Origin of the sequence: Aeromonas sp. NJAU223 (assembly GCF_051125555.1) — a bacterium.
Taxonomy (GTDB): domain Bacteria; phylum Pseudomonadota; class Gammaproteobacteria; order Enterobacterales; family Aeromonadaceae; genus Aeromonas; species Aeromonas veronii_G.
In genome coordinates, this window is the sequence record NZ_CP144204.1 from 1,468,184 (window position 1) to 1,522,733 (window position 54,550).

Consider the following 54,550-nt stretch of genomic DNA (forward strand, 5'->3'; position numbering starts at 1 on the left):
CAAGGGGGCCTGCTCAGTGGGCCTGCTTGGGGCCGGGCTTGGCACGGTTGCACGCCAGCAGGCGCAAGCCGTGCCGGCCCAGGCGCTGCGCCCCCCGGCGGCGCTGGCCGAGGAGGACTTCCTCGGTGCCTGCGTGCGCTGCGGGCTCTGCGTCGAGGCTTGTCCCTATGACACCTTGAAGCTCGCCAGACTGCTGACCCCGGTGACCACGGGCACTCCCTACTTCGAGGCCCGCAGCGTTCCCTGCGAGATGTGTGAAGACATCCCCTGTGTGGTGGCTTGCCCGAGCGGGGCACTGGATCAGGGGATGACCAGCATCGATCAGGCGCGGATGGGGGTGGCGGTGCTCATCGATCACGAGACCTGCCTCAACTTCCTGGGGCTGCGCTGCGACGTCTGCTACCGGGTCTGTCCCCTGATTGACGAGGCCATCACCCTCGAGCTGCAACGCAACCCCCGTACCGGCAAGCACGCCATGTTCCTGCCGACCGTGCACAGCGATCTGTGTACCGGCTGTGGCAAGTGCGAGCATGCCTGCGTGCTGGAGGAGGCGGCCATCAAGGTGGTGCCTCGCGGTCTTGCCAAGGGGGAGCTGGGTCATCACTACCGGCTCGGCTGGGAAGAGAAGCAAAAGGCCGGCAAGTCCCTCATCGGTGAGCGACTCACCCTGCCGACCCGCAAACCGGAGGGGCTATGAGTCGTTATCCGGGAGCCGAGGCCAGGGCGAAGCTGGGCTGGTGGCGGTCGCACCGCTTCCTGCTGCTGCGCAGGGTGAGCCAGCTCAGCGTGCTCGGTCTGTTCCTGCTGGGTCCGCTGGCGGGTGTCTGGATCCTCAAGGGGAACCTCTCCAGCTCATTGTTGCTGGAGACGGTGCCGCTCACGGATCCTCTCACCTTGCTGCAAACGGTCGCTGCGGGCCACTGGCCCATGGCAACCCTGTGGCTCGGGGCCGCCCTGGTGCTGGTGGCTTACTGGCTGGTCGGAGGGCGGGTCTTCTGCTCCTGGGTCTGTCCGGTGAACCTCATCACGGATGCGGCCGCCTGGGTTCGGGCCCGGCTCGGCCTCAAGGGCAACGGCCAGTTCAACCGCAACACCCGCTACTGGCTGCTGGCCATGGTGCTGGTGGTGCCCGCCATCGCAGGCGTGCTGGTGTGGGAGCTGGTCAACCCGGTGTCGCTGGCTCTGCGCGGTCTGCTGTTTGGCATGGGGGCGGGTTGGGGGCTGCTGCTGGCGCTCTTTCTGTTCGATCTGTTCGTGGTGGAGCGGGGCTGGTGTGGTCATCTCTGCCCGGTGGGGGCCTTCTACGCCCTGGTGAACCGGGTCGGGTTTATCAAGATTTCAGCCAAAGGGCGTGAGCGTTGCAGCAACTGCATGGATTGTTATGCGGTCTGCCCGGAACGCCCCATACTGCGCGGTCCGGTTCACGGCGCCAGACGCGGTCATGGGCCCTTGATTGTGGCTCAGGAGTGTACAAATTGTGGCCGTTGCATCGATGTCTGCGCGGAACAAGTTTTTGAAATCACTGTAGGTTTTGCCGTCAAGGCAGAGACAATGTCGGAGAACACATAATGAAAAAGCTGATTGGAGCAATGCTGGCCTGCCTGATGGCGGGTTCCTTGATGGCGGCCGTGCCTGAGATCACCAACAGCACGGGGGGGATCAAATCGGAACGGGGCAGTACGGATCTGGCGTCAGAGGCCGAAGCCGCCCCCCTCAAGAACTTCCGCAAGGATGGGGATACCTATGATCGCCAGTATATGCATCAACCGCCGTTGATCCCCCACGATATCCGCAACTATGAAGTGGACAACAAGGTCAACAAGTGCCTGGCCTGCCACAGCTTCAAGAATGCCAGCGCCATGAAGGCCCCCAAGATCAGCCCCACGCACTTCGAGACTCGCGATGGCCTGACCCTGGGTGAAGTCTCCCCCCGTCGTTACTTCTGCCTGCAGTGCCACGTGCCGCAAGCGGATACCAAGCCGCTGGTGGGGAATACCTTCAAGCCGGTCGAAGCCCTGAACTGAGGAGTTCATCGATGAAATTACCTGGTTTTGTGCAGCGACTGTGGGTCACCTTCAAATCTCCCTCCAAGGCGGCCCTCTGGGTGCTGCTGCTGATGGGATTCTTCGGGGGCGTCATCTTCTGGGGTGGTTTCAACACCGCCATGGAAGCGTCCAACACCGAGAAGTTCTGTACCGGCTGTCACGAGATGAAAGACAACGTCTTCATGGAGTACCGTGACACCATCCACTATGCAAACCGCTCAGGGGTGCGCGCGAGCTGCCCGGATTGCCACGTACCCCACGAATGGACCTACAAGATCATTCGCAAGGTGCAGGCCTCCAAGGAGCTGTGGGGCATGCTGACCGGCAAGGTGGATACTCGCGAGAAGTTCGAGGCCCATCGCCGCGAGATGGCGGAGCGGGAGTGGCAACGGATGAAGGACACGGATTCGCGGGAGTGCCGCAACTGCCACAACTTCGAGTACATGGACTTCTCCTTGCAGGGGCGTCGTGCCGCCCAGATGCACTCCACCAACCTGGCGAGCGGGGCCAACACCTGCGTCGACTGTCACAAGGGGATTGCTCACCAGCTGCCTGACATGAAGGGCGTGCCTGGATTCTAAGCCCGTGACCATGGGGCCGGACCCGGCCCCATGGTCTTTGCGTGATCTAATTCATCCCCGTCAACCCGACTTCTTTGTTAGAATCCGCCCTCGGTAACGCTGCCAGCCCGCCTGTGGCCGGTTTTGCCCGCCGGGTGGTGGCCGATTTTCTCTTCTCCCGTGTTACAGGACTCGCTCCATGGCACCTAAAAGCAACGAATTCATTCCCCTCAAGATCGCCGTCCTGACGGTCTCCGACAGCCGCAGTGCCGCCGACGACAGCTCCGGCGACTACCTGGTCTCGGCCCTGACCGAGGCGGGCCACCAACTGGCCGACAGAGCCCTGTGCGCCGACAATCTGTTTCGCATTCGCGCCCAGGTCAGCGACTGGATCGCCGACGAAGGGGTGCAGGTGGTCCTGGTCAACGGCGGCACCGGCTTCAACGAGCAGAACCGGGTACCCGAGGCGGTAGGGGTGTTGTTCGAGCGCAAGGTACAGGGCTTTGGCGAACTGTTCCGCCAGCTCTCCTTTGCCGAGATCAAAGGTTCAGCCATGCAGAGCCGGGCTCTGGCCGGGCTCGCCAATCGCACCCTGATCTGCTGCTTGCCGGGCTCCACCGGCGCCTGCCGACTCGGCTGGGAGCAGCTCATCCGGGATCAGCTCGATGCCCGTACCCGACCGTGCAACTTCGTGACCCATCTGTGATCCCGAGAGTTGCCCCGGATCATCCATCTTATTTCTTGATAGGGGGCTAGATGAACCTGACCCATCTCAACCAGAGCGGTGAGGCCCACATGGTGGACGTCACCGACAAACAGGTGACCGAGCGGGAAGCCCGCGCCGAGGCGTATGTCGCCATGGCTCCCGCGACCCTGGCCTTGATCCTCGGTGGTCAGCACCACAAGGGCGACGTGTTCGCCACCGCCCGCATCGCCGGCATCATGGCGGCCAAGAAGACCGCCGATCTCATCCCCCTCTGCCATCCTCTGGCCCTCACCAAGGTGGAGGTAGAGATAGAACCCCAGCCCGCGCACAATAGGGTGCATATTCGCACCCTCTGCAAGCTCTCCGGCAAGACCGGGGTGGAGATGGAAGCCCTGACCGCCGCCTCGGTCGCGGCGCTGACCATCTACGACATGTGCAAGGCGGTGCAAAAGGACATGGTGATCGAGCAGCTCAGACTGGTGGAGAAACGCGGCGGCAAGTCCGGCCACTTCCAGGCCCCGGTCGTGGGCGGTGAACACGCGCAAGGGGAGCAGGCATGATCAAGGTACTGTTTTTTGCCCAGGTGCGGGAGCTGGTGAGTTGTGACGAACTGAGCCTGTCCCCTGACTACGACACCGCCGAGGCGCTGCGTGCCGCCCTGTGTGAGCGGGGGGACAAGTGGGCCCTGGCGCTGGAGGCGGGCAAGCTGCTGGTGGCGGTAAACCAGACCCTGGTGCCGCTGGGGACGCCCCTGACCGACGGGGATGAGGTGGCCTTCTTCCCGCCGGTGACCGGAGGCTGATCATGAGCGAGGCAACCACAGTGGATCGCATTCTGGTGCAGCGGGCCGATTTTTCCCTGGCCGAGGAGTACGAGCGACTCGCCACCCGCCACGATACCGGCGCCATCGTCACCTTTGTGGGCAAGGTGCGGGACTTCAATCAGGGGGAGGAGGTGAAAGGGCTGGCCCTCGAGCACTATCCCGGCATGACGGAGAAGGCGCTGGCGGGGATCGTTGCACAGGCGCGCGCCCGCTGGCCGCTGCAGGAGTGCACCCTGATCCATCGCATCGGCGAGCTGCTGCTCGGCGATCAAATCGTGCTGATGGCGGTGAGCAGTGCCCACCGCGAGGCGGCCTTCGAGGCCTGCCATTTCATCATGGACTTTCTGAAAACCCGGGCGCCGTTCTGGAAAAAAGAGCTGACGGCGGCAGGGCAACAACGCTGGGTGGAAGCCAAGGAGAGCGATGACGCTGCCGCGGCCCGCTGGCAACAAGGGGAATGAGTCCATCAGGGCTTCCCATGACAGAGCCGCCAACAGGCTCAGGCTTAGACAGGAGTAAGGGAATGAAAAAGCTGTTATCCGTGGTGTTGCTGAGTGCTTGCGCCAGCGCCGTGCAGGCCGACGAGGTCAAGGTGGCCGTGGCGGCCAACTTCAAGGGCACCATAGAGCGCATTGGCAAGGATTTCACCGCCAAGACCGGCCATACCGTCACCATCAGCTCGGCGGCCACGGGCGTGCTCTACACCCAGATCACCCACGGCGCCCCCTTCGATCTCTTCCTCTCCGCCGATGTGAAGACCCCTGAGAAGCTGGAACAAGAGGGCAAGGGCAGCGAGCGTTTCACCTACGCCATCGGCCAGCTGGGTCTGTGGAAGAAGGGCGGCCCGGCACCTGACGAGGCCACCCTGCGCAACTGGAAGGGCAACCTCGCCATCGCCAACCCGAAAACCGCCCCTTATGGCACCGCCGCCATGGCGACCCTTGAGCACCTCAAGATCGATCCCAAGCAGTATCGGGTGCTGACCGGCAACAACATCAGCCAGACCTGGCAGTTCGTGGATACCGGCAACGCCGAGATGGGCTTCGTGGCCTGGGCCAACCTGGTGGAAGCGGGCAAGACCGGTGAAGCCTGGGCCGTGCCGGGGGCCTATTACCCCGCCATCGAGCAGCAAGCACTGGTACTGAAAAAGGGTGAGGCCGTGGATGCCCTGGTTGCCTGGCTCAAGGGCCCGGGCCAGACGCAGATCAAGGCCGCGGGCTATGCCCTGCCGCAATGACGGCAAGGCACTGACCCCCTGATGACTGGCCGGCCCTGCGCCGGCCAGTTTGTTGAATCAAGGAGGAGAATCATGAAAATGCGCATCCCGAGCGGGAGGTGGCGATGAGTGAAGGTGATCTGCTGGCGGTCTGGCTCACCCTGAAGCTGGCGGCCAGTACCACGGGCATACTCTTGCTGCTGTCGCCGCCGCTGGCCTGGTGGCTGTCTCGCAGTCAACACAGACTCCGGCCCGTGGTGGAGGCCCTGGTGGCGCTGCCTCTGGTGCTGCCACCCACCGTGCTCGGTTTCTACCTGCTGCTCGCCTTCTCCCCCGAATACGGCATCGGCAGCTGGTGGCGAGAGACCTTCGGCACCCCCCTCGCGTTCAGTTTCCTCGGCCTGCTGCTGGCCTCCATCATCTACTCGCTGCCTTTCGTGGTCCAACCCCTCACCTCCGCCTTCGTCAACATGGGCAACAAGGAGCTGGAGGCGGCGGCCACTCTGGGGCTCGGGCCCGTCGAGCGCTTCTTTCAGATCATCTTGCCGATGACGCTGCCAAGCTTCGTGATGGCGGCGGCGCTCGGCTTTGCCCACACCCTGGGGGAGTTCGGGGTGGTGCTGATGATAGGGGGCAACATTCCCGGGGAGACCCAGGTGCTCTCCATCGCCCTGTTCGATCACGTGGAGACCATGGATTACCAGCATGCCCACATCCTGGCCGGCGGCCTGATGGGCTTCTCTCTCGTCATGCTGGTACTGGTCTATGGCGTGCTGCAACACCGGCAACGGAGGCTGTTCGGATGACGCTGGATATCAGGGCAAGACGCCACTTCGGTGGATTCACACTCGATTGCGATCTCAAACTCCCGCTGGGGGGCATACTCGGCCTCTTTGGCCCCTCCGGCTGTGGCAAGAGCACCCTGTTGCGGGTGCTGGCGGGCCTTGACCGAGAGGCCGGTGACCGCCTCTGCTGGCAGGGAAGGGAGCTGGCGGAGACGCTGCCCGAGGCGCGCCGCATCGGCCTGGTGTTTCAGGATTCACGCCTGTTCCCGCACATGACGGTGCTGGCCAATCTGCAACTGGCCGCCAAGAAGGGCAAGGGACGCTGGCATCCGGCCCCCTTGGCGACGCGACTCGGCTTTGCCGAGCTGCTGGACCAACCCGCCCACGGCCTCTCCGGCGGTCAGCGCCAGCGGGTGGCCCTCGGCCGGGCCCTGCTGGCGGAGCCGGACTTGCTGCTGCTCGATGAACCCTTCTCGGCATTGGACAGGCGCAGCCGCATCCATCAGGCCCACGTGCTCAAGGAGTTGCAGCGGGAGAGCGGCATCCCGATGATCTTCGTCAGCCACGCCATGGAGGAGGTCAGCCTGCTCTGCGACCAGCTGGTGTTGCTGGCCGACGGCAAGGTAGAGGCCCAGGGACGGCCGAGCGATATCTTCGCCCGTACCGATCTCTCGCTCGCCAGCCGGGACGACGCCGGTGTCATGCTGGCGGCGACCCTGGACAGCTACGATCAGCGGGAGCAGATGGCGAGCCTGCGCCTCGGTGAGCAGTTGCTGATGGTCACCATGGAGCATGCCCCCGACGAGCCCGGCCCCTTGCAGATCAAGGTGGCGGGGCGGGATGTGGTGATTGCCACCGCTCCCATCACCGACTCCAGCCTCTCCAACTGCCTGGAGACCCGGCTGCTCAACGCCCACGAGGTACGGCCGGGGCAAACCCTGTTGCAGTTGGCGCTGGGGCAGCAGATACTGCTGGCCCGGATCACCAGCCGCTCCGCCAAGCGGCTCACCCTCGCGCCGGATCAGCGCCTCTATGCCTACATCAAGGCGGTGAGTCTGGTGGGGGAAGGCTGAGAAGCTATGCTCAGCCATCGTGAGTGAGCGGGGGAGCCGATGGGATCGAGAGCCGGCATGGGCCGGGAGGGAGAGGCGAAGTGCGTCGTAATCAGGTAATGAAATCCCACGGGCTGGCCCTGCGCAGTGCGGGGGAGGGCCCCTTGCTGGTGCTGCTGCACGGGCTCGGCTCCTCCAGCCTCGATTGGCAGGCCCAGCTTGAGCACTTCGCTGATCACTACCGGGTGGTGGCGCTCGACCTGCGCGGTCACGGCCAGAGCCTGCAGGAGGGGCCCTTCGACGTGCTGACCCTGACCCGGGATGTGGCGCGCTGGCTCGATGAGCAGCCAGAGCCCGCCTGGGTGGTGGGCTTGTCGCTCGGAGCCATGGTGGCGCTGGAACTGGCCCTGCAATTGCCGGACAAGGTGCATGGTCTGGTGCTGGTCAACGGCTTCAGCGAATTCTTGCTGGAGACCCCGCAGGAGCAGGCGCGCTTTGCCCAGCGCCTGAAATGGCTGCGCTGGTTTGGCCTGCGCCCGCTCGCCTGGTGGCTCGGGCGCGAGCTCTTCCCGGGCCCCGAGCTCGCCCAGGTACGCCACGCCTTCCGGCAGCGTTTCGTGCGCAGCAACAAGAAAAAGACCTATCGGGCGCTGCTGGGGGACTTGCCCGGCTGGTCGGCCCGCTCCCGTCTTGGCCGGATAGAACAGCCGGTGGCCATCATCTCCACCACCCAGGATTATCTGCCGCTCGCCAAACGGGTGGAACAATTCGCTGCCCTGCCCAACGCCAGCATCCATACCCCGCCGGGCCATCACGCCTGGCCAGCGGAAGATCCCGCCGGATTCAATCATTTGCTGACGCGGATCCTGGCGATGCACTGATATTGGCGACGTCCGAGGATGCCTCCGGATGGCGACTCGAACCGACAAATCTCATGCAAATAAAAAGCCGAACCCGGGGGTTCGGCTTTTTTGTGACAACGGCTCAGACTTGGTGCTTGCCTCAAGCCATCAGGGCTGGCCACAGACCGGGCAGTCGGGGCGCTTGGGCAGTTTCAGCTCCCGAAAACCCCCGCCGAGGCCGTCGATCATCAGTAACCGGCCGCTGTAGGTTTTGCCCATGCCAGCCAGCAGCTTGATGGCTTCGAGCGCCTGCAGGCTGCCGACGACTCCCACCATGGGGGCCAGCACGCCGGCCTCGACGCAGGTCAGTGACTGCTCGCCGAACAGGGAGCTCAGGCAGGCGTAGCAGGGTTCATCCTCCTGCCAGGTGAAGCTGCACAGCTGCCCCTCCAGCCGGATGGCGGCGCCGGAGACCAGCGGCACACCATGTTGTCTCGCTTTCTGGTTGAGCAGATTGCGAATGGCCACGTTGTCGGTGCAATCGAGCACCAGTTGATGACTCGGCAACAGGCTGTCGAGCAGTGCCTCGTCCGCGAGGGCGGCGTGTGTTTCGACGGTGAGCCAGGGGTTGAGGCCGCGCAGCGTCTCGGCCGCGGAGTCCACCTTGTACTGGCCGATGCGCGCGTCGCAGTGCAACACCTGGCGCTGCAGGTTGGAAAGCTCCACCTTGTCGAAATCCACCAGGGTCAGCTGGCCGACCCCGGCCACCGCCAGATACTGGGCGGCGGCGCAACCAAGGCCCCCGGCCCCTATCACCAGCACCCTGGCCTGCTTGAGCGCCTCCTGCCCCTCGAAGTCGAAGGATTTGAGGATGATCTGGCGGTTGTAGCGCAGAAGCTCCGCGTCCGAGAGGATCTCGCTCACAGCAGCAACCCTGCGAAAGGTTCGACGGTGACCGTCTCTCCTGCCGCTACCTTGCCCCGCTCCTGCTCGAGGACGATGTAGCAGTTCGCCTTGGAGAGGGAGCTGAACACCCCCGAATCCTGGGAGCCGGTGCTGCGAACCTCGAGGCCGTTCGGGCCCGCGTTCAATATGCCGCGCTGGAAGTCCATCCGCCCCGGCGCCTTCTTGAGTGGTTCGCTCGCGATGGCACTGAGACGCAGCGCAGGGGCGAGCGTCTGGCCGGCGAGCCTGGCGAGCGCCGGGCGCACCAGCTGATCGAAGGTGACCATGGCGGAGACCGGGTTGCCCGGCAGGCCGAAGAACCAGGCCTGGGGCAGCTTGCCGAAGGCGAACGGCTTGCCCGGCTTGATGGCGAGCTTCCAGAAGCCTATCTCGCCTAGCTCTTCGAGCAGCTGCTTGGTGAAGTCCGCCTCACCGACCGAGACGCCACCGGTGGTGATGAGGGCATCGGCTTCCCGATCGGCCTGGAGGAAGGCGGCCCGCAGGGCGGCGGGATCGTCCGGGATGATGCCAAGATCCAGGCACTCACAACCCAGGCGCGCCAGCATGGCCTTGACCCCGTAGCGATTGGAGTCGTAGATGTCGCCATGCTCAAGGGGAGTACCCACCGGTTTGAGCTCATCCCCGGTGCTGAAGATGGCGACCCTGAGGGGACGATGGACCGTCACGGTCGCGATGCCAAGCGATGCCAGAAGCGGCAGCTCGCGGGGGCTCAGGCGCAGGCCCTTCGCCAGCACTTGCGAACCTTCGGCCATGTCCTCGCCCCGGCGACGAATGTTCTGGCCGAGCCTGGGCTGGCTGACAAAGCGCACCAGCTCGCCCAGGGCCTCGGTCTCCTCCTGCATGACGACCGCCTCGGTACCGGCGGGGACGGGGGCACCGGTCATGATGCGAACGCAGTGGCCGGCGGGCCACTCTCCCTCATAGGGCTGGCCGGCGAAGGCCTTGCCTGCCACCTTGAGCGGGGTGCCTGCGGCGAGATCGGCCAGGCGCACGGCATAGCCGTCCATGGCGGAGTTGTCGAAAGGAGGCACCGAGAGGGGGGAGGCGATATCCTCGGCCAGGATCCGGTCCAGCGCCTGAGGCAGCGGCAATTGCTCGGTGTCGCAGCAGCAGGCCAGTTGGTCCAGCATCCCTTGCAGGGCGTCGCTTAGGGGGAGGAGTGTGCCGGTATCGAATCCCATCATCATGACCTCTTTATTGTGGTGAGGGCGGATTATCCCAAAAAAGTGACCGCTTGGGCAGGCTGGTGTGGGTAGGTGGCGATATTGATGGCCGGACACCCCATACGGGCGGGTGGCACGGGAGTAAAACACGACGGATTGACATAAAGTCAGGTACCGGGCTTGAGTTAGTTCGAATTATGACAATAATCGCCCTGTAAGATTGCGCCACAGTAGAATGCCGCCGCAACAGATGGCGACCATCACAGTCCCTGAGCGTGGGAGAGTACGAGAATGACGAATATGAGTCAGGAAGCCCTGTTGGTCAGGGCAGCGCTCGAGGCCGAAGGTCTCGAGACACCACTAGTGGCCAATGCACTGGACAACCAGCAGAAGCGAGAGAAGATCGAAGGCCACATGCGCGCCATCATGGAGACGCTGGGGCTGGATCTGGCGGATGACAGCCTGGCGGAGACGCCGCACCGCATCGCCAAGATGTACGTGAACGAGATCTTCTCCGGCCTCGATTACGCCACCTTCCCCAAGGTGACGGTGATCGAGAACAAGATGAAGGTGGACGAGATGATCATGGTGCGGGACATCAGTCTCACCAGCACCTGCGAGCATCACTTCGTCACCATCGACGGGCTGGCCCACGTGGCCTATATCCCCCGTGGCAAGGTGATCGGGCTGTCGAAGATCAACCGCATCGTCCAGTTCTTCGCCCGCCGTCCCCAGGTGCAGGAGCGTCTCACCCAGCAGATCCTGCTGGCGCTGCAGACCCTGCTCGGTACCAGCGACGTGGCCATCAGCATCCGGGCGACCCACTACTGCGTGAAGGCGCGCGGCGTGATGGACTCCACCTCCTATACCACCACCACCTCCCTCGGTGGGGTGTTCAAGACCCAGCCGGACACCCGTGCCGAGTTTCTGGGCGGGCTGAAAGGCTGAGTGGCCAACGGCATGCCCCCGGGCATGCCTCTTCTTTGCTCCTCTTCGCTATTTTCTGCTGATTTTTAACCAAAAAACACCTAAAGCCATGACCCTGTCGGGTCGATATAGCTCTTCATACCGATGGATGGTCGGTGCGGCGCAGACGATGCTCTTGCGATGATCACCCGTATCGACCGGGATCTGCACGTTCGGACCCCTTGGCGCCGCCTCCCTCGAGGCGGCGCACTTGCATGACTGCAATGGATGGCAGCTATCGTGTTTCGTGCCAGGAGGGCACAACTCAGGCGGATGCCAGTAATTCACCCATTGCAGGACAAACCATGAATCCCAGTACCATGACGATCGGCAAGAAACTCACCGCAGGTTTTGCGGTGCTCGGCCTGATGATGGCCTTTATCGGCGGCTTTTCGCTGCTGCAGTTTGGCAACATGAACCGGGCCGCCACCGGTTTCACCGACAGCATTCTGCCTGCCGTGGTGCGTACCAGCGCCCTGGGGGAGACCATCAATGATCTGCGCCGTTATGAACTGGATGTCTTCCTGGTGGCGGATGACCCCCAGCAGAAGGCCCATTACCGCGATGCCAGCGAGCAGAGTCTGCGGGACGTGGAGCGGCAGGTGGCTGCCCATGATGTGACCATCTGGGCGGAGGACGTGGAAGAGCGTCGCACCTTCGACATCGTCAAGGCGGACTGGAGCAAGTACGTGGCGATGCATCAGCGCCTCAAGCAGATGCAGGACAACGGCCAGATGGCGGAGGCCCAGCGCATCTTCATGAGCGAGGGGATCGCCCTCTACAACAGCCTGGCCAAGTCGGTGTCCACACTCATTCAGATCAACCATGGCTACTCCGTCAACTCCCGCGCCGAGGTGGTCGGGGCCTTCGACAGCGCCAGGTTCAGCATCATCATCGCCCTGGTACTGGGCCTTGGCCTGGTCACCGTGCTCTCCGTGGTACTGACTCGCCAGATCCGGGATCCCCTGGTAATGCTGGCCCGCCAGGCCCAGCGCATCGCCAGCGGCGATCTCGGCAAGGGTGAGCTGCAGGAGTGGATCCGCGGCAATCGCTTCAAGCGCGACGAGCTGGGTCAGCTCGGCGGCGCCATCGATCGCATGCAGGGCGCCCTGGCTGACCTGGTGAGCGAGATAGCGGGCTCGGTGAGCCAGCTCAGCAGCGCGGTGGAGGAGGTGAGCGCCATCTCCGAGCAGTCTGCCAAGGGCATGGCCAGCCAGCAGAATGAAGTCTCCCAGGTGGCGACCGCCATGAACGAGATGCAGTCCACCGTGCACGAGGTGGCTCGCAACACCACGGACGCCATGAGCGCCGCCAAGGCCGCCTCCCACACCTCGAGTGAGGGGCATCAGGTGGTGGGTCGCGCCATCGGCAGCATAGAGCAGGTTTCCTTGCAGATTGAGCAGGCCGGGAGCGTGGTGCAGCAGCTGGAGCAGGACAGCACCAACATCAGCATGGTGCTGGATGTCATTCGCGGCATCGCCGAGCAGACCAACCTGCTGGCGCTCAATGCCGCCATCGAAGCGGCTCGCGCCGGTGAGCAGGGCCGCGGTTTCGCGGTCGTCGCCGACGAGGTGCGCTCCCTGGCCCAGCGTACCCAGAACTCCACCGCCGAGATCAGCAAGATGATCGAGGTGTTGCAGGAGCGCACCGCCGAGGCGGGCAACGCCATGCAGCTGAGCCGTCAGCAGATGCAAAACAGCGTCGGGCTGGCGCGGGAAGCGGGCAACAGCATCGACAGCATCAATGGCGCCGTCACCCAGATCACCGACATGAATACTCTGATCGCCACCGCGACCGAGGAACAGAATGCGGTGACCGAGGAGCTCAACCGCAGCATAGTGAACATTCACAGCGCCGCAGACGAGAACGCCCTGGGGGCCCAGCAGACCGCCCAGGCCTGCATCGAGCTGAGCAAGCTAGCCAATACGCTGCACCATATGACCCAGCGCTTCACGCTCTAGGCCCTTCAGGGTTATGCCGGATAGCAAGAGGCCCCGCCGGTTGGCGGGGCCTCTTGTTATCCGGTGTTAGGCAGTGTTGTTTCAACCCAACAATGTCAGCCCTCTCTAGGCATCCTAGCCGGTTGGGTAGGTCGTTCGACTTAGCTCAGCCCGATGATTTCACCGTCGTCATCGATATCGATATGCCGGTAGGCAGGCAGGCTGCCAAGCCCCGGCATGGTCATGATGGGACCCGCGAGGGCGTAGACAAAACCGGCCCCTGCGCACAGGCGCACCTCCTCGATGGGCACCTCGAAATCCGTGGGCACGCCTTTGAGGGCGGGGTCGTGGCTGAGCGACAGCGGCGTCTTGGCCATGCAGACCGGCAGATGATCCCAGCCTGCCTTGGAGAGGGCCGCGAGCTGACTCTTGGCCTTGTCAGAAAGGATGACGCCACGGCCGCCATAGCCGCACTCCACCAGGGTGGCGAGCTTGGCCTCCAGGCTCATGGCATCGGGGTAGAGCAGTTGCACCTCGCTCGGCTGTGCGCTGGCGGCCATCACGGCCCTGGCGAGATCTGCCGCGCCTGCGCCGCCCCGGGTAAAGGCTTCCGACAGGGCCACGCCGCAGGCGCCCGCCCGGCGCGCCTCCTCTTCCAGCAGGGCCAGCTCGGCCGGGCTGTCACTTGGGAAGCGGTTGATGGCGACCACCACGGGCACCCCGTAGCGGCGGGCGTTTTGGATATGCCAGGCGAGGTTGGCACAGCCCTGGCGCAGGGTCGGCAGATCTTCATCCTGCAGGCTGGCCGGCAGAGGCTGGCCCGGGCGGATGTCGAGCAGGCCGCTGTTGGCTTTGAGGCTGCGCACCGTGGCGACCAGCACCACGCAGGAGGGGGTGATGCCGGACTGGCGATGCTTGATGTTGAAGAACTTCTCCAGCCCCATGTCGGAACCAAAACCCGCCTCCGTCACCACGTAGTCGGTGAGCGCCAGTGCCATGCGATCGGCGATGACCGAGGAGTTGCCGTGGGCAATGTTGGCGAAGGGGCCGGCGTGCACCAGCACCGGGGTCTGCTCCGTGGTCTGCATCAGGGTGGGTTGCAGGGCCTCCTTGAGCAGCACCGTCATGGCCCCTGCCACTTCCAGTTGTTCGGCGGTGATGGGCTGGCCGCGCAGATCCAGGGCGAGCTGGATGCGGCCGATGCGCGCACGCAGATCCTTGAGATCGCTGGCGAGCGCCAATATGGCCATCAGTTCGGAGGCGGCGGTGATGACGAAGCGATCCTGGCGCTCCACCCCATCGGCCGGACCACCCTGGCCTATGGTCAGGTGGCGAAGGGCCCGATCGTTCATGTCCAGGGTGCGGGGCCAGAGGATGTTGGCAGGGTCGATATCGAGGCGAGCCAGTCCGGTTCTGGGGGTGAACGCATCCCCCAGTGTCTGCTCGTGGAACAGGCGGGCATCCAGGGCGGCAGCAGCCAGGTTATGGGCGGCGGCGAGGGCGTGGAAGTCCCCGGTCAGGTGCAGGTTCATCTCCTCCATGGGCACCACCTGGGCATGACCGCCACCGGCGGCCCCTCCCTTGACGCCAAACACGGGCCCGAGGCTCGGCTGGCGTATGGTGGCCACGCTGGACTGGCCGATGTGGTTGAGGCCCATGGAGAGACCGAGGGTGGTCACCGTCTTGCCCTCCCCGAGGGGGGTGGGGGTGATGGCGCTCACCAGCACCAGCTTGCCTTGCCGTTTGGGGGGCTCTTTGAGCAGGGCCAGGCTGAGTTTGGCCTTGTGGTGGCCCTGGGGGTTGGCCAGATGTGGCGGGATGGCGAGACGCCGGGTCAGTTCGTCGATGTGCAGGCGGGGGGACTGGCGGGAGATCTCGATATCGCTTAGCATCAGCACCTCGTTGGCATGTCGGGTCAAAGATGCGGCGAAGTCTAGAGGAATCAACAAGGTTATCCAATGAGTAATAACATTTTATCCGGTAGTCGTGAGCGACATCTAACCCCCATACTGCTGGATCTCAACGCCCTCTATCATCCCCCCAAGCAGCCGCTCACCGCCCTTGGCATCGTCAGCGCCTTCATCCCGTTGTTCGGCTACGGCTGGCAGGCGATGACCCAGGATCCCGAGACGCACTTTCGCCACGAGCTCGGCAAGCGCATCAACAAGCACAAGACCGATGAGGCCAATCTCACCCTGACGCTGCAATTGGCGGGCATGCTGGACTGCCACTGCCTGCATATCAGCCTGCCTTATGTCCTGGGTGACGATCAGTTTGCCGCCTTGCAGCGCCGTCTGCCGCGCTGGCAGCTTCGTCTGAACGAGCAACTGCTGGTGGCCGAGCTGCCCCTGCCCGCGGACGAACAACCGACAACGCCGGCCTGATCCCTGCCTACTCCACTCTGTCCCAGTAGTGGGGGGCGAGGTAGCGTTCCTGCACGAACTCGATGAAGCAGCGCACCTTGGCGGAGACGAAGCGGCGGTGAGGGTAGAGGGCATAGAGGCCTATCTGCCCCTTGTCCCACTCGGGCAGGAGTGACACCAGCTCCCCCGAGCGCAGCGCGTCCCCGACGATGAAGGTGGGCTGCCAGATGATCCCCATGTGATTGCAGGCGGCCCGGGTCAACACCACCCCGTTGTTGGCGCGAAGGGGCCCTTGCGGGCGCACGCTGGTCTGTAGCCCATCCCGTTTGAACACCCAGTCCGGCTGGGTCAGGGTGTAGATGAGGCAGTCGTGCTGCTTGAGATCCTCGGGGGTCTTGGGGGTGCCGTGCTTGGCCAGATAGGCCGGGCTGGCACACACCTCCAGCTTCATCATGGCGAGCGGCTTGGCCACCAAGGAGGAGTCCGGCAAGTTGCCGATGCGCAGCGCCAGATCGAACCCTTCTTCTACCAGAGCCACCCGCCGATCGCTGTACTCAATTTCCAGCTTCAGCTCGGGGAAACGCTCATAGAAGAGCGGCAGGGTGGGGGAGAGGTGCAGGTAGCCAAAGTCCATGGGCACCGACAGCTTGAGGGTGCCCTGGGGCTGCTGGTTGTTGTGGGTGAGCTGGCTGTGGGTCTCTTCCAGCTCAGCCAGCAGGGCCAGTGAGCGCTGGTAGTAGAACTGGCCCGCCTCGGTGGGGTTGACCTGGCGGGTGGTGCGGGACAGCAGCCGGGTGGAGAGTGATTCCTCGAGCTGCTGCATCAGTTTGGAGGTCATGGCCACCGAGATGCCGAGCTGGTGGGCGGCCTTGGTAAAACTCTGACACTCCACCACCTTGATGAAGGTGCGCATGGCGGCTATCTGATCCATATTCCACTCTCGGTTGATAATTATTTTAATAAATCGGTGATTATCCATTCCTGTTCGGAGGTTAGCATGTCGGGTATCAATGTGAACCCCTAATTGAAGGAACGACTGGAATGAAAATGACCAAGGCCCTGCTGGCTTCCTGCCTGTTTATGACGGCGCCCCTGATGGCGGCCGATTACGATGTGGACGCGGCGCACACCACTGTCCAGTTCAAGGTGGGCCATCTGGGCTTCTCCGATCTGGTTGGCCGTTTCAACACCTTCAGCGGCACCTTCAGCATGGACGAGGCCAATCCGGCTGCGGCCAAGGCGAGCTTCGAGATCGATGCCGCCAGCGTGGACTCCAACCATGAAGCCCGTGACAAGCACCTGCGCAGCCCGGACTTCCTGGACGTGAAGCAGTACCCCAAGATGACCTTCGTCAGCTCCGGCTATGAAGGCACCAAGGACAAGGGCGTGCTCAAGGGCACCCTGACCCTGCACGGGGTCAGCAAAGAGGTGGCCTTCGATCTGGTCCATGTCGGTGAAGGCAAAGACCCTTGGGGCGGCTACCGCAGCGGCTTCAACGCCACCACCACCATCAAGCGCAGCGACTTTGGCGTGAACTACATGCTGCCCGGCATTCCTGACGAGATGGGCATCAACCTGTTCGTCGAAGGCGTGCGCAAGTAATGGGCGCAGCACTCCTGTTGCAAACCCTGGCGGCTCCCTTGGGGGCCGCTTTGCTATCCTGGCGCTGGCCACGGCTCGGCTACCTCTGGGGTGCCCTGGCCATCTGGCTGGTGGGTTGTCTGCTGGGTGGCGCCTACGGCTTGCCGGTCAAGGCGTGGCAATGGCTGCCCCTGACCCTGCTGGTGCCCGCCATCGCGGCTGAGGTTGCGGACAAGCGGGTCGCCCTGCTGCTGTTTGCGGCCCTGGGAGCCCTGGTGTGGTGGCAAGGGCTGGCGATGGTGATCGCCAGCGAGCCGCGCATCTGGCTGGCGCTGTTGCCTGCCATCGCCTGGTTTGGCTGGACGCAGCTGCGTGCCGACAGCCAGGAGGGGCTCGGCTTTGCCCTGGGCTTCGTCTGGCTGGCGCTGGTCATCGGTATCGATGGCAGCCTGCTTATCGCCCAGCTTGCGGGAGCCCTGGCGGCCTTCGCCGGTTTTCGTGCCCTGCTTGGGGTCTTCGCCGGCCTGAACAACGCCCCGGCGGCGCTGGCTCTGGCGCTTGCCTTCGTGCAGATGCTGGCCTGGCAATACGTGGAAGTGCCGCTGGTGGCTCTGTTGCCGGTCTGGTTGCTGCCGCTGCTGGAGTGGGCCCTGCGCGGCAAGCCCTGGCCAGTCCGTTGGGGTCTGCTGATCCTGGTGGCGGGAGTTGGCGCTGGGTTGAGTCTGTGGTGGGTCTGGCCCGAGGCATCACTTTATTGATTTTCGCATGAAAAACAGGCTATTACCCCTTAATTTGCATGAGAGCTCATAGTCTGCATAGATAATGATTGAGCCCCATAGTGGTTTCGGATAAAAAGGATTTTCAATTATCTGGACACACACAGAACCCGGCCTGGCCGGGTTCTGTTTGCCTGCATGCTTGCGGCACACTAAGGAGGCCACAGTTGCGCAGTCAAGGATCTGAGCATCTGTTTTTTCGCCATTTCATCGAGCAGCCGCGCCTCGAGGATCTCTGTATCCTGCTGGTGACGCACCTCTTGCCCGATCGCCCCCATTTCATTCAGGTGCTGGACCGGGTCGGGCGGGTCGGTGCCATCTTGCCCAAACCCAAGTCAGTGCATGGAGCAACCCTGAACTGGGCCCAGCAACACTACCCCGTCTTGCCCCTCAATCGCCACTGGACCTCGGATCCTGGCGAGGTGATCACCCAGATAGCCCCCCTGGTGCAACCCCATGAGCGGCTCGTCATCCTGGATATCGGTGGCTACTTCGCCAGAACCCAGCCCAGCCTGGCCGAGCACTTCGGCGATCGTTTCATCGGGGTGGTGGAGATGACCGAAAACGGCCATCAGCGCTACGAGCAGGAGCTCCTGGCCGTCCCCGTGGTGTCGGTGGCCCGCAGTCCCTTGAAGCAGGCGGAGGATATCCAGATCGGCCTGAGCGTGGTCTATTCCGCCGAATCCCTGGCCCGTACCTTGAGACGCACCTTCAACGTCTGCCAGGCCGCGTTGTTTGGTTATGGCAAGGTGGGGCGCAGCATCGCCCGCGAGTTGCGTTGCCGCAACCTGCACCTGGAGCTGGTGGAGACCGATGCCCTGCGCCAGGTGGAGGCGCTCTCCCACGGCTTCAAGCTGGTGAACAAGGCCGAGGCCCTCAGCCGGGCCGAGCTGGTGATCTGTTCCACCGGCAATGGCTCGCTGGACATCGAGGATCTGCTGGCCCTGCGCCCCGGCTCCATGCTGGCCTCGGTCACCTCGGCGGACGACGAATTTGCCTTCTGCCTCTCCCGGCTCTCCTGGCCGAGTGCCGAGGTGTGCCCTCATGTGCTGGCCCTGACCCGTCCGGATGGCAGCACCATCTTCCTGCTCAACCGGGGGGAGGCGGTCAACTTTGTCCATGGCGCCGTGATCGGCGAATATGTCTATCTGGTGTTGGCGGAGATCATCGAAGGGGTGCATCAGCTGGCGCGCCAGATGCCGCCGCCCGGGCTGTTCGAGCTGCCCCAGAGCACCATGAACACCATCGCCTGCCACTGGTTGGCAGATTTTCACGGAGTGACCCAATGACAGAACCCTCAAGCCCCCTCCTCAAGCCCCGCATCGAGATCCGCTACTGCACCCTCTGCCGCTGGATGCTGCGGGCCGCCTGGTTGGCCCAGGAGCTGCTCTCCACCTTCGACAGCGACCTCGGCGAGGTGGCACTGGTGCCGGCCAGCAAGGGGGAGTTCAAGATCCTGGTCAATGGCGTGCAGGTGTGGGACAGGGTGGTGGACGAGGGCTTCCCCGAGGCCAAGGAGATCAAGCAGCGGGTGCGGGACATCATCGCCCCCGAACGCGACCTCGGCCATGCGGATCGCAAACCGGCTACCGAGTGAACGGCGGTAAAAGGGTAAACAAAAGGGAGGCCATGCCTCCCTTTTGTATGTTTGTGGTCACTTCGGCTGTGGGGTTTATGATTTGCAGTGTTCTCAACTGCTGCCCGACGCTTGCTCGATATAGCGTGCCCGCTTGTGGGCTTTGATGCGGCTCACATCCACCCACACCAGGCCGTCGATGCAGTGGTTGAAGGCCGGGTCGGTGCCAAAATCCATGAACTGGACGCCTCCCGGCTCGCACAGCTCCGAGTACTGCTTGTAGAGGGTGGGGATGGCGCAGCCCAGGTTGTCGAGGCTGGCCTTGAGCACCTTGAGATCGGCGCCGTAATCTTGTCCCTCGAACAGGGGCGGGGTGGCTGGGTAGGGGCGCCTTGAGGGGGCAAGGGCTCCATCGGGGGCGAAGTGCTGGCGGTAGAAGCTCACCAGCAGATCCTTGGCCTGGGGCGGCAGGCTGCCGGAGAGTGACACGGGCCCGAACAGGTAACGGTAATGGGGATAGCGCGCCAGATAGGCGCCGATGCCGAACCAGAGGTAATCGAGCCCCCGTTTGCCCCAGTACGCAGGCTGGATGAAACTGCGACCGAGCTCGATGGCCTGCTCCAGCCGGGGCAGCAGCCTATCCTCGAAACCGAACAGGCTGTGGCTGTAGAGGCCGTGGAGGCCCTTGCGCGCCAGCTGCTCGGCCACCGGAATGAAACGGTAGGCACCGATTATCTCGAGGCGGGCCGGATCCCAGAGGATGAGGTGGTAGTAGTCATCGTCGAAGGCGTCGAGATCGCGCCGCCGCCCCGAGCCTTCCCCCACCGCCCGAAAGGCGATCTCCCGCAGCCGCCCGAGCTCGCGCAGGATCACCGAGTGGCTCAGTTCATGACGCCGATAGAGCCGGATCTGCTGGCCATCCGGGGTCTGCCCCAACGCCTCGCACCCGTCGATGGCCGCTTTCAGCAGGCGCCGCTCCTCCGGCAAGGCAATGGGGGCCTCGGTCAGCAGGCGGCCGGACTTGCCGCTGCCGATGCGGTAGAGGTGGCTGCGCACCAGGCGTGCCGCCGTCTTGGCGGGCAACTCGCCTAGGCTGCTGGGGGGGATCCGCTCTCCGATGGTGAGGGGGATGCGTTGCCCTTGCTGGCGAAACAGCTGCTTGACCAGCAAGAGCCCCGCCAGGTTCTTGTTGAGCCAGGAGGTGAGATAAAAGCCCGCGCCGTTGCGTCCGCCGAGGTGGATGGGCACCAGGGGGGTCAGGGTTCGTCTGGCGAGCTTGATGAAGCCCCCCTGCCAGGGGCCGTCTTTCACCCCCCTTGGACCGAGGCGGGAGACCTCCCCGGCGGGGAAGATGATGAGGGCGCCCTCACGGGCCAGGTGCTCCCCCATGGCCAGGATGGCCTGCCGGTCGGTCTTGCCGCCGAGGTTGTCCACCGGCAGCAGCAGGGGGCGCAGGGGAGGCAGCTCGGCCAGCAGCCGGTTGGCCACTATCTTCACGTCCGGCCGAACTCGGCCAATGAGTCGCAGCAGGGCCAGCCCGTCCAGGGAACCGATGGGGTGGTTTGCCACCAGGATGACCCGGCCGCTGGCGGGGATGTTCTCGAGCTCCGCCTCGCTCACCCGGTAGTCAAAATCGAGCTGCGCCAGGGCCTGCTCGATGAAGTCGAGCCCGCGCAGGTGGGGATAGTGCTCGGCAAAGCGCTGGAAGGCCTGCTCGTGCAGCAACCAGCCGAGTCCTCGCCTCAGCAAGGGGCGAAAAAGAGGCTGGCTGGTGAGTTGGGGCAGGTGCTGTTGCAGCAGGGTATCGACGTTGAACATGGGGTGGCTCCGCTGATCCTTTGCCCCAGCGTGCGCCCCTTCTGTGCCTGCCTCGTGGCAGTGAGATGACAGTTTGATGGCAGGGCGACGGGTTCGCCCTGCACGTCAGGCTGGCAGGATCAACCGCGCCAGGCGGCGGTGAGGCGGACCAGTTCCACCAGGGTGGTGACCGCTTTTTCCATGGATTGCAGCGGGATGAACTCGTGCTTGCCGTGGAAGTTGTGACCCCCCGTGAAAATATTCGGACAAGGCAGACCCATGAAGGAAAGGCGGGCACCGTCGGTGCCGCCGCGAATGGGCTTGATCTTGGGCGCCACGTCGGCGGCCTCCATGGCGGCCTTGGCGAGCGCCACTATGTGCATGTGCGGCTCAATCTGGCTACGCATGTTGCGATAGCTGTCGGTGATGGTGAGCTCGATGCGCGCCTTGGGGTTGTCCAGTTGCAAGGAGGCGACCCGCTCCTTGAGCTGTGCCTTGCGGGCGGCGAAGCTGTCGTCGTCAAAATCGCGAATGATGTAGTGCAGGCGGCTCTCTTCCACGGTGCCGCTCATCTGGGCCAGGTGGAAGAAACCCTCGTAGCCTTCCGTGCACTCCGGGGTCTGGGCGGCGGGCATGTCGGCGTGGAAACGGGCGGCCAGGGTCTGGCTGTTGATCATGCCCCCCTTGGCGGTGCCCGGGTGCACGTTGTTGCCGACAAAGCGCACCGTGGCGCTGGCGGCGTTGAAGTTCTCGTACTCCAGCTCCCCGAGTTCCCCGCCATCGACCGTATAGGCCCACTTGGCGGGGAAGCGATCCAGCGGGAACAAGTCGGCCCCCCGGCCTATCTCCTCGTCCGGGGTGAAACCGAGCCAGAGATCGCCGCGGGGGATCTCGGGGTGATTTTGCAGGTGTTCGACGGCGGTGAGGATCTCGGCGATCCCCGCCTTGTCGTCGGCGCCGAGCAGGGTCGTGCCGTCTGTGGTGATGAGATCCTGGCCGAGGTAGTTCTTCAGGAAGCGGTATTGGCGGATGGCCAGCACCTCGTCCCCCTTGCCGAGGCAGATATCCCCCCCCTGATAGTTCTCGACGATCTGGGGCACCACGAACTCGGCCTCGTAGTCGGCGGTGTCCATGTGGGCAATCAGTCCGATCGCCGGTGCCGCTGGCTGGTTGCCCGGCAGGCAGGCGGTGAGGTAGCCGTTGTCATCCAGGATCACCTGACTCAAGCCGAGCTGCTGCAGCTCTTCTTGCAGGGCGCGGGCGAAGATACGCTGCCCCTCGCTGCTTGGGCAGACGGGATTGGTCGCATCGGAGCGGGTATGGAAGGTCAGATAGCGGAGAAAACGCTCAAGCAGGGTATCCATTGGCAGGCCTCAGACTGATGATGAGGGGACATTGTGGCCAAAGCTGCCCCGCCACTTTTTGCGTCAGCGCAGTTTTTGGCGCATTTGTCGAACGGGATACGGAAATCTCCCCATAGAGGGTAGAGCGCGGGCAAACACTCAGGTTTGCATAAAAATTCCGATTTAAAAACTGAATAAGCAGCCTCGGTGTGGCCGGATATGACCGCATCCCAGCACTGGCAAGGCATCGGGAAAAACGGGCAAATCACAGGTTATTTTCAGGGCCGACGGGGAAGGGGGTCATGATGCGCTATCCCAGAGCCCGCTTGGCTGACAGCGAGATCAGGCGATGCGGATCAAACGGATTTTTTTACGCGATTTTTTATTGTCACCGGTCGCGGTAAATGTGTACACTCCGCGCCGATCCGAGGGTAACCCTGCGCAGGCGTGGCCGCCAGCACCCGGAGGATCACGCGCCTATAGGGCGAGGCACGCAGAAACGACTGACACTGCTAGGGCATGGTTTCTTTAATACCGGTTAGGCTCCGGTATCAGGGAGAACAACGGACTCTCATCATTTCGCCGACCGAGTGGGCCACTGGCTCATCATCTTCCCTTGTCATGGGCGGTCGTCGGTGTTGAGCTGGCTGTGGTGGTTGTCGTCTAACAACACGGTTGCGTGCAGATGCCTTCCCTCTCTTCCTGGACACCTCCCTCGTCGTCGTGACGGCTGCCGAATGATGAACAAGCGGCGTGGCTGATGCCCCTTGTCATCAAAGTACCGCGGTATCGCGCTAGCGTGACACCGTATACCGTTGAGCTTGATGTAAAGCCACCAGCCCCACATCAAGACTCGTTACTTCCCCAAGATCCACCAGGCAGCCCTGGCTTGCCGCGATGTGCAGATGGTCTGGATGTGATGGCAGGACCCCTTTGGTCGAGATGGCGAAGATCGCCATTGACCGCAGGCCCCTGACCGGTTCCAGCAGGCAGCTTAGGTTTGCCGCGATTTGCAATAGATGGTCTGGATGTGATTGAGGGTAACGAAGGCGGCCACCGGCCGCTCATTTGCGAGGCATAGCCCATGACTAACTGGTCCAGCAAGGACTCCTTGAAGGTCTACAACGTTCCCTACTGGGGAGCGGGTTTTTTCAATATCAATGACGCGGGTCATGTGACCGTCTCCCCCGACAAGTCTCGTCCCGAGGCGCAGATCGTGCTGTCCGATGCCATCGAACAGCTGCGCCAGTCCGGGCTGACCACCCCGGTATTGCTGCGCTTCCCCGACATCCTCAAGAGCCGGGTCGATGCGCTGTTCAACGCCTTCGGTCAGGCCATCGAGAAGTCCGCCTATGAAGGGGACTACCTGTGCGTTTACCCCATCAAGGTGAACCAGCAGCGCCGCGTCATCGAGACCATCAGTCAGTCCTACAGCGACAAGCCGAGGCTTGGGCTGGAAGCGGGCTCCAAGCCGGAGCTGTTGGCCGTGCTGTCCCATCACCATGAGCAAGGCTCGGTGATCGTCTGCAACGGCTACAAGGACCGTGAATACATCCGCCACGCCCTTCTGGGCAACCTGATGGGCCACAAGGTCTACATCGTGGTGGAAAAACCCTCCGAGCTGGAAATGGTGCTGGACGAGTCAGCTCGTCTCAACATCAAGCCCAACATCGGGGTGCGCGCCAAGCTGGCTTCCACCGGCTCCGGCATGTGGGAATCGAGCGGCGGCTCCATGTCCAAGTTCGGTCTCTCCGCCTCCCAGATCCTGGCGCTGGTTGAGCGTCTGCGCGGCCTTGGCAAGCTGGACTGCCTGCAACTGCTGCATTTCCATCTGGGTTCCCAGATAGCCAACATCCGCGACATTCAGGGCGGTATCCGCGAGTGTGGCCGTTTCTACGCCGAGCTGCGTCGCCTGGGCGTGCCCATCGACGTGGTCGATGTGGGCGGTGGCCTGGGGGTGGACTACGAGGGCACTCGCTCCCAGAGTCACTGCTCCGCGAACTACAGCCTGTCCGAGTACGCCAACAACGTGGTCTGGGGCATCGGCGATGTGTGTCGTGAGTTCGACCTGCCGCACCCGACCATCATCAGCGAGTCCGGCCGTGCCCTGACCGCTCACCACGCCGTGCTGGTCACCGATATCATCGGGGCCGAAGGGGTGGAGGTGAACGACATCAGCGAACCGGGCGACGACGCCCCCACCATCTTGCAGAACATGTGGAAGGGATGGCTGGATCTGCGCACCGAGGATCCCTCCCTGCTCGAGATCTACCACGACTCCGTGGCTGACCTTGGGGACGTGAACGCCCAGTACACCATGGGTCTTCTGAACCTCGAACAGCGTGCCTGGGCCGAGATGCTGCACCAGAACACCTGTCTGGCGCTCAAAGAGCTGCTCAACCCGGTCAACCGTAACCACCGTGCCCTGGCGGACGAGTTGAACGAGAAGCTGGCGGACAAGTGCTTCGCGAACTTCTCCCTGTTCCAGTCCCTGCCCGATGCCTGGGGCATTGGCCAGGTGTTCCCGGTGATGCCCCTTGCCGGCCTCGAGCGTCCGCTCAGCCGTCGCGGCATCCTGATGGACATCACCTGTGACTCCGACGGTCAGGTGGAGCACTACGTCGATGGCCTCGGTGTCGAAAAGACGCTGCCGATGCCGGAGTACGGCGCCAACGAAGTGTGCCACGTCGGCTTCTTCCTGGTGGGGGCCTATCAGGAGATCCTCGGCGATCTGCACAACCTGTTCGGCGATACCCACTGCGCGGAAGTGTGGCTGGACGAAGAGGGCAAGATGGACATCCGCAACGTGGTGCGCGGCGACACCGTCGACCAGCTGCTGCGTTACGTCAACATCGACCCCTCCGTCATCCGCGAGAACTACCAGCGGATCGCCTCCCACCCGGCGCTGGACGATGCGACCCGCAAGGCCCTGCTCGACGAGCTGGAGCTGGGTCTGCAAGGCTACGCCTATCTGGAAGAGGAATAAGCATCGCGCTTGTTCACCCGGGCAGTACGAGACGGGAATAAAAAACGGCGCCTTCGGGCGCCGTTTTTGTATTGGTCCGATACCTGAAATTCCGTGCCTCAGCGGGGCTGCTTGCGCCCGAAGAGGGATTTGGCCAGCACCAGCAGGAGATGGAAAAAGGCATAGATACCGTTGGCGTGGGCGTACTCCTGTGCCACATAAGTGAAGCCGGATCGGTACTTCTCGATGGCCTCGGCCGGGGTATTGGCGTAGATGAAGTCATCCTCCACCTCGAATCCCTGGGCCAGCAGGGCATGCTTTTCCTGGATGAAGGTGGGGGAGTCCGCGTCCAGATAGGTGTAGGTCTGCCGTTGGGATGCCGGCAGAGTCAGGAACTGATACTTGGCCATGTTGCCTCGCCTGAGATTGAGACGTAGAAGAGTGATGCAGGTTGGACCTGGTGCCGTGAGCCGTCTGTAGCAACACTGCGTGGGACTCACTGCGAGGAGTCTATCCCGTCAAAGAGTTGCTCTCATCTCCCCATATGAGTGGCCACGCGCCGCGCTCCTGCCACGGCTTTTCGTAACATCGTCCTCCCGGGCTGATATCTGGTATCCTGCCTTCTTTCTATCTCGTTGAGCCCATTGGAGAAATTATGTCTCGCATCATCTATCTGCTGCGCCACGGCCAGACCCGCTACAACGCCGAACAACGTTTGCAGGGGCGCTGCAACTCGGATCTGACCGTCAAGGGAGAGGCCCAGGCCATCGCCATGGGGGATCGCCTGCGCGAGATTCTGGATGAGCCTGAGCAATGGACGCTCTACGCCAGCCCCCTGGGCCGTGCTCGTCAGACGGCAGAATTCGTCTGCCAGCAGCTGGGGCTGGGCAGCGGGCGCATCGTCTGGGACGAGCGATTGGTGGAGCTCGGCATGGGGGAGTGGGAGAGTTGCCGGGTACCGGATCTCTTGGCAGCGCATCCCTCCCTCGATATCAGCCAGCCGGACTGGTATCTGCAGGCCCCGGCGGGGGAGAGCGCCGGGAGCATCCAACGCCGGGCCCAGAGCTGGTTGATGGACTCGGCCATCGCCGAGCGTGCTATCGTGGTCTCCCACGGCCTGCTCGGCGCCATGCTGCGCGGTGCTTACGCCGATCTCGACTACGCCACCACCTGGTCACAAGAGCTGCCTCAGGATGCCTTCTTCAAGCTAAGCGGTGGCCGCATCGAGCGGATCCCGTGCTAAGGCGACGCGCGCTTGCTCATCAATAGGGCAGGGGTCTCTCCCCCAACATGGGCGCTTGCCGGGTCATGCCCGGCAGGAGCGGGACCCACCCGGTTTGGCTGGCTTATCGAAACAGGTGCAGGGCAGCATATTGCAGCAGCATGATGGTCTTGCCATCTCGGATCTTCCCCGCCTCTATCATGGCGAGCGCCGCATCGATATCCACCTCCAGCACGGCGATGTCTTCCCCCTCCGCCTCGTTGCCACCCCCCCGGGAGATCTGATCGCTCTCCCTGTACTCTCCCACGAAGAAGTGCAGCCGCTCCGTCACCGAGCCCGGACTCATAAAGGCATCGAAGATCTGGCGTACCTCCCTTACACGGATGCCGGTCTCCTCTTCGGCCTCGGCACGAATGCGGGTCTCGGGATCGGCCGCATCGAGCAGCCCGGCGGGCGCTTCAATGAGCAAGTCGTCGTGACCATTGACGAAGGCGGGGTAGCGGAACTGGCTGATGAGGATGACGGTGCGCCGCGCGGGCTCATAGAGCAGTATGGTCGCCCCGTTCCCCCTGTCGTAGGTCTCACGGGATTGGCGCTGCCAGCGGCCGTCACTTCGCAGGAAGGAGAAGGTGGTCTTCTTGAGCAGATACCAGTCGTCGGAGAGCACATCGACACTTTCCACCCGTACACGCGTTGCAACACTCATGGATCGTCCTTTATCGGCCAGGGGCCAGCCCTGTGCTGGCCATGGCTACAGTTTTTCATGTAATATCGTGCATTATCAATTGGTTTCGTGCATACCGAGGGAAGCATGCTGACATCAGAGCGCAAGGCATTGATCTTGAATGTATTGAAGCGTGATGGACGCGTCATTGCCAAGGCGATCAGCCAGCAACTTGGTGTCTCTGACGACACCATACGGCGGGATTTGCGGGAACTTGCCGGTGAAGGACTGTTGCTGCGCGTCCATGGGGGGGCCATGCCCGCCTCCTCTGCCATCGTCGATTTTGGGGCCCGTGAACAGCTGGGGTCCGCCGTCAAGGCGAGGCTGGGGAAGGTGGGGGCCGGGCTGGTCCAGCCCGGCCAGATAGTGTTTATCGACGGGGGGACGACCAATGTGCAGTTGGCGCAACAGCTGCCCCATTCATTGAACGCCACCATAGTGACCCATAGCCCCAGCATCGCGGTGGCGCTGGCTCACCATCCCCACATCGAGGTGGAGCTGATTGGCGGGCGTCTGTTCAAACACTCCCTGGTGGCCGTGGGCGCCCTGAGCGCGGCGGCCATCTCGGAGGTGCGCGCAGATCTGTGTTTCATGGGGGCGACCGGCATCCATCCACAGCTTGGGATCACCACGGGGGACAGGGAAGAGGCGACCATCAAGCGTTTGATGGCCGAGCAGTCGGCGGAGGTCATCATGCTGGCCGGGCACGAGAAGCTGGGGGCCGTGTCACCCTATCGGATCATGGCGCTTGCCAATTTGGGGACCCTGATCACCGAGGGGACGCTCGGGGCAGAGCCCCGAGGCTGGCTCGATGAGGCGGGCGTAACCCTGATGGAGGCCTGACCCGAGCGTATCAAGAGCCCTGTTCACCCCATGACAGCGATGCCACTGCGGCGCTTGGCCAGTTGTCGTTAATGGGCGGCAACCGGACTGGGGGCCTGGCACAGGGGAGTGCAGTGGGCCAGCAACTGCTTGGCTGGCATGGGTTTGCCGAGCAGATAGCCTTGCAGGGTATCGCAGCCGAGGTCAGTCAACAGGGCGCGCTGGCGCTCCGTCTCCACCCCTTCTGCCACGATGCGCATCCCCAGCGCCTGACCCAGGGCGATGATGGCGCTGATGATGGTGGCATCTTCACTGGTTTGCTCCAGGGTGGCGACGAAGCCCTTGTCTATCTTGAGCTCGCAGGCCGGGAAGCGCTTGAGGTAGAGCAGACTGGAGTAGCCGGTGCCGAAGTCATCGATGGAGATGCCAATGCCCAGCTGAGCCAGGCGGTTGAGGATGACAAGGCTCTCCTCGGCGTTCTCCATGGCGGTGGACTCGGTGATCTCCAACGTCAGGTGGCGAGCCTCCAGTCGATGGCGGTGCAGGCAGGCCTCTACCTCCTCCAGCAGGCCGGGGCTGGCGAGCTGAATGGTAGAGAGATTGACCGCCACGCTCCAGTCATGATGGCCCGCGTCGCGCCATTGGCTCATCTGGCGGCAGGCTTCGTCGAGCACCCAGTTGCCGATGGCGATGATGAGCCGACTCTTCTCCGCCAGCGGCAGGAAGCTGGCGGGGGAGATGGCGCCATGATGGGGATGGTGCCAGCGCAGCAGCGCCTCGGCCCCGACCACCTTGCCCTCGCGCGCGTCATATTTGGGCTGGTAGAGCAAGGAGAACTCCCCTCGCGCCAGCGCATGGCACAGCTCCTGTTGCAGCAAGAACTGCTGGTGGGCGTTGGCGTTCATGGCGCTGTCGAAGTAGTAGTAGTCGTTGCGCCCCCGCTTCTTGGCATGGTACATGGCGGCGTCGGCGTTGAGGGTCAGCTCATGCAGGCTGGTGCCATCCTGGGGATAGACGGCGATGCCGATGCTGGCGGTGACGCGCAGGCTGTGATGCTCCCACGCATAGGGCTCGGCCAGGCTCGCCAATAACCGCTCGGCAAACTCGGTGCTCTGCGCCAGATCCCCCGGCGCCAGGGTCAGCACAAACTCATCACCGCCGAAGCGGGAGGCGTTATCGTTGGCGCCGAGCAAGGCTTTTATCCGTTGTGCGACCTGCGCCAGCAGCTGATCCCCGATGTGGTGACCATGGGCATCGTTGATGATCTTGAAGCCATCCAGATCGAGAAACAGCAGTGCAAAACTGCGCTGGCTGTGCCGGCACTCCTGAATGCGCTGCTCCAGCCGATCGGCAAACAGCAGGCGGTTGGGGAGCTGGGTCAGGCTGTCGTGCAGTGCCAGTTTGAGCAACTCGTCGTGGGCCTGGTGCAGAGAGGCCGAGAGCCGGGCCGCGTGGGCATCCAGCATGGAGAGCACCAGGGCGATGGCAAACACCGCCAGGGTGACGATGATGACCACGGTGGCCAGCCACTGGGTGTTGAGCCCGGTGTAGAGGGCGCCGCACAGGCTGTGTTCTGGGAACTCGGCGGCCGCCATGCCGGTGTAGTGCATGCCGATGATGGCGGATCCCATCACCAGCGAGGCCAGGGCCTTGCGAAAGAAGGCGCGCTGATGGCTGTCGCGCAGGCGAAAGGCTATCCAGAGCGCGGCGCCGGAGGCGAGCACGGCGATGAGGATGGAGAGGATGACGAGGCCGGAGTGGTAATGGATACCGGGCATGATCTTCATGGCGGCCATGCCGATGTAGTGCATGCTGGCGATACCCGCCCCCATCAAGAGGGCGCCGATGACGATATGACGCCAGGGCAACTGGGGCCTGCTCACCAGCCAGAGCGCAAAGGCCGACGAGACGATGGCGGCCACCAAAGAGAGCCCCGTCAGCGCCAGATCGTAACCCAGGGCGATGGGCAGCTCGAAGGCGAGCATGCCGATGAAATGCATGGACCAGATACCGAGCCCCATGGCGAAGGCACCGCCGGCCAGCCAGAGCACGGCGGCGCGCCCCTTGCTTTGGCTCACTCGACTCGTCATGTTCAAGGCGGTGTAAGAGGCGAGCACGGCCACCAGAATGGAGAAGAAGACCAGATCCTGGCTGTAAGAGCTGTCGAGCATGGTGTGGGTCGCGGTCACGTTCACTCACTCTGGGATACATCAGGGCCTGAGCCTAGGCCAGGCCTGGGAAATCGAGTGGCAGATTGTATATCAGGCGTCCCTCTTGTGGGCCAGAGATATGTACCAAAAAGGCCCCGGTTCAGAGCGAAAAACCTGCCTTTGCTCAGCTTTAAACGCCATCTTCTGGACAAGGCGCCTAATTTTCCTATAAGGCAGAAGGTTATAACGCTTGTTCGGCGAATATCTGATGTGACAGGAATAAGTGGAACACCAAATATATTCACATTTAATGTTCCATAGGGGCTGGTAGGTGTTGTGCCGAGCAGAGGCTCATCAGGAAAAACTGATGGATTTAAGCATGCTGCAACAGCTGTCCATAACAATCGGGAAGAGATGCAAAATCAGTCATTTCAGACTGCAACTGTAATTCCAGCTCTGTCAGCTTGGTCAGTCGCATCGCAGCTCTGAAACTGTTTGCATCCAGTTCTGTGAGAGAGTTAGCCAGTTCGAACGATGGTCCCAGCTCCAGCAACCAGTAAGGATCCACATTCCCCTCAGCCTTCGGTGTTCCTGTCTGCTCTTCGGTCAGTTGTTCTCTTCGCAGCTTCCGGCATGTCAGTACAGGCCAGACCCGGGTGACCTCCCGTGTCAGGCCATTTGCTGAAAGGGTAGCTACGGCGAGATAGCTGATCTCGTTCATCAGCTGATCATCGTAACGAGTGGCAATGGTTTTGGCAGGGGTGTGATACCAGCGGGCAGAACCATCACGAAATGCATCGAAGTAATTGGCTGGGCGGCTGTTCTCCGGTGCGGTCGGAATGATCAGGGTGAGATCATGGTGGCGGACCTGCTGCATCCCCAGGGTGGCAATTCGGCTGGGCTCTTCCAGATAGAAGTGGCCCGAGTGGATGGCTGGATAGCGGAACTCTTCCCCGGATTTACCCAGCTTTTGCTCAAGGAAGGCTTGCAGCCAACAGGAGCCGCGGTGATCTTCTGCTGGTAGCAGGGCAAAGGCACCGATACCAATCCGATTGATCTCCTCCTTATAGGGATTTGTCTTCCCTAGTTGTTGGCTCATAAAGCCTGGATAGAGCGCAAAGGCGCCAAAGGTGGGCCGACTCGGTATCGTGTCCCCCTGTTGCCGATAGAGCAGGGCGTCCCGATAACGGTGCATCTGGTTGATGGCATCCTCAGGTACCCTGTCTCTTGAGTCTTCCAGTGGGCCCTTTTCGACCCGGTATTTGGCATCAAACAGCCAGATAAAGGTATCACCCTTTCCTGTGGTGGCTTCGATCAGAATGTCCGGTTTCTGGGGAACCAGCAGGGAGTGAACCGGCAGACTGCTCTTGTGGAATCTGGGTTCATGGGCCAGTTTGAGCCTTACACCGTCTTCTGCACGATGGTACTCCCAGCAGTACTTTATCCCCTCGGCCAGCCTGGTATCCCAGCCATCACGGGTGAAGTTAAATGCAGGTGTTTTCACCTCGGTAAACCCCAGGGTCAGGATAATTCGGCGCACCTCGATAACGCACCAGAGCTCGTAGAGCTGATCCATGCTGCGCACGCCAGCCACGGCATCATTCCCCAACGAGTCGAGATAGAGGCGCAGTTGCTGCCAGACCCGGTAAACCGCGCTATAGCCGCTCTTTTGCTGCAGTACCAGAGACTCGCGATACAACACCGCCGCCGGACCAACTTCACGCATCAGGGGGTGAGCCAGCGCCAGATCCAGCGGTTTGCTCCACGCCTTGAGGCGGTCAAAAAAGGCCCTGGACAGCAGGGTACGATCGCCCTGTTGTGTCAGCTGTTGCAGCATCCTTCCAGTGCGCTCCAGTACAAACTTGATAAAGCGGTTTTCCGGGGTATCCGTGGTCAGTTGTTTACGCTCTACCCGGTATCTGCGTTCGATACCGTTATCCAGATCCTGGCGGATCTGTTCGGCCTGCTTCGGGCGTGGCGGCCGCTTCATTCTGGCGGCCAGCAGATGCTCGGTCTTGCTTTGCAGCCGACTATGGGGCGCATTGATGATCTGGCGGATCCCCCGCTCAAGTTCCTTGTGCAGGGCTTCGAAATGAGCGAGCCAGAGCAGGGGGAACGGTTCGGCCTTGCGCTGGCTACGGCCCCCTTGCTGACTGGTTGTGCTGTTCAGGGTAAAACGCCAGTAGGGGTACTGTTCATCCAGCACCTGATGGATCAGAGGCACATCCCGGCGGATATCCAGCTTGACCGGATAGACCTCGAACCAGAGCGTCAGCTGAATGCGTACTGCATTTCTTACAGTCGGCTTCGGTTGATAAGAGAAAGGGAGCGCAAGTGTGCCCACGTTGTTGCCGGTATTGAATCCCCCCAGCAGCTCCTGCGAGCTATGCCTGCTTTTGAAGCGAAACGACTCGCAGATCCTCTGCAGATGATGCTCCAGCCGCGGTGCATCGTTCCCTTCGCTAACTTTGTGGAGAAACTCCCATTCGAATTCGTAAAAGCAGTTCTCATACAACAGGGGGGTTGGCAGTACCAGAGAGGAGAGAGCTCGCCCATCGGGCAGCTCCAGCGTGCAGCCATCAGCGTTAGCCCGGATGATGGAAAGGGGCTGCGAGAAGCGCACAACAGGTGGCTCGTATTTGCCAGCGCTCGCCGGCAGGTCCGATTTGTTGCTCTCTTGTTGATGATGAGCGCGGGTGGCTTGTAACTGCCGATAACGATCCCGGACCGTCTTCTCATTGGCGTAGATCCGCAAAATCCAGTCACTGCTCTGCAGGGTAAACAGGCACTCCATCACAACCCCCTTACGGCCAGAAGCTGGTAAAGCACTGCCGTACCAGCCGCTCTTTCATCCAGGCCAGTTTCTTCTTGCTGCGACAGGGGACATGTGGAGGTTCTGCGGGGGCGGAATCTTCACCGACGGCAGCCACCTTGCGGTTAAACAGGTCAGGGCGTGTGTCATCCCAGTGACTACCAAATTGTTCCGTCAACACCTTTTCCAGCTCGGTCAGCAGGTCGCTATCAGCCGTGTGATGGCTGCGCAACTTGTCGCTATCTCCCTCAATGCGCGGCAATACCTTGCACATCATAAAGTCATCCCAGATGGCGACCAGCTCTGCGGTATTGGCGGGGTGATGGGCCAGCAGGGCCAGCATCAGCTCGTTCAGGGCGCGATAGGCCAGTTCGAACGGGCTCTGTTGCAGTATCCCGTTGACTGCCTTCAGGAAGGTGACGCTCTCTTTACTGTGTTGCTCCAGCTCGGGGATGTCAGTAATGGCACGTCCGTCTGACCAGGTCGGATAACCAAGCCGTTTTGGCTGCAATGCCGGTGCAAAGTAGGCATCGAAATCGTTGGGGAAGAACTCGTTAAAGTCGAAGGTGAGGGCCCTGTCGATCACCTTGCGGGAAAAGCCGTGGGTGGTCTCGTCCATATTGACGGTACCGGCCACCATCAGATTGAAGGGGATAGCGATACCGTGCTGGCAGAAGCTGGCCCAGATCTGCCGATGCAGTGCAATATCGAGGTCCAGTCCCAGTTTTTCCGCCAGTTCGGTACGCGCGTTCTCATCCAGTTGCTGGCGAAGCGTATCTGCTTTGAGCAGGGGATCGCACTGGTAGAGATAGTCGTATTCGACCCCTTCTTTGTCGTTAAATGCCGTCAGTTCGGGTGAGGTATACCAGTGACGGGTCTCCAGTATCGAGAGATAGTCGGCGAAATATTGTTCAACCGGAGCCAGGTTCATCTCGTCGAGACAGAGCCAGAAGGGGGGGATATGGTCCAGTTGTTCCTGGCTCAGACCAATCTTACTATCGGTTCTGACTTCGCCAACACACCCGAAAATATGGAGCCAGGCTTGGGTAATAAAATGAAGCACCGGAGTCGATACATACTCCTTTTTACCACTGATCCTGGAGATATGGCCCAGCAGATCGGAGGGTTCGTGCCAGTCTGGCCGTACGGGAACCAGACAGTAATTGTCCTGGTCGGGATTGCTCTTGACCTGCTCACGAATAAAACGGGTTTTTCCTGTGCCGGAAATACCTGCGAACAACAGAAGTGGTTTATATAGACTCAGAATTGAGGATTCGTTAGTGAAAATATCATCATTATCTGATTTGAATTCTTCACCACTGACATCACACATTTCGCCAGTGTTATGTATTTTTTTGTTAAAATACTGTATTACTTTGTTGTTTCTTTTATTTCTTCCCGTTTTGGCTTTCATATAACCAATGTGTGATGTATGGCAAAGTATAGTTTCTATAACCGTTCTCTCGTTTGCTCCACTATGAAAAAAAGTATCAACATGGACTGGTTTATTATTTTTAAGTGTATCAACCACCTGTTTTATTCTATCAAACGAGATTCTTATAGTATCCTCATTACGGATAGCTAAAATAACTTTTTCATCGTATTTTACATCAGTAATTTTTGTTGTCTTTTTGCCCAGAATATACTTAAGATTGCTGCCTTTTAAGGCAGCAATCTCATTTAAAATCTCGTCAAAGATAACGTCACCACTCATTTTTTCACTCCATGAAATCAGCGATAGTTTTTGCTATACCATATGAGAATTTATATGGAACCCCATTACCAATAGTCTTGAACATCGCCGAAAGAGTCATTGTTGGAGGTAATTCAAACTCTTTCGGTAGTGACTGAATAGCCAGGGCCTCTGCTGCAGAGATCCGCCGAGGTAACCATGGATGCAAATGCACTTCGTTATTGCCATAGGCAGCAGTAGGTGAATATCTCCAACGATGTAGTCTTTTGTATGACTTTTTGGTGGTATCGCCCTCATCTATCACCATGAACTTGGCCAGACCAGCTCTGGGAGTAAAATAATGCTGACTATTAGGATGTTCATCCACATTATTCTCTTTGAACCACCAGTTTACTGTCAATTCCTCTGGTACTTCAGCTTTGCCGGGGGTCGAGTTGAATGGAGTTTGGGTTGGCCACGAATAGTTAAATGCCATCTGGTTAGGGAATGGCATATACTTTTCCCAGGAAAATGTACTCATATCTTCATCTTTATGGTTTAAAGAACCAAACATGATGATGCGATCTCTGTCTTGAGGAGCACCAAACTCGATTGAATTGATTAGTCTTTCAGTAATAGCGTAATCTGCATCCTGAAGCTGCTTTTTTATTGATTCATAAAACTCTCGGTGCTTTTTTGTACGCCACAAGCCTTTGACATTTTCGAAAACAAACCAGTCTGGCTTGTTTTTAATAATCAAGTCTATATATGACTTGGAAAGGCGGCCATTTTCACCATCGTGACCTTTATTTTTTCCTGCAACCGAAAAATCTGGGCATGGTGGACCACCAATAAATCCAATACTCTCTGACTTGATTCTTGCACTACTAACCATTGTCTTAAGCTCTGAGCTTAAAGGGCCATCAAGAAAGTCATCTATGGAGTTCAAAAAATGACCAAATTCGGGTTCTGAAATACCCATTTTCTTTCTACTATATTTATATGCATTGAGAAAATCTTTGTTCAGTTCATTAACAAAAACGACATTAAATCCTGCTTTTTCAAAGCCGAGATCCAGAAACCCGGAGCCTGAAAAAAAAGAAAAAACAGAGTGGTTCATTGATTGATTCTCTTGGTGATGAGTTTTTGAGCTGGATAGTCAGTAGTTATGAAGCTCTTTGAATGCATCGGAACAGTATGATTTATATCCAATGACAGCACTAAAATCTATCTGATTTAACTGTTTGTTTATACAGTGAATTGTGCAGATTCACAAGCGAGGCGCCATTGTGACAGATATCGTGAAACCCCAAAAGCGCAGCGAGATGATGGCTGGCATTCGTAACCGGGATACCCGTCCCGAGAAGCGGGTGCGTGCCATGTTGCATCGTGCCGGGTTTCGCTACCGTTTGCACAATGCAGCTTTGCCGGGCACTCCGGATCTCTGGCTGGCGCGTTACCGTGCGGTGATCGAGGTTGATGGCTGTTTCTGGCATGGTCATGACTGTCACATCTTCAGGTTGCCATCGACCAGAACGGCCTTCTGGCAAACCAAGATTGCCAGCAATCGCGAGCGTGATACCCGTCATCTGGCCGAGCTGGAACAACTGGGTATTCGTCGTCTGACTATCTGGGAGTGTGCTCTTACGGGGCGTCTTCGCCATGATCCTGAGCGGCTGTTGCTGGTTATCAGCTGGTGGCTGACCAGTGGCCTCAGTCATGGCGAGATTGCCGGTGGCCGTGAACTGCAGATCGCAATGGATCATTCCCATCCGCATGGCTGACCAGAGAGCACTCTCGACCCAGCCCTCAAACAGCCTGATAAAAGTGATCATTTTTTGTTGTCAAATCAGTGAGCTGTTGTCGCCTGTTGCTCGTTTGAAAATCTCCCCTATTTTTCGTGATACAGTTCGGCAGTGGCAACCACAAGGGGGTGGTTATGGATCCGGTTTCTTATCTTTTCTCGGCTTATCTCAATCTGGTGCAGCAGCAGGTGACGGATATTTATGGCACAGAGCTAAAAACGCTGGTAGTGCCTTATGAGGGAGAGCAGGTCCCCTTCTCTTTCCAACTCTGGCAGATCAAACAGAACAGCGTTTGCCGCCCCTACGAGCAAGATGTGCGGCGCTTCAGTCAGTGCACGGTTAAGGCGCGGGCATTGTTTGGCAAATTGTGCGATGACCTGACACGACAAGACGATAGCAACTGGCAGCTTCCTAAGTACCGCACCATGTACTGTTCGGCGGCTGTCAACTACCGCCCCATGATTGCGGAAATCACCGACGCTAAGCAAGACCCGGTAACGCTTGCGGAGCGAGCCTGTAATCAGGCCATTCTGGCTGCCATGGGCAGTGAAGACGAAACCCTGCTGGCTCAGCGAGACAAATCATGTGCCGCAGTACGCTGAGGCAATTTTCGAGTGAAAATGAATGGTTAGAAACCCCGCTGTGCCCCATACCACAACTTCCGTTGAGACAGGGGTTTGATGAGGTAGCAATCATCATCACAAGGAGGCGTCATGATCAGCCATATCGACCATCTGGTGTTGACGGTGAGCGACATAGATCGTTCGGTCGCGTTTTACAGTTCAGTGCTGGAAATGGAGGCAGTCACCTTCGGGGCCGGGCGGCGGGCGCTGCGCTTTGGCAATCAGAAGATCAATCTGCAACTGCTGGGTGAGGAGCCGCGCAACCGGGCCCAGGTGGGAGCGGGGGATATCTGCCTTATCACCCATTGGACGCTTGCGCAGGTGATGCATCAGCTCGAAAATCACGGAATCGAGATAGTGGAGGGGCCCGTGACCAAGAGCGGTGCCTGCGGGCCCATCGAATCCGTCTATTTTCTAGATCCGGATCAGCATCTTATCGAGATAAGTCGTTATCTATAAGACGAGTTATGCTGCGTTGTTGGTATTTTTAATATTAAATGCTGTTAATGTTTATAAATTCAGAGTCTTTGACTGCCTTGGCCCTGAATGGAGGAAGTGTCGACAGCAGATTCAGTCTGTCGAGGCCGGCCTTGGTCGGCGCCTCGCCCTGATCACCCCGGCAATGCCGATGCAGGCGCCCGCCAGCAGCAACAGATAGCCCAAGGGGAGCAAGGCGAAAGGCTCATGCAAGCATCCCGCTTCATCCAGGCTGGATCCCATCAGGCTGAATGCCATAAAGCTGGCGATCCCCAGCCCCATCAGAAAAACACCGAACTTGACCATGCTATTGTCCTCGCTGCTGCTAAAGAGCGGGCACTCTGTCATGGCCGGGTGAAGGGAGTGTGAAGCGAGATGCACAAGGGGCAGGCATCACGCTGTTGAAAGCGCATGTGAAAAGGGCAGCCATGGCTGCCCTTCGTGATCGGCTCGGCGGGTCGCTCCCGCTATCGCGCCGGGATCAGCAGACCCCTTGCGCCAGCATGGCGTCGGCGACTTTCACGAAACCGGCGATGTTGGCGCCGCTCTCGTAATTCACATGATTATCCCCATCCTGGCCGTAGCGCACACAGGTGCTGTGGATGCTGTTCATGATCCCCTTGAGGCGGGCGTCCACCTCTTCCCGGGTCCAGGAGAGGCGCTGGGCATTCTGGCTCATCTCGAGGCCAGAGGTGGCGACCCCACCGGCGTTGGCGGCCTTGCCCGGAGCGAACAGGACCTTGGCTGCATGGAACGCCTGGATGGCGGCGGCGCTGGAGGGCATGTTGGCCCCCTCGGCCACCAGTTGCACGCCGCCCGCGATGAGGGCTGCGGCGTCCGACTCATCCAATTCGTTTTGGGTGGCGCAGGGCAGGGCGACCTGGGTCGGCAGGTGCCAGGGGGTACGGCCGGTGAAGAACTCGAGCCCAAGCTCGTGGGCGTAATCCGCGACCCGCTTGCGCTGCTCGTTCTTGAGTTCCATCAATCGGGCCAGCTTCTCGGGGGTGAAACCGTCCGGATCGTAGACGGTGCCGCCGGAGTCGGAGGCGGTCACGACCTTGGCGCCGAGGGACATCGCCTTCTCGATGGCGTATTGGGCCACGTTGCCCGAGCCCGATACCGATACCGTCATGCCCGCCAGCGACTGGCCGCGGTGAGCCAGCATGGCTTCGACGAAGTAGAGCAGGCCGTAGCCGGTGGCCTCCGGCCGAATGAGGCTGCCGCCAAAGGAGAGCCCCTTGCCGGTAAAGACACACTCGGCGCTGTTGGTGAGCTTCTTCATCATGCCCGCCATGTAGCTCACCTCGCGCCCGCCGACGCCGATGTCACCGGCCGGCACGTCGGTGTTGGCACCCAGGTGGCGATAGAGCTCCAGCATCAGCGCCTGGCAGAAGCGCATCACTTCCCCTTCGCTCTTGCCCTTGGGATCGAAATCGCTGCCCCCCTTGCCGCCCCCCATGGGCAGAGTGGTGAGGGCGTTCTTGAAGGTCTGCTCGAAGGCGAGGAATTTCAGCACGGAGAGATCCACCGAGGGGTGGAAGCGCATGCCGCCCTTGAAGGGGCCGATGGCGGAGCTGTGCTGGATGCGATAGCCGCGGTTCACCTGCACCTGGCCTTGGTCATCGACCCAGCTAACCCGAAACTGCACCAGCCGCTCCGGCTCCACCAGGCGCTCCAGCAAACCGTGTTGCAGGTAGCGGGGATGGCGCTCGATAAAGGGCCAGATGGAGGCGACCACCTCGCTCACCGCCTGGATGAACTCGGGTTGATGGGGGTTGCGCTTGGCCACCTGGGCCAGAAAGTCGGCCTGGGAGAGGGAATGACTCATCTATAACTCCTGTCGTGAATGTGCAATTGGCGTCTTGCCAGAGACGATCATGCCCCGCAGCCAACTCTGCGTTCGATGGCGGGAATGAGCTGTGATCGCAGGGATTGCGATCCTCGCCGAATGGGGCAGTGCTCATGGCGTCTCCCCTTGGCTTCGGCAAGATAATTCGTGCGGACGAAAATCTTTTTATGCATTTTAGATTAATAAATAGCAAGCGATTCCTGTCGGCTTTTCGCGGCGTCGTCAGGGTGGCAAGCGGGGAACAGAGAAGAGCCCCTTGGCCGCCATGGGATACAACAAAAGGTTAACAATGCGTGAAAAGTGAATGAGTAACAGGGCGGGCATCGAGGGGGCCGAGCTCGCCAGGCCGGGACCCGGCTCTGGGCGCCATGAGCCAGATGCAAGTATCCGGCGAACGACGGCGGGCAATATGCTACTGTAGCGGCGTTTTTTTGATGATTGTGCAGGCTTTGACCTTTTTGAAGATGCTTTTTGCAGATGGAATGGTATGCAGACTAACTCGATGATGACCTGGCTGACCCAGCCGACAAGCTCCCTCAACCCCATGATCTGGCAGGTGACCCATGCTGGCCGATGAATCCATGCGCCTGAACAAATACATCAGCGAGAGCGGCATCTGCTCGCGCCGCGAGGCGGATCGCTTCATCGAGCAGGGCAACGTCTTCATCAACGGCAAGCGCGCCGGCATCGGGGATCAGGTGTTTGCCGGGGATCTGGTCAAGGTCAACGGTCAGGTGATCGAGGCGCGGGAAGCGGACAGCCTGGTGTTCATCGTGCTGAACAAGCCGGTGGGCATCGTCTCCACCACGGAGGCGGGGGAGAAGGACAACATCGTCGACTTCGTCAACCACAGCACCCGCATCTTCCCCATCGGCCGGCTCGACAAGGATTCCCAGGGGCTCATCTTCCTCACCAACCACGGGGATCTGGTGAACAAGATCCTGCGGGCGGGCAACGATCACGAGAAAGAGTACCTGGTGACCGTCGACAAGCCGGTGACCGATGAATTCATCCGCGGCATGGGGGCCGGGGTGCCGATCCTCGGCGCCGTCACCAAGAAGTGCAAGGTCAAGAAAGAGTCCCCCTTCGTGTTTCGTATCACCCTGGTACAGGGGCTGAACCGCCAGATCCGCCGCATGTGTGAACACTTCGGCTTCGAGGTCACCAAGCTCGAGCGTATCCGCATCATGAACGTCAGCCTCAAGGGGCTGCCGGTGGGGGAGTGGCGCGATCTCACCGACGACGAGCTTATCGAGCTGTTCAAGCTCATCGAAGACTCCTCCTCCGAAGTGAAACCCGCCAAGGGGGCGGCGCCTGCCAGCAAGCCGGTGGCCAAGGCCGCAAGCGGCGCGGCTGGCAAGACGGCGCAGGGCAAGAAGCCCCGCCGAAGCGACGATCACGAGATTGGCGGGCGTCCCAATGTGCCGGGACCCGAGGCATTTGAGAGCAAAGGCCCCACCAAGGGCACGGCAGGCAAAGGCGGTGCTGGCAAACAGGCCGGGGGCAAGGGCGCACCGGCCAAGGGTGGCAAACCCGCCACGGCGGGCAAACCGCGCACGAACCAGGGCGGACGGCAGAAGAAGGGGCGTTAAGGCGCCCCGTCACTCGCTTTTCAACCTTCTCAATACATCGGCCCTAGGCCGGTGTATTGCTTTGGGCAGCCAGGGGAGCGCTCGTCTTGCCAGCCAGGGGGACAGCCGTCTCGCCAGTCACGGGCAGGCGCATCACGCTCGGGTAGTGCAAGGGGTTGAGCCGCAGCACCAGCAGGCTCATCAGCGCCAACCCGCCGAGTTGCCACTGCCAGGCGCTGGCAAAATCCCCGCTTATATGATGCAGGCGCGCCGCCACCCAGGGGCCGGTCGCCGCCAGCATGAAGCCAAATCCCTGCATCAGGGCGCTCAGGCTGCCGGCCCGGCGCGGATCCGGCAGGTGATCGAGCGCTATCACCATGATGAGGGAGAAGCTGCCGCCAAGTCCTGCGCCACACAGCAGGCACCAGAGGATGGGGGCCGTTTGCGGGGCCAGCCAGAGACCGCCAAAGCCTAGCACCTGCAGCGTGATGGCGAGCCCCATCCAGGGGCGCCTGTCCTCCTTGCGTGCCGCCAGCAGTGGCAATCCCAGGCCGCTCAGGGTCTGGGCCAGGGCCAGCCAGGCCACCAGCTCACCCGAGGACTGTGCGCTCCAGCCCTGGGCCATGTAAGCGGGCGCGAGCCAGGCCACGACGATGCCATAGCCGCTGTTGATGATGCCAAAGCAGGTGATCAACAGCCAGCTGCGGGGCAGGGCGACGAGACGCTGCTCTGTCTGCAACGGAGGCTTCGGCGCCGGGCGTGGCAGCCGCACCCGCCAGAGGAGCCAGGCGAGCGCGAACAGCACCGGCAGACTCCACAGCGCCAGCACCCGTGACCAGTCGATGAGGCCCGCGAGCCGTGGGCTCAGCATGGCGCCGAGCGCCCCGCCCCCCATCATGCAGGCGGAGAAGATCCCCATCACCAGCGGCACTCGCCGGGCAAACGCCCCCTTGATGAGGCCGGGCAGCACCCCCTGCACCAGGGCCGAGCCCAGGCCGCAGAGGGCGGCACTGGCGATAAGCAGGGCGCCGCTCGTCAAGTCAAAGCGCAGGGCGCTGCCGAGCGCGAGCAGCAGCAAGGCGGCGCCGAGCAAGACGCCGGCGCGGGTGCGCCCGAGTAGCGCCGGGGTGCAGAGCACGCCGACACCGATGAGCAGCAGGGGCAGCAGGGTGACCCAGGCGAGGCTATCCATGCCCATGGCGAGGCGCCCGTCTATCTGCCCCGCCAGCGGGCCGATGGCGGTGAGAAAGGGCCGCAGGTTGAGGGCGATGAGCACCACCAGCACCAGCAGGGCCGGGTTGCCGCCCTTACTCATGCTGGCAGCCGTAGAGGGCTGAGGCCGGGATGGGGCTGTTGAGTTTGATGAGCGGCAGGGGCGGTGGGGAGAGAGGGAGCCGCAGCCGATCGTAGCTGGCGCTGCTGTCAAAACCGAAGGGAGCCGCGTCGGCATTGTCGAAGGCGTAGTAGACCGCTTGAATGCCGTTCATCACCAGGGCGCACAGGCACATGGGACAGGGGTGGCCGCTGGCGTAGACCACGGCGTCCTTGAGCGGCCCCAGCAAGCTCGCCTCCCGCAGCGCCTCCATCTCCGCATGGCGGGTGGGATCCCCGGATTCCAGCATGAGGTTTACCGCGCTCGCCACCAGTTTTCCCTCTTTCACCAGCAGGGCGGCGAAGGGGCGGCCCCCTTGCTGGCGGTGGGTCAGCGCCAGGTGCAGGGTCTGCTCGAGCCACTCCTGATGGTTGGGGTCGCTGAGGGCGGTGAGGGAGTTGACGAGGCCGGTACCGGACTGGGCGTGGGGCGACATGGGGTTGTCCTGGGCAAAAAGTGGGGGTGGAGGGAGCCTAGCGACTCGCCAGGTCATTTGGAAATTAAATGATAGAATGACAATCAGTGATTTTATAAATGGTAAACGGCCATGCTGGATCCCCAATTACTGCGCAGTTTCGTCGCCATCATCGAGACCGGCAGCTTTACCCGGGCCGGGGATCGGGTCCATCTGACCCAGTCCACCATCAGCCAGCAGATGCGGCGCCTTGAGGAACAACTCGGCTGCCCGCTCCTTGATCGCACGGGCCGCACCGTGACCACCACGGTGGCCGGGGAGAAGCTGCTTGGACTGGCGCGGCGCATTCTGGCGCTGCTGGAGGAGGCCCGGGAGCGGGTGAGCGAGGCGAGCCAGCCCCTGAGGCTCGGGGTGCCGGAGGATTTTGCCGCCGGTGCCATGGCCCCGGTGCTGGGGGCCTTCGCCCGGGACTACCCTGCCGTGCGACTGGAGGTGGCAAGCGGGCTGAGTCACGAGATCTGGCAACGTTTCGAGGGGGGCGAACTGGATCTGGCGCTCATCAAACAGACGCGGGGGCAGGGGGATCCTGTCGCCCGCTGGCGCGAGCCGCTCGCCTGGGTCGACAGTCGCGACTGGCCGGCGGCAACGCGGGATCCCGTGCCTTTGGTGGTGTTCCCAAGCGAGGGGCTCTATCGGCGGCAGATGACGGATGCACTGGATGAGCGAGGGCTGCGCTGGCGCATCGCCTATGTCAGCGCCAGCCTCGCGAGCCTGCAAGGAGCGGTGAGCGCCGGCATCGGGGTGAGCCTGTTGCCGAGCCGGTTGGTGCAAGACGATCAGGTCGAACTCATCGACTGGCCCCCCATGCGGGCAGTGGAGCTGGCCTTGCATCGGGGGGAGGAGGGCGGGGAAGCCCTTCGCCGCCTGAGCGAGGCCCTCATCGCCCTGTGTGACGAGGTGATGGGGCTGCGCTGAGCCCGAGTGCCGGGATCAGGCGATGGCTTGCCTTGGCAGCACGGCGAGCCAGACTTCGACCTCGCCGCTGTCGGTTTGGGCGTCAAACTCGGGGCCGTAGCGCTCGAAATCCGGCTTGTGGGCAGACTCATAGCTGGATTGTGCGAGCCAGGCCAGTGCGGCTTGCCAGGTCTGGGGCAAGGTATCCACATGGCCTTGGTGCAGGAAGACGGCATAGGTCTGGGCAGTGATGCGCATTCGGCCAAGAGTGGGGGGCAGCACCTCCAGGGCGTTCACCTCCACCGCACACAGGTATTCGCAGCCGTGCTCGTCGGCGCCGCAGATGACCCCGTAGGCGTGTTCCCCGAGCTGGCCCGGCAAGGGGCCCAGCGCGCCGAAGTCGTGCCACTGGCCGCCGAAATCCCCCTGTGAAAACAGGTGATGGCGGCGTATTCCCCCCAGCAGCATGGGGCGACCTTGCTCGAATCGGATGGGGGCTGTCATGACGTTTCCTCTCTGCCGGTTGAATACATCAGGCTGGCCAGTGCTTGGCCGCCTGCGGCCTGCTTAGCCAGCACTCCCCCCTCGGTCGGGGTCGGTGCTGGCGGCCTGGGTGTGCGCCGCCTGCTGGATCTTGCGCTCATAGTCTCGTTGCACGATGGCGAGCGCCGCCAGGGCCAGAGCCGGATCGATGTCGTTGGTCTCCAGCAGTTCGATAAGATCCACCGCGAGCTTGATCTCGGGGGGGGCGTTCTCCAGTGACATTCTCTTCTCCGCATCAGTGTCGTGTCGGGGGCCAGTATACAGGGCCGCGCCCGGGTTGGTGCAGGGGTACGCCACTACAGGTGCTGGCGCATCTCCTTGTCTATCTCCTCGCGCAGGGCCATCAGCTTGAGCGCGTATTGTTGCAACTGCAGATCCCCCTCGCTCACCGGTTGCCACTGGGGCACCTTGTCCGGTTTGCCGTGCTCGTCCATGGCGACGAAGATGATGATGCAGTGGGTGGTCTTGTGGCGCTCCCGGCTGGTGGGGTGGCGGCTGTAGACATCCACCGCCAGGTGCATGCTGGTGGTGCCGGTGTGGATCACCTGGGCGTGCACCTCCACCAACTGGCCTATCTGGATGGGGCGCAGGAAGCGGATGCCCCCCACGTAGACGGTGACGGCATAGCCGCCACACCAGCCGGCGGCGCAGGCGTAACCCGCCTGATCGATCCACTTCATCACCATGCCGCCGTGCACCTTGCCGCCGAAGTTCACGTCGGCGGGCTCGGCCAGAAACTGCAGGGTCAGCTCGCGGGGTGGGGTCATGTTCTCTCCTTGCTGCCGGCTCATGGCCGGGTACTCTTGCGATAAGCCTCGGCCTGCTGGCAGGGAGGCAGGGATGACACATAGGGGCGCTCGTTGCCGGTGCGCTGGCCGACGCTGGCGTATTGTTGCTGACAACGGGTCGCCTTGCCTCCCGCCCTGACGCAGGCATCGATGCGCTGCTGTCTGTCTTGTCCCGTCTGCAACTGGCGGGCGTTGAGGCAGGCTCTGTCCAATCCGTCCTGATGGGTCTGCCTGTCCGGGGTGGCGGCCAGCAGGCCACCGGCGAGGGTGCAGGTGAGCAGCAGTATGACAAGCTTCATCATGATTTGTCTCCTTGCGGGGGGCGCCCCGCGATGACCAGCGCTATCCCCCCGAGGATGCCCAGGGAGGAGAGCAACAGCCGCCATGATCCCGACTCATCGAGCAGGATGAGCCCGGCCAGGAGGGCGAGTGGGGGCACCAGCAGCTGGATGCTGGCGGCCAGGGTGCGCCCAAGCTGGGGCAGCACCTGATACCAGAGGGCATAGCCGAGACCGGAGGCGAGCCCCCCCGATGCCAGGGCGTAGCCGATGGCGGTCGGGCTGGCATTGAGTTGCCCCAGCCACAGATAGAGCAGGGCCGCAGGCAGGCTGGCCATCAGGAAATGGCCCGCGTTGGCGGCGATGGGATCGCTAAAGCGCGGCGCGCGCAGGGTATAGCAGGCCCAGGCGATGCCGGCGGCGACCATCAGCACGGCCCCCAGGGGATCCGGCGCGCTGATGCCGGGCAGCAGCAGCAAAATAAGCCCCGCCATGGCAAGCAGCAGGCCGGCCCACTGGAAAGGGGGAAGCCGCTCGCCACGCAGCAGCGGTGGGGCCAGCATGCTGAGTTGGACGGCGGCGAACAGCAGCAGGGCGCCGGTGCCTGTGGTCAGGGTCAGGTAGGCGAAGGAGAAGGCGGCGCCGTAGATGACGAGGCAGAGGGCGCCAGCCCAGTCTCCTTGGCGCGCTGGCGTGGGACGGCGGGCCGAGCAGAGCAGGAACAGCACCAGGGCGCCGCTGGTCAGGCGCAGCAGGGTGAACAGGGCCGGATCCATGCGCTCTTCAAACAGTGCCAGGCGGCAGAGCACCGAGTTGGCGGCGAATGCCACCAGGGTCAGCAGAGTGAGCAGCAACAGGCGGGGTAGCGGCATTTATTCACCTTGAGTTCAGTGGCGGCGAACCAGCATAAAGCAAAATGCAATGAGGAGGGCCTATGAAACAAATACTCGATCAACTGCTCGGCAGCGGCAAGAGCTGGCTCAACGACGGCGGCGACAGCCGCAAGGCCCAGATGAAGGGCATGGCGCAGGGCGGCCTGGCAGCCGGTGCCATGGCTTTGCTGCTCGGCAACAAGAAGATACGCAAATATGGTGGCAAGGTGGCGGCGGTGGGCGGCGCGGCGGCCCTCGGTGGCCTCGCCTACAAGCTCTACCAGGACTGGCAATCCCAGCAAGGCGGCGCGGCGCAACCGGCCCAGCCTCTGGATTCCCTGCAGGGACAGGCGCTGGACGCCCGTGCCACCCTGCTGGTACGGGCCATGGTGGCGGCGGCCCGGGCCGACGGTCACATCGACGACGCCGAGCGCCAGAAGATCCAGCAGTACCTGACCGAACAGGGGCAGAGCGACGCGGCCCGCTGGATTGACGCCGAGCTGGCCCGCCCGCTGGATCCCCAAGCCCTGGCCCGGGAGGTCACCGACATGGAGCAGGCCACCGAGGTCTATCTCGCCTCCCTGCTCACCGTCGAGGTGGATCACTTCATGGAGCGCGGTTATCTCGATGAGCTGGCAAAGGCGCTCAAACTCGATGACAACCTCAAGAGCAGCATAGAGCGACAGGTCGCCCAGCTTGGGGCGCCGAGCTGATCCGCACGCCAGTGCAGGATGAAACAGGCCCCGTCATGGGGCCTGTTTGTGTTCGCCGCGCCCGCCTCAAGGGCTCAACGCAACAAGGGTTTGTCCAACTGCTGATGGATAAGCTCGGCCAACTGGCTGAGGGCGGCTTCCAGCTCTGGGCTCCAGGGATGGGAGCTGTTCAGGCGCAGGCAGTGGTTGTGCTGACCCTGGCTGGAAAACAGGGCCCCGGGTGCTAGGGAAAAGCCGCAGGCGAGTGCCTGGGCGTGCAGGGCGCGGCTGTCGAGGCGCTCGTCAAATTCGAGCCAGAGGAAGTAGCCACCATCGGGGTTGGAAATACGTACCTCTCCGGGGAGAAGGTGCAGCAGGGCGGCCCGCATCTGTTGCTGGCGTTGGGCCAGGGTGTGGCGCAGGCGGCGAAAATGGGCATCCACCCCGCCCTGGCGCAGCATGTCGGCGAGCGCGAGCTGGCTCGGCACATTGGTGGACAGGGTCGACATCAGCTGCAGCCGTTGGATGCGCTCGGCGTGGGGGCCCGCCACCACCCAGCCGACCCGAAAACCCGGCGCCAGGCATTTGGAAAATGAGCTGCACAGCAGGCTGTCCCCCCGCGAGTCCCAATGCTTGAGCGGGCGTGGCCGCTCGCGGCCAAAATAGATCTCCGCATAGACGTCGTCTTCCACTAAAGGCACCTTGTGGGCGTTGAGCAACTGCATCAACGCCTCCTTGTGGCCATCCGGCATGGTGTGGCCGAGCGGATGCTGGACGTTACCCATCAGCCAGCATGCCTTGATGGGGCGCTCGGCCAGGGCCTGGGCCAGCAGGGCGAGATCGATGCCGACCCCGGGGGTGACCGGGATCTCCACCGCCTTGAGTTGCAGGCGCTCTATGGCCTGCAGGGCGCCGTAGAAGGTGGGGGACTCCACCACCACCCAGTCCCCCGGCTCGGTCAGCACCTGCAGGCTGAGGGAGAGCGCCTCCATGGCCCCGGTGGTGATGATGATCTGCTGGGGGTCGACCAGCAGGCCGTCGTCCGCATAGCGGCGGGCGATGGCCCGGCGCAGGGTCTCGTTGCCGGGGGGGAGGTCTGCCACCGTGCTGAAGGGATCGAGGCGGCGCATGCAACTGCCCAGCGCCCGGCCGAGCTGGGGGTGGGGGAAGAGGGTGGGATCTGCCACCGCCATGCCGAGTGGCACCAGATCCCGGGACTTGCTCGCCTGCAGCACCTCGAACACCAGATCGTTGATGTCCACAGAGCCGCTGTAGTGCGCCTGCTGGGGGGTGCTGATGCGCTGGGGGGAGGCGACGGCCTTGACGTAGTAACCGGACTGGGGCCGCGCCAGCACCAGGCCGCGGCTCTCCAGCAACTGATAGGCCTGCAGCACAGTCATGGGGCTAAGGTGGTGGGTCTTGCAGCTCTGGCGGATGGAGGGGATACGCTCCCCCGGCCGCCAGACGCCGCTCTCTATCTGCTGCTGCAGCTGATCTGCCAGTTGGCCGTAGCGGGACATGATGGGTTTAAACTGTTATAGGTGTATTTCACTATAACTGCATCTGTTATAGGTGTCATGGCACGTGTTGTACTTAACGGGCGAAAACCTGTCTGTTAAATGCAACATAGAGAGTCATGCATGATAAGCCTGGATGATGTGGTCAGCCTCTCCCGAATACAGTTCGGCGCGACGGCGATGTTCCACTTTCTGTTTGTACCCCTCACCCTGGGGCTGTCCTGGATCCTGGTGATTGCCGAGTCGGCCTACGTGATGACCGGCAAGGTGATCTACAAGGACATCACCCGCTTCTGGGGCAAGTTGTTCGGTATCAACTTCGTGATGGGGGTGACTACCGGGATCACGTTGGAGTTCCAGTTCGGGACCAACTGGGCCTACTACTCCCACTACGTCGGCGACATCTTCGGCACTCCGCTCGCGGTGGAGGGACTGATGGCCTTCTTCCTCGAATCCACCCTGGTGGGACTCTTCTTCTTCGGCTGGGACAAACTCTCCCGCGGTCAGCACCTGATGGTGACCATGCTGGTGGCGCTCGGCTCCAACCTCTCAGCGCTCTGGATCCTCATCGCCAACGGCTGGATGCAGAACCCGGTCGGCGCCGAGTTCAACCCCATGACGATGCGCATGGAGCTGGTGGACGTGGCCGCTGTCATCTTCAACCCGGTGGCCCAGGTCAAGTTCGTGCACACGGTGGCGGCGGGCTATGTGGCTGCTTCCCTGTTCGTGATGGGGGTGAGCAGCTGGTATCTGCTGCGCCGCATGGAGGTGCGCTTCGCCCTGCGATCCTTCGCCATCGCCTCGGGTTTCGGTCTGGCCGCCATCCTCTCGGTCATAGTACTGGGTGACGAGTCTGGCTATCGCACCGGCGAGGTACAGAAGGTGAAACTCGCCGCCATCGAGGCGGAGTGGCACACCGAGCCTGCCCCGGCCTCCTTCACCCTGTTCGGTCTGCCGGATCAGAGCGCCGAGACCACCCACGCCGCGGTCAAGATCCCTTATCTGATGGGCATTATCGCCACCCGCTCCCTCGATGAGCAGGTGACGGGCCTGAAAGATCTCAAGGCCGAGCACGAGGTGCGCATCCGCAGTGGCATGCTGGCCCACGATGCCCTGGAAGCCCTGCGGGCGGATGGCGGCAATGCCAAGGCCAGGGCCACCTTCGAGCGCCACCGCGCCGATCTCGGCTACGGCCTGCTGCTGACCCCCTACGCCAAGGAGATTGGCAAGGCGGACGAGGCGGCCATTGCCAAGGCGGTGGACGACTCCATCCCCCAGGTGGCGCCACTGTTCTGGAGCTTCCGACTGATGGTAGGCATAGGCGTGGTGTTGCTGCTGCTCTTTACCGCCGCCTTCCTGCAGCTGTGCCGGGGCCGGCTGGTGCAATCGACCCAACTGCTCAAGGCCCTGTTCTGGAGCATACCGCTGCCCTGGATTGCCATCGAGGCGGGCTGGTTCGTGGCCGAGTTCGGTCGCCAACCCTGGACCATCAGCGACGTGCTGCCGGTGTCGGCGTCCGTCTCCTTGCTGCAACCGGGCCAACTCTGGTTCAGCCTCATCTCCATCTTCCTCATCTACAGCACGCTGCTGGTGGTGGAGCTGTTCTTGTTGCGTCACGTGATCCGCAAAGGGCCCGCCAGCCTGCAGACGGGTCGTTATCAAGGTGAAGTGTTGAAAAACGGGAGTCCCGTCTGATGGATTACGAAACCCTGAAACTCGTCTGGTGGGGGCTGGTGCTCTTCCTGCTCATCGGCTTCGTGGTGATGGATGGCTTCGATCTCGGGGTCGGCATGCTGTTGCCCGTGGTGGCCAAGAACGATGAGGAACGGCGGGTGCTGCTCAACAGCGTGGGGCCCGTGTGGGAGGGCAATCAGGTGTGGCTCATCGCCGGTGCCGGCACCCTGTTCGCCGCCTGGCCCCTGGTCTATGCCGCCTCCTTCTCGGCGCTCTATGTGCCCTTCATGTTCCTGCTGTTCGGCCTCTTCCTGCGCCCGGTCGGTTTTGACTATCGCAGCAAGCTGCCGGACCCCGTGTGGCGCCGCTGGTGGGACAGGGCCCTGGTGATGGGGGCCCTGCTGCCGACCCTGGTGTTTGGCGCGACCCTGGGCTTCTTGCTGCAAGGCTTGCCGTTTCGCTTCGATTCGGCCCTTCGCATCCACTATGGCGCCTTCGATTTCAACTGGCCCCTGCTCTTCACCTGCATGGGCACGGCGCTGGCCCTGCTGATGCTCCATGGCTGCAGCTTCCTGCAGTGCAAGACTCAAGGAGTGATAGCGGCGCGCTGCGCTCGCCAGAGCCGCTGGCTCGGCCCTCTGGCAAGCGCTCTGTTTGCCTTGGGCGGCTTCTGGCTCAGCCAGATGCGCGGCTACCAGATAGCCGAGATTGGGGATCTCAACAGCTCCCTGACCCCCCTGATGAAACAGGTAACGACGGCGCCGGATGGCTGGTTTGGCAACTTCATTGCGCACCCCGTGCTTTGGGCTGTGCCGGCCCTTGGCCTCTTGCTGCCGTTCATGAGCTCGCTGGCAAGCGCCCTTGGTCGGGCGCGGCTCGCCATCTTGGCCAGCGGCGGTGCCTGCACCGCCATGATGCTGACCATCGCCATCGCCCTGTTCCCCTTCGTGCTGCCCTCGTCCCTGGATCCGTCGAGCAGCCTGACCCTGTGGGACGGCACCTCCAGTGAGCGCACCCTCTTCATCATGCTGGGGATAGTCGCCGTGCTGATGCCCATCAACATCGGCTATACCCTCTGGGTTTACTGGGTGGCGCGGGGCAAGATGAGCACCGAGCAGGTGCGCGAACACGGCCATAGCCTCTACTAACAAGAGAATTGAGGAGTCATCGATATGTGGTATTTCACCTGGATACTGGGGCTGGGGTTTGCGCTGCTGTGCGGCCTGGTCAATCTGCTCTGGCTCGAGGCGCGCTGGGCCGCGGATGAGGATCTCAAGGAGTCTTGAGCCGCGCCATCTTGCCAATGAAAAAGGCCGACACTGGGTGTCGGCCTTTTTGTTGCCAGGGGCTTAGGCGATGGCCGGGCGGGCGCCGCGCCGCTCGCTGGCCTCGCTGAGATGGGTGAGGCCATAGGCCAGCAGCACGATGAGGGCCCCGATCCAGGGGGTGTGCATCAATCCAAGGTGCTCCACCACGAAACCACCCACCACGGAACCCAGGGCGATGCCGACGTTGAAGGCGGCGATATTGAGGCCGGAGGCCACGTCCACGGCATTGGGGGTGTGGATCTCGGCCTGTTTCACCACCAGCACCTGCAGACCCGGCACGTTGCCGAAGGCAAAGGCCCCCCACACCAGCACGGTAAGCACGGCGAGCACAGGGTGCGGCGCGGTGAAGGTGAGGGTGAGCAGCACCAGGGCGAGGCCTGCAAACAGCAGCTTCAGGGCGGGCAGCGGGCCCATCTTGTCGGCGAGCTTGCCGCCCCAGATGTTGCCGACCGCCACCGATACCCCGTACACCAGCAGGATGAGACTCACCGCGTTGGCACCAAAACCGCTCACCTGCTGCAGGATGGGGGCGAGGAAGGTAAAGGCCGTGAAGGCGCCACCGTAACCCAGCGCCGTCTTGGCGTAGACCAGCAGCAGCGGCTTCTTGGTCAGCACGACGAGCTGCTCGCGGATGCTGGAGGCCGCTCCCTTGGGCAGGTTGTTCGGGATGAGCAGCAGGCTGCCCACCATGGCGACGATCCCGAGCAGGCTCACCACCAGGAAGGTCTCGCGCCAGCCGAACTGCTGACCAATCCAGGTACCGAGGGGCACGCCGGTCACCAGTGCCACGGTCAGGCCGCTGAACATGATGGCGATGGCACTCGCCGCTTTTTCTTTGGCCACCAGACCGGTGGCGATGGTGCTGCCCACCGAGAAGAAGACCCCGTGGGCCAGCCCGGTGAGGATGCGTGCGATGATCAGGCTCTCGTAACCGGGGGCCTGCCAGGCCAGCAGGTTGCCGGCGGTGAAGAGCGCCATCAGCCCCACCAGCAGCCATTTGCGTGGCAGCTTGCCGGTGAGCGCGGTCAGCACGGGAGCGCCGATGGCGACGCCGAGGGCATAGAGGCTGACCAGGAGGCCCGCCGAGGGCAGGGATACCTGCAACTGCTCGGCGATGGTGGGAATGAGCCCCACGATGACAAATTCGGTGGTGCCGATCGCAAAGGCACTCAGGGTGAGGGCAAACAACGCCAGTGGCATACAAACTCCTTGAAATGGACTCCCGACGGGAGAATGGCGGCAGTATGCCCAGCAAGTTTGTTGGCAAAAATGACGATGACATCAAATTACTTTTGCCAAATGAGCAGCAATACATCGAGGAAGGCGGGGATTATCGGGTTAGACGTGATGTGGGACGTACACAAAACCAAAAAAAGCGGGAGGCACAGTGCCTCCCGCTTTCACAACATCATGGTGCAGTTGAATATGCTGACAGATCAGTCCCAGGCCGGTGCAAAGTCCGGATTGGCGCAGCGCTCGCCCCGATCCAGGGTCGCTATCTGGGCCATCTCCTCGCCGCTGAGCTGTACCTTGAGAGAGGCCAGGTTGGCGGCCTGGTTCTCCCGTTTGGTGGAGCTCGGGATCACCGCCATGCCCTGGGCCAGCAGCCAGGCCAGGGACACCTGGGCCGGGGAGACCCCGTGGCGTTTGCCTATTTCCAGCAGGAGCGGCTCGGTGAGCACCTTGCCATAGGCGAGCGGCATATAGGCGGTGAGGGCGATGCCCTGCTCCTGGCAGAACGCCACCACCTTGCGGTTTTGCAGCAAAGGGTGAATTTCCACCTGCTGGTGAGCGATGGCGCCCGGTCCCAGGATGGCGATGGCCTCTTTGAGCTGAGCCACGGTGAAGTTGGAAACCCCGATCTCCCGGGTCAGGCCCCGGGCCTTGGCCTCGGCCAGCTGCTCCAGATAGACCGCCATCGGCACCTCATCCTTGGGAGAGGGCCAGTGAATAAGGGCCAGATCCAGGTAGTCGGTGCGCAGTTTTTCGAGGCTGGTTTTGAGGCTCGGGATCACCTTGCCCGGGCCGAACTCGCTGGTCCACACCTTGGTGGTGAGATAGATATCCTGGCGAGGCACGTTCGTGCTTGCCAGCACTTGGCCCACCTCGGACTCGTTGTCATAGATCTGGGCGGTGTCGATATGGCGATAGCCGAGTTCGAGGCCGGTGTTCAGGGTGGCGATCAGGGGCTCGCCCTTGAGGCGGAAGGTCCCCAAACCCATTGCGGGCATTTTCATCATCAATTTCCTCATGTTCTCTATTTTTTACGCTCTTGTTTATGGGGTTGCTCATCACTCGGGTCGCCATCGGCGGCTGACCCTCTTGATGGGCAGTAAAGCGGTGCAGGCGGTCAGGCCAAGTGATAGCGGCGAACCTGGCTCGTGGCAAGCCAGTCCCGGGTCTGGGCCCGGAAGGCGATAAAGTGGGGCGCTTGTTGGTGGGCGACAAGCGCATCTTCGCTCGCCCACTCCTCGTGCAGCATCCAGCGGTGGGGGGCATCCAGGCTCTGATGCAACTGGTAGCGAAGGCACCCCGGCTCTTGCAGACTGGCCGCGATGAGCGGGGCCAGGGCGGATGGCAGCTCGGCGCCAAACTCGGGTCTGGCCTCCAGCTCGGCAATCACTGTGATGGGGACGGGCATCTGACTCTCCTCGGGACAACGAGGGTCAGTATGCCTGCGGCGGCGGGTGTGAAAGAGGGGGCAGGTCGCAAAACACTATTGAGCGCAGCGCAGCAATCGCGGGTTGGCGGCATGGACTGCCAACCCTTCAATGGGAACAGGGCACTGCCGCGCCAACTCAGGCTTGGGCCGACTCGGACCAGACCGCAAACTCATTGCCGCTCGGTTCGACGAAATGGAAACGGCGACCGCCGGGGAAGTCGAACAGGGGGCGGTTGATGATGCCGCCCCACTGGCTCACCTTG

At 62.0% G+C, this 54,550-nt stretch carries 57 protein-coding genes (2 of these 57 cut by a window edge); 31 read left to right on the forward strand and 26 right to left on the reverse strand.

What is annotated here, in order from left to right:
• From napG to VZC39_RS06920, 12 genes are all read left to right on the forward strand, one after another.
• Nucleotides 1-697, forward strand: the 3' portion of a protein-coding gene (gene napG / locus VZC39_RS06865; protein WP_434666909.1) for a ferredoxin-type protein NapG. The gene continues 38 nt to the left of window position 1, outside the view; the window shows 697 of its 735 coding nt (coding positions 39-735); its start codon lies off the left edge, out of view; the stop codon is at nucleotides 695-697.
• On the forward strand, nucleotides 694-1,569 hold the full coding sequence (gene napH, locus VZC39_RS06870) for a quinol dehydrogenase ferredoxin subunit NapH (RefSeq protein WP_349921644.1): 876 nt from the start codon (nucleotides 694-696) through the stop codon (nucleotides 1,567-1,569). The genes napG and napH overlap by 4 nt, the downstream gene beginning before the upstream one ends.
• A complete protein-coding gene (locus tag VZC39_RS06875; RefSeq protein WP_434666912.1) occupies nucleotides 1,569-2,024 on the forward strand; it encodes a nitrate reductase cytochrome c-type subunit in 456 nt (151 codons plus the stop codon). Before napH ends, VZC39_RS06875 begins: the two co-directional genes overlap by 1 nt.
• An 11-nt stretch (nucleotides 2,025-2,035) precedes the next feature.
• Entirely contained in the window at nucleotides 2,036-2,626 is a 591-nt protein-coding gene (locus tag VZC39_RS06880; RefSeq protein ID WP_349921646.1) for a cytochrome c3 family protein, read from the forward strand.
• A gap of 178 nt (nucleotides 2,627-2,804) precedes the next feature.
• On the forward strand, nucleotides 2,805-3,311 hold the full coding sequence (gene moaB, locus VZC39_RS06885; RefSeq protein WP_349921647.1) for a molybdenum cofactor biosynthesis protein B: 507 nt from the start codon (nucleotides 2,805-2,807) through the stop codon (nucleotides 3,309-3,311).
• A 50-nt stretch (nucleotides 3,312-3,361) separates the two neighbouring features.
• The gene (gene moaC / locus VZC39_RS06890; RefSeq protein WP_349921648.1) at nucleotides 3,362-3,871 is read left to right on the forward strand and encodes a cyclic pyranopterin monophosphate synthase MoaC; all 510 of its coding nucleotides are present in this window, start codon (nucleotides 3,362-3,364) and stop codon (nucleotides 3,869-3,871) included.
• Nucleotides 3,868-4,113, forward strand: a complete 246-nt coding sequence (gene moaD, locus VZC39_RS06895; protein ID WP_349921649.1) for a molybdopterin synthase sulfur carrier subunit — start codon at nucleotides 3,868-3,870, stop codon at nucleotides 4,111-4,113. Before moaC ends, moaD begins: the two co-directional genes overlap by 4 nt.
• Before the next feature lie 2 nt (nucleotides 4,114-4,115).
• Entirely contained in the window at nucleotides 4,116-4,595 is a 480-nt protein-coding gene (moaE, locus tag VZC39_RS06900; RefSeq protein WP_434666917.1) for a molybdopterin synthase catalytic subunit MoaE, read from the forward strand.
• Between the two features lie 62 nt (nucleotides 4,596-4,657).
• Nucleotides 4,658-5,371, forward strand: a complete 714-nt coding sequence (gene modA, locus VZC39_RS06905) for a molybdate ABC transporter substrate-binding protein (protein WP_434666920.1) — start codon at nucleotides 4,658-4,660, stop codon at nucleotides 5,369-5,371.
• A gap of 104 nt (nucleotides 5,372-5,475) precedes the next feature.
• On the forward strand, nucleotides 5,476-6,156 hold the full coding sequence (gene modB / locus VZC39_RS06910; RefSeq protein WP_349921652.1) for a molybdate ABC transporter permease subunit: 681 nt from the start codon (nucleotides 5,476-5,478) through the stop codon (nucleotides 6,154-6,156).
• Nucleotides 6,153-7,208: a molybdenum ABC transporter ATP-binding protein gene (gene modC / locus VZC39_RS06915; protein WP_349921653.1), complete on the forward strand. Its 1,056-nt coding sequence runs from the start codon at nucleotides 6,153-6,155 to the stop codon at nucleotides 7,206-7,208. The genes modB and modC overlap by 4 nt, the downstream gene beginning before the upstream one ends.
• Nucleotides 7,209-7,288: 80 nt before the next feature.
• Nucleotides 7,289-8,068, forward strand: coding sequence for an alpha/beta fold hydrolase (locus VZC39_RS06920; protein ID WP_349921654.1), 780 nt, complete (start codon nucleotides 7,289-7,291; stop codon nucleotides 8,066-8,068).
• A gap of 129 nt (nucleotides 8,069-8,197) precedes the next feature.
• Here VZC39_RS06920 and moeB read toward each other — a convergent pair whose 3' ends face one another.
• The gene (gene moeB, locus VZC39_RS06925) at nucleotides 8,198-8,953 is read right to left on the reverse strand and encodes a molybdopterin-synthase adenylyltransferase MoeB (RefSeq protein WP_434666925.1); all 756 of its coding nucleotides are present in this window, start codon (nucleotides 8,951-8,953) and stop codon (nucleotides 8,198-8,200) included.
• Nucleotides 8,950-10,176 carry a molybdopterin molybdotransferase MoeA gene (moeA, locus tag VZC39_RS06930; RefSeq protein WP_434668394.1) on the reverse strand — a complete coding sequence of 409 codons (1,227 nt, stop codon included), beginning with the start codon at nucleotides 10,174-10,176 and terminating at the stop codon, nucleotides 8,950-8,952. Before moeA ends, moeB begins: the two co-directional genes overlap by 4 nt.
• 273 nt (nucleotides 10,177-10,449) lie before the next feature.
• On the opposite strand from moeA, the gene folE reads away from it, so the two are divergent.
• Both folE and VZC39_RS06940 read left to right on the forward strand, forming a co-directional pair.
• A complete protein-coding gene (gene folE, locus VZC39_RS06935; protein WP_434666928.1) occupies nucleotides 10,450-11,106 on the forward strand; it encodes a GTP cyclohydrolase I FolE in 657 nt (218 codons plus the stop codon).
• Nucleotides 11,107-11,429: 323 nt separating this feature from the next.
• Nucleotides 11,430-13,085, forward strand: a complete 1,656-nt coding sequence (locus VZC39_RS06940) for a methyl-accepting chemotaxis protein (protein ID WP_349921657.1) — start codon at nucleotides 11,430-11,432, stop codon at nucleotides 13,083-13,085.
• Nucleotides 13,086-13,225: 140 nt separating this feature from the next.
• Here VZC39_RS06940 and VZC39_RS06945 read toward each other — a convergent pair whose 3' ends face one another.
• Entirely contained in the window at nucleotides 13,226-14,956 is a 1,731-nt protein-coding gene (locus tag VZC39_RS06945; protein ID WP_349921658.1) for a formate--tetrahydrofolate ligase, read from the reverse strand.
• A gap of 66 nt (nucleotides 14,957-15,022) precedes the next feature.
• Here VZC39_RS06945 and VZC39_RS06950 point away from each other — a divergent pair, with 66 nt between their 5' ends.
• The gene (locus VZC39_RS06950; RefSeq protein WP_349921659.1) at nucleotides 15,023-15,448 is read left to right on the forward strand and encodes a hypothetical protein; all 426 of its coding nucleotides are present in this window, start codon (nucleotides 15,023-15,025) and stop codon (nucleotides 15,446-15,448) included.
• 7 nt (nucleotides 15,449-15,455) lie between these two features.
• Here the strand turns inward: VZC39_RS06950 and VZC39_RS06955 are convergent, their stop codons facing one another.
• A complete protein-coding gene (locus VZC39_RS06955; protein WP_349921660.1) occupies nucleotides 15,456-16,358 on the reverse strand; it encodes a LysR family transcriptional regulator in 903 nt (300 codons plus the stop codon).
• A 110-nt stretch (nucleotides 16,359-16,468) separates the two neighbouring features.
• Here VZC39_RS06955 and VZC39_RS06960 point away from each other — a divergent pair, with 110 nt between their 5' ends.
• From VZC39_RS06960 to VZC39_RS06975, 4 genes are all read left to right on the forward strand, one after another.
• Nucleotides 16,469-17,029: a YceI family protein gene (locus tag VZC39_RS06960; RefSeq protein WP_349921661.1), complete on the forward strand. Its 561-nt coding sequence runs from the start codon at nucleotides 16,469-16,471 to the stop codon at nucleotides 17,027-17,029.
• Entirely contained in the window at nucleotides 17,029-17,766 is a 738-nt protein-coding gene (locus VZC39_RS06965; protein ID WP_434666934.1) for a hypothetical protein, read from the forward strand. Before VZC39_RS06960 ends, VZC39_RS06965 begins: the two co-directional genes overlap by 1 nt.
• A 185-nt stretch (nucleotides 17,767-17,951) precedes the next feature.
• On the forward strand, nucleotides 17,952-19,073 hold the full coding sequence (locus tag VZC39_RS06970) for an adenosylhomocysteinase (protein WP_434666937.1): 1,122 nt from the start codon (nucleotides 17,952-17,954) through the stop codon (nucleotides 19,071-19,073).
• Nucleotides 19,070-19,381 carry a SelT/SelW/SelH family protein gene (locus VZC39_RS06975; RefSeq protein WP_349921664.1) on the forward strand — a complete coding sequence of 104 codons (312 nt, stop codon included), beginning with the start codon at nucleotides 19,070-19,072 and terminating at the stop codon, nucleotides 19,379-19,381. Before VZC39_RS06970 ends, VZC39_RS06975 begins: the two co-directional genes overlap by 4 nt.
• Before the next feature lie 93 nt (nucleotides 19,382-19,474).
• Here VZC39_RS06975 and VZC39_RS06980 read toward each other — a convergent pair whose 3' ends face one another.
• Nucleotides 19,475-21,178 carry a lysophospholipid acyltransferase family protein gene (locus VZC39_RS06980; protein WP_434666940.1) on the reverse strand — a complete coding sequence of 568 codons (1,704 nt, stop codon included), beginning with the start codon at nucleotides 21,176-21,178 and terminating at the stop codon, nucleotides 19,475-19,477.
• A 119-nt stretch (nucleotides 21,179-21,297) separates the two neighbouring features.
• Nucleotides 21,298-22,521: a peptidase T gene (pepT, locus tag VZC39_RS06985; RefSeq protein WP_434666943.1), complete on the reverse strand. Its 1,224-nt coding sequence runs from the start codon at nucleotides 22,519-22,521 to the stop codon at nucleotides 21,298-21,300.
• Nucleotides 22,522-23,584: 1,063 nt separating this feature from the next.
• On the opposite strand from pepT, the gene speA reads away from it, so the two are divergent.
• Nucleotides 23,585-25,486: a biosynthetic arginine decarboxylase gene (speA, locus tag VZC39_RS06990; RefSeq protein WP_349921667.1), complete on the forward strand. Its 1,902-nt coding sequence runs from the start codon at nucleotides 23,585-23,587 to the stop codon at nucleotides 25,484-25,486.
• 98 nt (nucleotides 25,487-25,584) lie between these two features.
• Here speA and VZC39_RS06995 read toward each other — a convergent pair whose 3' ends face one another.
• Entirely contained in the window at nucleotides 25,585-25,875 is a 291-nt protein-coding gene (locus tag VZC39_RS06995) for a hypothetical protein (RefSeq protein ID WP_434666946.1), read from the reverse strand.
• A gap of 245 nt (nucleotides 25,876-26,120) precedes the next feature.
• Here VZC39_RS06995 and VZC39_RS07000 point away from each other — a divergent pair, with 245 nt between their 5' ends.
• Nucleotides 26,121-26,708, forward strand: coding sequence for a histidine phosphatase family protein (locus VZC39_RS07000; protein ID WP_434666949.1), 588 nt, complete (start codon nucleotides 26,121-26,123; stop codon nucleotides 26,706-26,708).
• Nucleotides 26,709-26,811: 103 nt separating this feature from the next.
• Here the strand turns inward: VZC39_RS07000 and VZC39_RS07005 are convergent, their stop codons facing one another.
• On the reverse strand, nucleotides 26,812-27,393 hold the full coding sequence (locus tag VZC39_RS07005; RefSeq protein ID WP_434666952.1) for an NUDIX domain-containing protein: 582 nt from the start codon (nucleotides 27,391-27,393) through the stop codon (nucleotides 26,812-26,814).
• 105 nt (nucleotides 27,394-27,498) lie between these two features.
• On the opposite strand from VZC39_RS07005, the gene VZC39_RS07010 reads away from it, so the two are divergent.
• A complete protein-coding gene (locus tag VZC39_RS07010; RefSeq protein ID WP_434666955.1) occupies nucleotides 27,499-28,254 on the forward strand; it encodes a DeoR/GlpR family DNA-binding transcription regulator in 756 nt (251 codons plus the stop codon).
• A gap of 68 nt (nucleotides 28,255-28,322) precedes the next feature.
• Here the strand turns inward: VZC39_RS07010 and VZC39_RS07015 are convergent, their stop codons facing one another.
• The 4 genes from VZC39_RS07015 to VZC39_RS07030 form a co-directional block, all read right to left on the reverse strand.
• Nucleotides 28,323-30,422, reverse strand: coding sequence for a putative bifunctional diguanylate cyclase/phosphodiesterase (locus VZC39_RS07015; RefSeq protein ID WP_434666958.1), 2,100 nt, complete (start codon nucleotides 30,420-30,422; stop codon nucleotides 28,323-28,325).
• A 334-nt stretch (nucleotides 30,423-30,756) separates the two neighbouring features.
• Nucleotides 30,757-33,177, reverse strand: a complete 2,421-nt coding sequence (locus VZC39_RS07020; RefSeq protein WP_434666961.1) for a DUF2357 domain-containing protein — start codon at nucleotides 33,175-33,177, stop codon at nucleotides 30,757-30,759.
• A 10-nt stretch (nucleotides 33,178-33,187) separates the two neighbouring features.
• Complete coding sequence (locus VZC39_RS07025) at nucleotides 33,188-34,909, reverse strand: McrB family protein (RefSeq protein ID WP_434666964.1); 1,722 nt, start codon at nucleotides 34,907-34,909, stop codon at nucleotides 33,188-33,190.
• Between the two features lie 4 nt (nucleotides 34,910-34,913).
• Nucleotides 34,914-35,987, reverse strand: a complete 1,074-nt coding sequence (locus VZC39_RS07030) for a DNA cytosine methyltransferase (protein ID WP_434666967.1) — start codon at nucleotides 35,985-35,987, stop codon at nucleotides 34,914-34,916.
• Between the two features lie 181 nt (nucleotides 35,988-36,168).
• Here VZC39_RS07030 and VZC39_RS07035 point away from each other — a divergent pair, with 181 nt between their 5' ends.
• The 3 genes from VZC39_RS07035 (at nucleotide 36,169) to VZC39_RS07045 (ending at nucleotide 37,754) form a co-directional block, all read left to right on the forward strand.
• Complete coding sequence (locus VZC39_RS07035) at nucleotides 36,169-36,651, forward strand: very short patch repair endonuclease (protein ID WP_434666970.1); 483 nt, start codon at nucleotides 36,169-36,171, stop codon at nucleotides 36,649-36,651.
• Nucleotides 36,652-36,806: 155 nt separating this feature from the next.
• Entirely contained in the window at nucleotides 36,807-37,274 is a 468-nt protein-coding gene (locus tag VZC39_RS07040) for a hypothetical protein (RefSeq protein WP_434666973.1), read from the forward strand.
• Between the two features lie 111 nt (nucleotides 37,275-37,385).
• Nucleotides 37,386-37,754 (forward strand): VOC family protein, encoded by a 369-nt coding sequence (locus VZC39_RS07045; protein WP_434666976.1) that lies wholly within the window; start codon nucleotides 37,386-37,388, stop codon nucleotides 37,752-37,754.
• A gap of 111 nt (nucleotides 37,755-37,865) precedes the next feature.
• Here the strand turns inward: VZC39_RS07045 and VZC39_RS07050 are convergent, their stop codons facing one another.
• Together VZC39_RS07050 and gdhA are read right to left on the reverse strand one after the other, a co-directional pair.
• Complete coding sequence (locus VZC39_RS07050; RefSeq protein WP_434666979.1) at nucleotides 37,866-38,078, reverse strand: DUF3955 domain-containing protein; 213 nt, start codon at nucleotides 38,076-38,078, stop codon at nucleotides 37,866-37,868.
• Between the two features lie 175 nt (nucleotides 38,079-38,253).
• Nucleotides 38,254-39,600 (reverse strand): NADP-specific glutamate dehydrogenase, encoded by a 1,347-nt coding sequence (gene gdhA / locus VZC39_RS07055; RefSeq protein ID WP_434666982.1) that lies wholly within the window; start codon nucleotides 39,598-39,600, stop codon nucleotides 38,254-38,256.
• A gap of 584 nt (nucleotides 39,601-40,184) precedes the next feature.
• Here gdhA and rluF point away from each other — a divergent pair.
• Entirely contained in the window at nucleotides 40,185-41,213 is a 1,029-nt protein-coding gene (rluF, locus tag VZC39_RS07060; protein ID WP_434666985.1) for a 23S rRNA pseudouridine(2604) synthase RluF, read from the forward strand.
• 43 nt (nucleotides 41,214-41,256) lie between these two features.
• On the opposite strand, the gene VZC39_RS07065 is transcribed toward rluF, so the two are convergent.
• Nucleotides 41,257-42,507, reverse strand: a complete 1,251-nt coding sequence (locus tag VZC39_RS07065; RefSeq protein ID WP_434666988.1) for an MFS transporter — start codon at nucleotides 42,505-42,507, stop codon at nucleotides 41,257-41,259.
• Nucleotides 42,500-43,000 (reverse strand): nucleoside deaminase, encoded by a 501-nt coding sequence (locus tag VZC39_RS07070; RefSeq protein ID WP_434666991.1) that lies wholly within the window; start codon nucleotides 42,998-43,000, stop codon nucleotides 42,500-42,502. Before VZC39_RS07070 ends, VZC39_RS07065 begins: the two co-directional genes overlap by 8 nt.
• 111 nt (nucleotides 43,001-43,111) lie before the next feature.
• On the opposite strand from VZC39_RS07070, the gene VZC39_RS07075 reads away from it, so the two are divergent.
• Entirely contained in the window at nucleotides 43,112-43,954 is an 843-nt protein-coding gene (locus VZC39_RS07075) for a LysR family transcriptional regulator (protein WP_434666994.1), read from the forward strand.
• 15 nt (nucleotides 43,955-43,969) lie between these two features.
• Here VZC39_RS07075 and VZC39_RS07080 read toward each other — a convergent pair whose 3' ends face one another.
• From VZC39_RS07080 to VZC39_RS07100, 5 genes are all read right to left on the reverse strand, one after another.
• Nucleotides 43,970-44,437 (reverse strand): GyrI-like domain-containing protein, encoded by a 468-nt coding sequence (locus VZC39_RS07080; RefSeq protein WP_434666997.1) that lies wholly within the window; start codon nucleotides 44,435-44,437, stop codon nucleotides 43,970-43,972.
• Nucleotides 44,438-44,500: 63 nt separating this feature from the next.
• Nucleotides 44,501-44,698, reverse strand: coding sequence for a pleiotropic regulatory protein RsmS (gene rsmS, locus VZC39_RS07085; RefSeq protein WP_349921685.1), 198 nt, complete (start codon nucleotides 44,696-44,698; stop codon nucleotides 44,501-44,503).
• A 74-nt stretch (nucleotides 44,699-44,772) separates the two neighbouring features.
• Nucleotides 44,773-45,243, reverse strand: a complete 471-nt coding sequence (locus tag VZC39_RS07090; RefSeq protein ID WP_349921687.1) for an acyl-CoA thioesterase — start codon at nucleotides 45,241-45,243, stop codon at nucleotides 44,773-44,775.
• A gap of 20 nt (nucleotides 45,244-45,263) precedes the next feature.
• Complete coding sequence (locus VZC39_RS07095) at nucleotides 45,264-45,566, reverse strand: hypothetical protein (protein WP_349921688.1); 303 nt, start codon at nucleotides 45,564-45,566, stop codon at nucleotides 45,264-45,266.
• Nucleotides 45,563-46,414, reverse strand: a complete 852-nt coding sequence (locus VZC39_RS07100; RefSeq protein WP_434667002.1) for a DMT family transporter — start codon at nucleotides 46,412-46,414, stop codon at nucleotides 45,563-45,565. Before VZC39_RS07100 ends, VZC39_RS07095 begins: the two co-directional genes overlap by 4 nt.
• Nucleotides 46,415-46,476: 62 nt before the next feature.
• On the opposite strand from VZC39_RS07100, the gene VZC39_RS07105 reads away from it, so the two are divergent.
• Nucleotides 46,477-47,127, forward strand: a complete 651-nt coding sequence (locus tag VZC39_RS07105; RefSeq protein ID WP_434667005.1) for a tellurite resistance TerB family protein — start codon at nucleotides 46,477-46,479, stop codon at nucleotides 47,125-47,127.
• A 74-nt stretch (nucleotides 47,128-47,201) separates the two neighbouring features.
• On the opposite strand, the gene VZC39_RS07110 is transcribed toward VZC39_RS07105, so the two are convergent.
• Nucleotides 47,202-48,626, reverse strand: a complete 1,425-nt coding sequence (locus tag VZC39_RS07110) for a PLP-dependent aminotransferase family protein (RefSeq protein ID WP_434667008.1) — start codon at nucleotides 48,624-48,626, stop codon at nucleotides 47,202-47,204.
• Nucleotides 48,627-48,746: 120 nt separating this feature from the next.
• Between VZC39_RS07110 and VZC39_RS07115 the strand changes: the two genes are divergently transcribed.
• From VZC39_RS07115 to cydX, 3 genes are read left to right on the forward strand one after another with little or no spacing between them, the layout of a single operon-like run.
• A complete protein-coding gene (locus tag VZC39_RS07115) occupies nucleotides 48,747-50,318 on the forward strand; it encodes a cytochrome ubiquinol oxidase subunit I (RefSeq protein WP_434667011.1) in 1,572 nt (523 codons plus the stop codon).
• Entirely contained in the window at nucleotides 50,318-51,445 is a 1,128-nt protein-coding gene (gene cydB, locus VZC39_RS07120; protein WP_434667014.1) for a cytochrome d ubiquinol oxidase subunit II, read from the forward strand. The genes VZC39_RS07115 and cydB overlap by 1 nt, the downstream gene beginning before the upstream one ends.
• 24 nt (nucleotides 51,446-51,469) lie before the next feature.
• Nucleotides 51,470-51,583 (forward strand): cytochrome bd-I oxidase subunit CydX, encoded by a 114-nt coding sequence (cydX, locus tag VZC39_RS07125; RefSeq protein ID WP_005310033.1) that lies wholly within the window; start codon nucleotides 51,470-51,472, stop codon nucleotides 51,581-51,583.
• 63 nt (nucleotides 51,584-51,646) lie between these two features.
• Here the strand turns inward: cydX and VZC39_RS07130 are convergent, their stop codons facing one another.
• From VZC39_RS07130 to VZC39_RS07145, 4 genes are all read right to left on the reverse strand, one after another.
• The gene (locus tag VZC39_RS07130) at nucleotides 51,647-52,825 is read right to left on the reverse strand and encodes an MFS transporter (protein ID WP_434667020.1); all 1,179 of its coding nucleotides are present in this window, start codon (nucleotides 52,823-52,825) and stop codon (nucleotides 51,647-51,649) included.
• Between the two features lie 236 nt (nucleotides 52,826-53,061).
• Nucleotides 53,062-53,865, reverse strand: coding sequence for a 2,5-didehydrogluconate reductase DkgB (gene dkgB / locus VZC39_RS07135; protein WP_434667023.1), 804 nt, complete (start codon nucleotides 53,863-53,865; stop codon nucleotides 53,062-53,064).
• Between the two features lie 110 nt (nucleotides 53,866-53,975).
• Entirely contained in the window at nucleotides 53,976-54,266 is a 291-nt protein-coding gene (locus VZC39_RS07140; RefSeq protein ID WP_434667026.1) for a putative quinol monooxygenase, read from the reverse strand.
• A gap of 157 nt (nucleotides 54,267-54,423) precedes the next feature.
• Nucleotides 54,424-54,550, reverse strand: partial view of a VOC family protein gene (locus tag VZC39_RS07145; RefSeq protein ID WP_349921699.1) — the final stretch only. 239 nt of this gene lie beyond the right edge of the window; only the last 127 of its 366 coding nucleotides appear in the window; the start codon falls outside the window, past its right edge; the stop codon is at nucleotides 54,424-54,426.

Bases quoted from the DNA above. Each gene is read 5' to 3' on its own strand.
- napH (WP_349921644.1), top strand. From the start codon at position 694: ATGAGTCGTTATCCGGGAGCCGAGGCCAGGGCGAAGCTGGGCTGGTGG.
- VZC39_RS06875 (WP_434666912.1), top strand. From the start codon at position 1,569: ATGAAAAAGCTGATTGGAGCAATGCTGGCCTGCCTGATGGCGGGTTCC.
- VZC39_RS06880 (WP_349921646.1), top strand. From the start codon at position 2,036: ATGAAATTACCTGGTTTTGTGCAGCGACTGTGGGTCACCTTCAAATCT.
- moaB (WP_349921647.1), top strand. From the start codon at position 2,805: ATGGCACCTAAAAGCAACGAATTCATTCCCCTCAAGATCGCCGTCCTG.
- moaC (WP_349921648.1), top strand. From the start codon at position 3,362: ATGAACCTGACCCATCTCAACCAGAGCGGTGAGGCCCACATGGTGGAC.
- moaD (WP_349921649.1), top strand. From the start codon at position 3,868: ATGATCAAGGTACTGTTTTTTGCCCAGGTGCGGGAGCTGGTGAGTTGT.
- moaE (WP_434666917.1), top strand. From the start codon at position 4,116: ATGAGCGAGGCAACCACAGTGGATCGCATTCTGGTGCAGCGGGCCGAT.
- modA (WP_434666920.1), top strand. From the start codon at position 4,658: ATGAAAAAGCTGTTATCCGTGGTGTTGCTGAGTGCTTGCGCCAGCGCC.
- modB (WP_349921652.1), top strand. From the start codon at position 5,476: ATGAGTGAAGGTGATCTGCTGGCGGTCTGGCTCACCCTGAAGCTGGCG.
- modC (WP_349921653.1), top strand. From the start codon at position 6,153: ATGACGCTGGATATCAGGGCAAGACGCCACTTCGGTGGATTCACACTC.
- moeA (WP_434668394.1), bottom strand. From the start codon at position 10,176: ATGGGATTCGATACCGGCACACTCCTCCCCCTAAGCGACGCCCTGCAA.
- folE (WP_434666928.1), top strand. From the start codon at position 10,450: ATGACGAATATGAGTCAGGAAGCCCTGTTGGTCAGGGCAGCGCTCGAG.
- VZC39_RS06940 (WP_349921657.1), top strand. From the start codon at position 11,430: ATGAATCCCAGTACCATGACGATCGGCAAGAAACTCACCGCAGGTTTT.
- VZC39_RS06945 (WP_349921658.1), bottom strand. From the start codon at position 14,956: ATGCTAAGCGATATCGAGATCTCCCGCCAGTCCCCCCGCCTGCACATC.
- VZC39_RS06950 (WP_349921659.1), top strand. From the start codon at position 15,023: ATGAGTAATAACATTTTATCCGGTAGTCGTGAGCGACATCTAACCCCC.
- VZC39_RS06955 (WP_349921660.1), bottom strand. From the start codon at position 16,358: ATGGATCAGATAGCCGCCATGCGCACCTTCATCAAGGTGGTGGAGTGT.
- VZC39_RS06960 (WP_349921661.1), top strand. From the start codon at position 16,469: ATGAAAATGACCAAGGCCCTGCTGGCTTCCTGCCTGTTTATGACGGCG.
- VZC39_RS06965 (WP_434666934.1), top strand. From the start codon at position 17,029: ATGGGCGCAGCACTCCTGTTGCAAACCCTGGCGGCTCCCTTGGGGGCC.
- VZC39_RS06975 (WP_349921664.1), top strand. From the start codon at position 19,070: ATGACAGAACCCTCAAGCCCCCTCCTCAAGCCCCGCATCGAGATCCGC.
- VZC39_RS06980 (WP_434666940.1), bottom strand. From the start codon at position 21,178: ATGTTCAACGTCGATACCCTGCTGCAACAGCACCTGCCCCAACTCACC.
- pepT (WP_434666943.1), bottom strand. From the start codon at position 22,521: ATGGATACCCTGCTTGAGCGTTTTCTCCGCTATCTGACCTTCCATACC.
- speA (WP_349921667.1), top strand. From the start codon at position 23,585: ATGACTAACTGGTCCAGCAAGGACTCCTTGAAGGTCTACAACGTTCCC.
- VZC39_RS06995 (WP_434666946.1), bottom strand. From the start codon at position 25,875: ATGGCCAAGTATCAGTTCCTGACTCTGCCGGCATCCCAACGGCAGACC.
- VZC39_RS07000 (WP_434666949.1), top strand. From the start codon at position 26,121: ATGTCTCGCATCATCTATCTGCTGCGCCACGGCCAGACCCGCTACAAC.
- VZC39_RS07005 (WP_434666952.1), bottom strand. From the start codon at position 27,393: ATGAGTGTTGCAACGCGTGTACGGGTGGAAAGTGTCGATGTGCTCTCC.
- VZC39_RS07010 (WP_434666955.1), top strand. From the start codon at position 27,499: ATGCTGACATCAGAGCGCAAGGCATTGATCTTGAATGTATTGAAGCGT.
- VZC39_RS07020 (WP_434666961.1), bottom strand. From the start codon at position 33,177: ATGGAGTGCCTGTTTACCCTGCAGAGCAGTGACTGGATTTTGCGGATC.
- VZC39_RS07025 (WP_434666964.1), bottom strand. From the start codon at position 34,909: ATGAGTGGTGACGTTATCTTTGACGAGATTTTAAATGAGATTGCTGCC.
- VZC39_RS07030 (WP_434666967.1), bottom strand. From the start codon at position 35,987: ATGAACCACTCTGTTTTTTCTTTTTTTTCAGGCTCCGGGTTTCTGGAT.
- VZC39_RS07040 (WP_434666973.1), top strand. From the start codon at position 36,807: ATGGATCCGGTTTCTTATCTTTTCTCGGCTTATCTCAATCTGGTGCAG.
- VZC39_RS07045 (WP_434666976.1), top strand. From the start codon at position 37,386: ATGATCAGCCATATCGACCATCTGGTGTTGACGGTGAGCGACATAGAT.
- VZC39_RS07050 (WP_434666979.1), bottom strand. From the start codon at position 38,078: ATGGTCAAGTTCGGTGTTTTTCTGATGGGGCTGGGGATCGCCAGCTTT.
- gdhA (WP_434666982.1), bottom strand. From the start codon at position 39,600: ATGAGTCATTCCCTCTCCCAGGCCGACTTTCTGGCCCAGGTGGCCAAG.
- rluF (WP_434666985.1), top strand. From the start codon at position 40,185: ATGCTGGCCGATGAATCCATGCGCCTGAACAAATACATCAGCGAGAGC.
- VZC39_RS07065 (WP_434666988.1), bottom strand. From the start codon at position 42,507: ATGAGTAAGGGCGGCAACCCGGCCCTGCTGGTGCTGGTGGTGCTCATC.
- VZC39_RS07070 (WP_434666991.1), bottom strand. From the start codon at position 43,000: ATGTCGCCCCACGCCCAGTCCGGTACCGGCCTCGTCAACTCCCTCACC.
- VZC39_RS07075 (WP_434666994.1), top strand. From the start codon at position 43,112: ATGCTGGATCCCCAATTACTGCGCAGTTTCGTCGCCATCATCGAGACC.
- VZC39_RS07080 (WP_434666997.1), bottom strand. From the start codon at position 44,437: ATGACAGCCCCCATCCGATTCGAGCAAGGTCGCCCCATGCTGCTGGGG.
- rsmS (WP_349921685.1), bottom strand. From the start codon at position 44,698: ATGTCACTGGAGAACGCCCCCCCCGAGATCAAGCTCGCGGTGGATCTT.
- VZC39_RS07090 (WP_349921687.1), bottom strand. From the start codon at position 45,243: ATGACCCCACCCCGCGAGCTGACCCTGCAGTTTCTGGCCGAGCCCGCC.
- VZC39_RS07095 (WP_349921688.1), bottom strand. From the start codon at position 45,566: ATGATGAAGCTTGTCATACTGCTGCTCACCTGCACCCTCGCCGGTGGC.
- VZC39_RS07100 (WP_434667002.1), bottom strand. From the start codon at position 46,414: ATGCCGCTACCCCGCCTGTTGCTGCTCACTCTGCTGACCCTGGTGGCA.
- VZC39_RS07105 (WP_434667005.1), top strand. From the start codon at position 46,477: ATGAAACAAATACTCGATCAACTGCTCGGCAGCGGCAAGAGCTGGCTC.
- VZC39_RS07110 (WP_434667008.1), bottom strand. From the start codon at position 48,626: ATGTCCCGCTACGGCCAACTGGCAGATCAGCTGCAGCAGCAGATAGAG.
- VZC39_RS07115 (WP_434667011.1), top strand. From the start codon at position 48,747: ATGATAAGCCTGGATGATGTGGTCAGCCTCTCCCGAATACAGTTCGGC.
- cydB (WP_434667014.1), top strand. From the start codon at position 50,318: ATGGATTACGAAACCCTGAAACTCGTCTGGTGGGGGCTGGTGCTCTTC.
- cydX (WP_005310033.1), top strand. From the start codon at position 51,470: ATGTGGTATTTCACCTGGATACTGGGGCTGGGGTTTGCGCTGCTGTGC.
- VZC39_RS07130 (WP_434667020.1), bottom strand. From the start codon at position 52,825: ATGCCACTGGCGTTGTTTGCCCTCACCCTGAGTGCCTTTGCGATCGGC.
- dkgB (WP_434667023.1), bottom strand. From the start codon at position 53,865: ATGATGAAAATGCCCGCAATGGGTTTGGGGACCTTCCGCCTCAAGGGC.
- VZC39_RS07140 (WP_434667026.1), bottom strand. From the start codon at position 54,266: ATGCCCGTCCCCATCACAGTGATTGCCGAGCTGGAGGCCAGACCCGAG.